Origin of the sequence: Rhodococcus sp. IEGM 1302, from assembly GCF_030056935.1 — a bacterium.
Lineage (GTDB): Bacteria > Actinomycetota > Actinomycetes > Mycobacteriales > Mycobacteriaceae > Rhodococcus_F > Rhodococcus_F qingshengii.
Map to the genome: position 1 here is coordinate 1 of NZ_JASHKY010000007.1, position 57671 is coordinate 57671.

The following is a 57671-nucleotide window of genomic DNA, read 5'->3' on the forward strand; positions in this document are numbered from 1 at the left end:
TGCCCTCGCCGCGCTCGTTCTGCATGAACACGAGGTTCCAGATCTCGATGTAGCGATCCTCGTCGGCTTCGGGGCCACCCTCGACGCCGTATTCGGCGCCGCGGTCGTAGAAGATCTCCGAGCAGGGGCCGCACGGCCCGGGAATGCCCATGGACCAGTAGTTGTCCTTCATGCCGCGGCGCTGGATGCGCTCTTCGGGCACTCCTACCTCGTCGCGCCAGATCGAGAACGCTTCGTCGTCGTCGAGGTAGACGGTGGCCCACAGGCGCGTGGGATCGATGCCGTATCCGCCGTCCTCGACCGAACCTGTCAGCAACTGCCAGGCGTGGGAGATGGCTTCCTTCTTGAAGTAGTCACCGAAGGAGAAGTTGCCCGCCATCTGGAAGAAGGTGTTGTGGCGGGTGGTGATGCCGACCTCTTCGATGTCCAGGGTGCGGACGCACTTCTGCACGGACGTCGCCCGTGAGTAGGACGGCGTCTGCTGCCCGAGGAAGAACGGCACGAACGGAACCATGCCCGCGTTGACGAACAGAAGGTTCGGGTCGTCGAGAATCAGCGAGGCGCTGGGCACCTCGGTGTGGCCGGCCTTGACGAAGTGGTCGAGGAATCGCCTGCGGATCTCGTGGGTTTGCACTAACCGGTCCTTACCTTCAAGAGCGTCGAGCTATGGGTGTCCAGACTAACGCGTCGGCCGGTGGAACCTGGCAGGCGTCAGCCACGAACTATTCGGCGAAGTTTGCTCACCCGATCGGCGATCTCCCGCTCGTTGCCGTGCGCGGTGGGCTGGTAATAGTCGACACCCACCAGATCGTCCGGTGGATACTGTTGCCGCAGAACACCATCACGTGTGTCGTGCGGGTACTTGTATCCGACTGCGTTGCCCAATTGCTCGGCGCCCTTGTAGTGCCCGTCACGCAGGTGCGGCGGTACCAGTCCGGATTTTCCGGCGGCCACGTCGGCCATGGCCGCGCCGAGTGCGGCGATGACCGCACCCGATTTGGGAGCCGTCGCCAGATGAATGGTGGCCTGTGCCAGCGCCAGACGAGCCTCCGGCATACCGATCAGCTGCACTGCCTGCGCCGCGGCGGTGGCAGTCTGCAGCGCCATCGGATCAGCCATGCCGATGTCTTCGCTGGCGTGAACCACCAGACGCCGTGCGATGAAGCGAGGGTCTTCGCCCGCGGTCAGCATCCGTGCGAGGTAGTGCAGGGCGGCGTCGACGTCTGATCCACGAATGCTCTTGATGAATGCACTGATGACGTCGTAGTGCTGATCTCCGGCACGGTCGTACCGAACCGCGGCCTTGTCGACACTGGCCTCGACGGTCGCGAGGTCGAGCACCACCGGGCCCGAAGCGTCACCTGCGGTGTCCAGTGCAGCCCCGGCGGCAGCCTCGAGTGCCGTCAGGGCTCGGCGGGCGTCGCCGGCCGCCAGACGAACGAGGTGTTCCATCGCGTCGTCGTCGATCGTGATCGCTCCGCCGAACCCGCGTTCGTCGGCGACAGCGCGCTCGAGCAGTTCCTGGACATCCGCAGCGGTGAGCGATTGCAGTTGCAGGACCAACGAGCGCGACAACAGAGCGGAGACGACCGAGAACGACGGGTTCTCGGTGGTCGCGCCGACCAAGAGCACGATGCGGTTCTCGACCGCGGCGAGCAAGGCGTCCTGCTGGGTCTTGGAGAAGCGATGAACTTCGTCGATGAACAAGACGGTTTGTTCGCCGTTCAGCAGGCGGCGGCGCGCGAGTTCGATGACACCGCGGACTTCTTTGACTCCGGCGGACAGAGCCGACAGAGCCTCGAACCGGCGGCCGGTAGCACCCGAGATCAACGATGCGAGCGTGGTCTTGCCGGTGCCGGGAGGTCCGTACAGAAGTACCGATGCGGCGCCGGACCCCTCGACCATTCTGCGGAGTGGCGCGCCGGGCCCGAGTAAGTGCTGTTGACCGACAACTTCACCAAGAGTGAGCGGACGCATGCGGACAGCCAGAGGAGCACCGGGCGGCACCGAGGACAGGGCGCGCTCGGCTACAGACACGACATCTGGTTCGTCGACGATCGCGGATTCCTCCGGAGTTGCCTCGAACAGGCCGTCTTCCGCCACCACGCCGTCTTTCGCCCCCACACTGTCTTCCGCTTGCCAATCGCTCACGAATCGACGCTACTAGAGACCACCGACGCCCGACACAATCCGCTGTTCCGCCAGCCCTCACCCAGTCGTGAATCCGCATTGGATAGCGTTGTCGCCATGAGCACCTCCGAGATCGCCACCGTCCTCGCGTGGCACGATGCACTCAACTCCCAAGACGTCGACACTCTGCTGCAGTTGTCGAGTGACGACATCGAGGTAGGCGGCCCCAAGGGCGCGAGCCAGGGACTCGCTGCCCTGCGCGAGTGGGCCACCAACGCCGGCATCACGCTCGTCCCCGGAAAGATGTACGTCCACCACGGCGTGGTCGTCGTCGAACAGACCGCAACATGGGCGGCCGAACCGGACAAGTCCGCGACCCTGGCCTCTGCTTTCCGAGTCGTGGCCGACCAGGTGACGTCGACGTTCCGGCATCCCGATCTGGCGACGGCGCTCGCGGCGACGGACCTGTCCGAGAACGATCTGGTCTCCGACAACTGAGCGGACTCGACCGAGAAAGGGCGCTCGTGCTTCGTGCACGGGCGCCCTTCTGTGTGTGATAGGTCAGGGCCTCAGCTGAACTCGGTCCGCAGCGCCGCCACGACGTCGCGGGCGTGTGCCTCGACGGCGTCGTTGCCGGCGAGCTGAGCCGAGCGTGCGAGCCTGGCCCAGCGTCCGACCAGTGCGTCGGCGCGTGGAATCGAGAGATAATGTTCGCGGACGGCGGCGATACGCGAATGATCCTCGGGCAGGTACAGATAGGTACTGAGCCAGACCCAGATGAGTTGGGCCTCGACGATCCTGCGCCCCAATTCGGCCTCGTCGGCCAGGGCGGGCCACATCCCCACTACCTCGGCCCGCCAGGCATCGACCATCGCCGACGCCCGCTCTTCGGTCAGGTCGATGTTGCACAGGCAGCCGGGAAAAGACACCAACGCGTAGGTGATGTCGAGGAGGGCATCGCGGTAGCCACCCCACTCGTAGTCGAGGAACTGCACGCCGTCGTCGTTGACGATGATGTTGTCGGGGCACAAGTCCGACGGACTGAAGGCACGGAACCGACCGCCACTGAACAGTGTCTGCGCGTGCTGAACCTGCTCGAGAATGTCCGAACTCACATCGATCCCGAGACTTTCCACCAACATCGCGGGAACACCGGCCACTGCGCGTCCCACCTGATCCGCAACTTCATCGGAGCAATGGGCAACCTCGGCTCGACGCAGCAGTGCGGTGAAGTCGTCCTCCCGGCCGACGGTCGCGGCGTGCATGCGTCCCATTGCCTGAGCCATGGCCATCAACGTGTAAGTGACGGTGTCCGGGTCGGAGTCTTCGAGTCGGACGCTGATTGCGGTGGCGTCGCCGAGATCACTCAGGATCAGGAGGCGAGCATCGAGGTCGGACGCCAACAGTTCGGCGCCGGGGCGTGCGTCCTTGGCAAGCGCGTTGGCGAACTGATACGACACCGCTTCACGAAGGAATGCGGTCTCGACGTCGAAGTCACCTTCGGACGCGGCCGGGAGCGCAATCGCTGTTTTGGTAGCTCCCTGGAAGTTGTCGCGGACCTGCTTGATCACCAAAGTTCGGGGCAGGGAGAACGGGTTCTCGGCGACACGAACGCGCAGCACGACGGTGCGGCCACTCCCCCCGAGATCTACGGGATCCACCAGGGTTACGGGTGCCCCTGTGCGGCGTGTCAGCAACTGCTCAGCAGCTGCGACGACTTCGGAAACGGGGTCTGCCAGTAATGCGGTCATCACCGACCAACTTACCCGTTAGTGACTCCGATCATGCCCAGCTCGTCCGCTCGCAGCGGAGAATTCAAGGCCTCACAGCAACAGAAATTGCCGACTACCTGCGGCGATGACAAAAGTCCCCAATCGCCACACCGGCACACAGTTCTCTCGAGAATTTTGCTGTCGGTGAGCAGAACTCCGAACCGGCGACGTCATGGAGTCTTGTCCTCGTCGACAAATCGAGAAATGCCTTTCAACGCTGCTTCGAATTCCTCGTCGGCCCGGGTTCTGAGCCAGAGAACAAGCACGCAGGCAGTGACGATCCCGAGCAGGTTGACAGCCAGTTGCAGAGACGACAACCCGGCGATCCGCCATTCTCCGTTTGCTGCCGCAACCACCGCGAAACCGGCGGCAGGAACCGTGGTGACAGAGATGAACACCCCGACCAAGGCAGCGGACTTCGACGAGACGAGTGCCAGCATCCCAGCCGCACCGGCAAGAAGCGCGACGACAAACGAAATGGGCCCGACCTTGTATACGAAATCGACCTCGTGGAGTGACTCGAGACTGACGACGTCCATCCATCCGAAGAACTTCACCACGAACGTTGCGGCAAGCGTCACGCCCATCGCGATGGGGAATCCGACGGCAAGCGCGAGAATCGAACGCCGACGCAACCGTCGATCCCGCCGTACGAGTGCGACTGCCAAAGCAGCCAGCGGACCGAACTCCGGACCGACGACCATGGCGCCGACGATCGTGATCTGAGAGTCGGTCACGACGCCGATCGCGGCCAGCAGACACGCAATGGTCAGGAACGCGACGAACAATCCGTTGAGAGTCGACTCTTCGCGAGTGCGGGACAGCAATTCCTCCCACACGACGGAATCCGCGGGATCACCAGGCACGTCACGCTCGGCTTTGCGCGCCGCCGCCGACAACACCGTCTCGACCGGTACGAGCGTCATTCCGCCGTCCTCGGCGACGCCGAGTTCGTTCAGGGCATCGACGACGTCGTTTGCCGCCTCACGGGCGACGTCGGCCTCCACCATGTCGCCGGCAGGATGAACCGCGACGTCGCGCATCACGACGATGTGTGTCGCGCCCCGCTGCGACGCGAGCGCACCGAGAACTTGCTCGGTGCGCTCGGTCGGGCAGATCACCCGCAAATGCAGCATGGCGATCCGGTGTCGGCTCTACTTGGCTTCGCCGGTGTCGCCTTCGGACTTCTTGTCCTCTGACTTTTTCTCGGGCTTCGCGTCGATGCCCGATTCCTTGCGCTGCTGAGCCGAGATCGGTGCCGGAGCATCCGTCAGCGGGTCGACGCCGCCGCCGGACTTCGGGAACGCGATGACCTCACGGATGGAATCCATGCCGGCGAGGAGCGCGGTGATGCGGTCCCAGCCGAATGCGATTCCGCCGTGCGGCGGCGCACCGAAGGCGAAGGCGTCGAGGAGGAAGCCGAACTGCTCCTGCGCCTCGTCCTCGGAGATACCCATCACCTTGAACACTCGTTCCTGAATGTCCTTGCGGTGGATACGAATACTGCCGCCGCCGATCTCGTTGCCGTTGCAGACGATGTCGTACGCGTAGGCGAGAGCGGAATCCGGATCGGTGTCGAACGTGTCGAAGAACTCCGGCTTCGGCGACGTGAACGCGTGGTGCACGGCGGTCCACGCGGAGTGGCCGAGAGCGACGTCACCGGATGCAGTGGCGTCGGCGGTCGGCTCGAACATCGGAGCGTCGACGATCCACACGAAGGCCCACGCGTCAGGATCGATGAGGTCCTTCTTGCGGGCGATCTCACCACGGGCAGCGCCGAGGAGGGCGCGCATCGGCTTCGTTGCACCAGCTGCGAAGAAGACGCAGTCTCCCGGCTGAGCTCCGACGTGGGCGGCCAGGCCCTCACGCTCGGCGTCGGTCAGGTTCTTGGCAACAGGTCCACCGAGAGTGCCGTCTTCACCGACCAACACGTACGCCAGACCCTTGGCCCCACGCTGCTTGGCCCATTCCTGCCAGGCGTCGAGTTGCTTGCGCGGCTGGCTTGCACCGCCGGGCATCACAACGGCGCCGACGTACTCCGCCTGGAACACGCGGAACGTCGTGTCCTTGAAGAAGTCCATGCACTCGACGAGTTCGATGTCGAAACGCAGGTCCGGCTTGTCGCTGCCGTAACGACGCATTGCCTCGGTGTAGGTCATGCGGTCGATCGGCGTCTTGATCTCGTGGCCGACGAGCTTCCAGAGCGCCGTGAGGATTTCCTCGGCGAGCAGGATGATGTCGTCCTGGTTGACGAAAGCCATCTCGATGTCGAGCTGAGTGAACTCGGGCTGGCGATCGGCGCGGAAATCCTCGTCGCGGTAGCAACGTGCGATCTGGTAGTAGCGCTCGATGCCGCCGACCATGAGGAGCTGCTTGAACAGCTGCGGGCTCTGCGGCAGTGCGTAGAAGCTACCGGGCTGAAGGCGCGACGGCACCAGGAAGTCACGGGCACCCTCGGGCGTCGAGCGCGTGAGCGTCGGAGTCTCGACCTCGACGAACTCGTGATGCGCGAGAACGCCGCGCGCTGCAGCACTTACCTTGGAGCGCAAGCGAATTGCGGAGCCGGGGCCTTCACGACGCAGGTCGAGGTAGCGGTACTTGAGGCGCGCTTCTTCGCCGACCTGATCGTCGAGCTGGAACGGCAGCGGTGCGCTTTCGTTGAGAACCTCGAGTTCTGTGGCGTTGACCTCGATCGCTCCGGTGGGGATCTCGAAGTTCTGGTTGCCCTCGGGGCGAACCTCGACCGTTCCGGTCACGCGAACGCAGTATTCCGCGCGCAGACGGTGCGCCTGCTCGGCCACGTCACCTGCCCGGAAAACTACCTGCGCAACTCCGGATGCATCACGGAGATCGATGAAGATCACTCCGCCGTGATCACGACGCCTGGCTACCCAACCGGTGAGCGTTACGGTCTGCTCTGCCTGCTCGGGTCGCAATGAACCGGCGAGATGTGTGCGCAGCACGGGATTCCTTTCGAACTACTTCCAATAACCGACGACCGACTACTTTGCCTGCGATCCTACGGAGCGAACTGCACAGAGCGGAAACGCGGACCCGCATCGCATGCGAAGCTATCTCCAGAAGTGACGGCAAGCACTTGTTCACGACAGCAGAAAGCGGACATAGATGACCTTCAACGAGGGGGCCCGCGGCGAAGCGGGACGCGTTCAGGTTCAAGGCGGCGGGGGTGGCGGTGGCCGCGGCGGCAAAATCGCGATCGGCGGTGGCGCGGGCGGCATCATCGTTCTGATCCTGGCGCTGTTGTTCGGCGGTGACCCCGGCTCATTACTGGGCACGTCCACCGAGACTTCGAGTTCGTCGACCGGACTGTCGTCGGTCGACGAGTGCACCGGCGCTCAGGCCAACGCCGATGTGAACTGCCGAGTAACGCTGACCGTCGGAAGCCTCGACGACGTTTGGGAACAGCAGTTGGTCAAGCAGACCGGCACGGCGTACGTGCGTCCCGAAGTTGTCTTGTTCAGCGGTTCGGTCAACACCGGTTGCGGCCAGGCGTCGAGTGACGTCGGTCCGTTCTACTGCCCGGCGGACCAAACGGCGTACTTCGACACGAGTTTCTTCCAACTACTCGTCGACCGTTTCGGTTCCAGCGCCGGACCGCTCGCACAGGAGTACGTGGTCGCGCACGAGTTCGGACATCACATCCAGAATCAGCTCGGCGACATCGGCCGCGCGCAGGCCGACCCGCAGGGTGAGCAGTCGGGTGCGGTTCGCACCGAACTCCAGGCCGATTGCTACGCCGGCGTCTGGGCACATTTTGCGGACACGATTCCCGACGAAGCGACCGGTCAACCATTCCTGAAGCCCTTGTCCGAGAGCGATATTCGAGACGCCCTCTCGGCGGCGTCATCGGTGGGCGACGACCGCATCCAGAAGTCCACGACCGGTCGGGTCAACCCCGAAGGCTGGACACACGGCTCCTCCGCACAGCGGCAGGCGTGGTTCAAGACCGGATACCAGACCGGCCAGATTTCGTCGTGTGACACGTACTCGGCGCGGGATCTGAACAACCCGCCCGACCTCAAGCGATAGCGAACCTCCGAAACCATCCCACCGACAATTTTTTCTGTCTTGACAGATTCAGTTGTCGGTGGGATGGTTTTCTCATGTTGGACGTAGCAGTCATCGATCGCCCCGGAGCTGCCGAGGCGTCGCTCGATCCGATTCGGCAACGGATTCTGGCCGAATTGGCGGTGCCGGGATCGGCATCCTCGCTGGCGCCCCGGATCGGGCTGACACGCCAGAAGGTGAACTATCACCTGCGCACTCTCGAAGACCACGGACTTGTCGAGCTCGTCGAGGAACGCAAGCGAGGCAACATGACCGAGCGAATCATGCAGGCCAGTGCCGCGTCGTACGTCATATCCCCTGCCGCCATGTCGGCGCTCGCCCCGGACCCGGGCCGGTTCCCCGATCAACTCTCGGCGCGCTGGCTCGTCAGTCTCGCAGCGCGGATCGTCCGAGAGGTCGGCGAACTGATCGCCGGAGCAACTGCAGCCGGAAAACCGTTGGCGTCCTTTGCCATCGACAGCGACATCACCTTTGCCACGGCGGCCGACCGTGCCGCCTTCGCCGGCGAACTCGGCGAGTCGATCAACTCACTCGTCGCCAAGTATCACGACGGCAATTCCGAAGGCGGACGCAAACACCGCCTCGTTGTCGCCCTGCATCCCAGCCTCACCACACCCCAAACCATCACAACCCAAGCGATCGACGCGCCCGAAACGGAGAAGTAGCAATGTCCGAGAAATTCGAAATCCGCCGCGAGGTGGTCGTCCCAGGAACCCCCGAGCAGATCTGGGCCGCCATCTCGGCCGAAACGGCCGGCTGGATGTTCCCCTCCCCTCTCGAGATCCCCGCCGACGGCAGCCGCCCGGACAGCCCGATCATCGCCACGTGGGAGCCACCCCGCGAACTCGCCATCCACATGCAAGGCCCCGACGGCTGGTTCAACAACCTCGAATACGTCGTCGAGGCCCGCGACGAGAGCACCGCCGTTGTCCGCTACGTCCACGCCGGAGTGTTTGCCGATGACTGGGACAACCAGTACGACGGCGCGAGCAAGCACACGGACTTCTACCTGCACAGTCTCGGCCAATACGTGCGGTACTTCGCCGGAAAACCCGTCACCTATGTCTCGGCCGAAGGCCCGGAATCCTCGTCCGCGCCGCAAGCGATGGGAACGCTTCGCAGCGCCCTCGGAATCACCTCGGGCGCCGCTGTCGGTGACTCCGCGTCGGTGGAAGTCCCCGGAATCGGAACCGTCGACGCGATTGTCGACTACATCAACGACTGGTTCATCGGCTTGCGCACCGAGGACGCATTGCTGCGGTTCTACGGCCGAAATGCTTTCGGCGGCAACGTCGACGCGGCCCATCACCTCTTCGCAGAGGGCGCTGACGGTGGATCAGCAACGGCAGCGTGGCAGGGCTGGCTCGACGGCGTGTTCGCCTGAGTCGTCACACTCCCCGCTCTGCTGACACGCGACCGTCGTCGATCGCGGTCAGCAGAGCGGCATGATCGCGTGCATTGCGCTTGGCGTAGGCAGCCGCGAACTCCCCGATCGCGAAATCGAATTCGGTTCCGTCGCCGAGATATTCGGCGATCGCTATCCGATCGGACGAGCGAGCGTGTGCGTAGGCAAGGACCCTGGCGCACAGGCGCCCGTAGAGTTCCAGCCCCTGCGGCACCATCTCTTCGATGACTGCCGACCCTTTACCGTCACGCAGTTGACGAATGTAGAAATCGTGCTCACCCTCGTCGAGCCCCGGCCCTCGTTCCCAGCCGAGAAAGATGTCGCTTGTCGCTTGCATCAAGCGTTGCCCGTTGACGACGCGTTCCCCTTCGTTCTTGAAGGTCGGACCATCGACGTAGCCGGACAATACCGAGGGTTGCGCTTCCTTGACCTGCAGGATCAACGGATCGTCGTCGTCGACGCCTTTCATGAGGATCATCCATGCGCGTGTTCCGACGCTCCCGACACCGACAACCTTCCGCGCAATGTGCGTCATCTCGAAGCTTTCGAGCAACACCCGACGGTCCCACTGCAGCGTGCTCCGATACGACCGAACGCGCTGACGTAGCAACTCCTCGATCTGCGTGAGATCGGTCCCTGCGAACAACTCGTTTGCGGGCACGATCAGCGGCGGATCACTGATGAATTGCCGCCGGCCGTCGACGATTTCGGTGAACTTGCCTGCCGCCTGCACACTGTCGCGGCGACGAGCCTTGTCCAGCGTCGCTTGTGTGCGAGCAAGCATGCGCTTCTTCAGATCGATCTGGAGAGCCTCGAGCCCGTCCTCGGGTGCGATGTGCGAGTACCAGACTGCAAGATTTCCCAATCCTGCCTGGGTGATCATGGTTTCCCGATACTCGGCCGCGCATCCGCGAACGATCTTCTTCCGCTCCTTGCCCGAAAATCCGTTGTCCTTTGCGGCGATCACCAAACTTGCGGCCAGTCGTTTCACGTCCCATTCGAACGGTCCCGGGTACGTTTCGTCGAAGTCGTTGATGTCGAACGCGAGTTTTCGCTCGGGCGTCGCATAGATACCGAAGTTGCTCAGGTGCGCGTCGCCGCAGAGTTGGCTGGCAAGACCCGAATCCGGACTGCGTGACAAATCGTCGGCCATCACCAGAGCAGCGCCGCGGAAGAACGAGAACCGCGATGCCGACATCCGCCCGTATCGGATGGGCACCAGGTCCTGTACCCGCGACTTCGCCTGCAATTCGAGCAGTGATATCGGATCACGGTCACTCTCTGCCAGATCCGCGAGCGCGGCCAATGGCGTATCTCTACGCGCCTGACGGCCGCGCGCCCGCCTTTCGTCGACCGTGAGATGCTCGGTACGCACTGCTGTCATCTGCCCGACCTTTCACTCGCAACGGCTATCGCTACGAACTCGACGCGTCGGGCGTCGTGCGGCCTCCTGATCCGCGCGCTGCGCGTACCAGGAGTTCCGGACTTGACACCAACGCCTTGCGCCACGGAAGTACCCCGTCGATCTCGATCTGAATCGACAGGCTCAGCACGGTCCGAATAAGAACGATCATGCCCAGAACTGCGGCGTCTGTCAGCGACGGCGACGACGTCACCGTCTTCACCAGATCAGCGGCGACAAGGATCTCGAGGCCGAGAAGGATGACCGCGCCCATGGTCTCGCGCAGAGTACGAAACGCCGAACTACCGTCCCGCGTTCGACTCCATGCGCGCCCCGCGATCACGAATGCGAACACGAACCCGAGAACCATGGCGACAACACCGAGTACCTCGAACCATTCGGTGACCAGCTCGAAGAACCTGATTTTGTCCATGGTCATGATTCTCGAGGTAATGCACCGATAAGTCGAGGTGACACGACGGCGTCAGCTGAAGATCCGCTCGATGTCGTCGAGTCGCAGCTCGGTGGCGCGAGGAGAATAGCCCGAGCCCCACAGGCTGTCGTCGACGTAATGGACGTTCCCCGAGCGGACAGCGGGAAGACGCTCCCAGAGCGGGTTCATCGCCAACTGCGCACGGACGTCCTGCTGGTCCTGGAATGCGCCCACGATGATCACGTCGCTGGTCACCTGATCGAGTTGCTCCGCTGTGAGTGTGCGCGTGAACTCCTCCGATGTAGCTCGTTCGCCGGGGAAACCGAGGGCGTCGAGAAGAGCGTCGACCTGGTTGTAGACGACACCGTTCTCGCCGGTGCGGAGGAGGGTCACCGACGGCAACGAACCGAGGGCGGAGAGTCGATCCTTGATTGTGAGGAGGCGCTCTTCCGTTCTCGCGTTCAATTCCGCAGCAGCGTCTTCGCGTCGGACCGCGACGCCCATCGAGGTGACCAACTTCTTCATCTCGGCCCACGTGAGGTACCCGTTGAAGCCGGCGAATACTGGAACACCGGTCGCGGAGAGTTCGTCGTAGGACTTTGCCGCATAAGCATTTCCGGCGGTCAGGAGCATAACGATCAGATCCGGCGACGCGCCGATGATCGCTTCCTTGTTCCACGTCCCCGCCGTACCGAGGTTCGGGATGTTCGCAGCCTCCGGCATCGTACGCAACACCGCGTCACCGCTCACACCCTCGAGACCGAAGAAGCCGCCGACGATCTTCTCCGGCGGCACACCGAGGTCGAGCACCGTCGCCATGGCGCTGACATGGGCGATGACCATTCGCTGCGGGTCCGACGGAATCTCGACACTGCCCGTCTCATCCTGCACTGTGACGAGACCACTTGGCGACGAGCCGTTTTCGTCGCTGCTGCACGCTGCCAGCAAGGTCGCGGCCGCGGCACCGAGCCCGGCGCCGAGGAAACCCCTGCGCGTCAGCGCATCGACGATGCGTTTCCACTGCTCGTCTGTATCGAGTGCGGTGTTATCGAGTGCGGGCGCCAGGCAGATCGAGTTCGGCACAGTTCGGTCCATTCGTTCGAGCGGTCGAGAATCACCTCGATTGTGGCTATCGAACCGTCGAAACTGAACAGGATTTCGAGCCGACAACTATCGCTGTCCGGTCACACCTTCTTGACGACGCTCGACTTCAATTGCATCGGTCCGATGCCGTCGACCTTGCAGTCGATGTCGTGGTCACCAACACCCTGAACAAGGCGGATGTTGCGAACTTTCGTACCTGACTTGATGCCGGTCGGACTGCCCTTCACCTTGAGCGTCTTGACGACCGTCACCGTGTCGCCGTCCGCAAGAATGTTGCCTACGGCATCTTTCACCACACCCAGGTCCTCGCCGGCACTATCGGTCGGCGCCCACTCGTGCGCGCAGGACGGGCAGACCATCAACGCGCCCATCTCGTAGGTGTATTCGCCGGCGCATTCAGGGCAAGGGGGCAAGGTGTCTTCCACGCGGTTCATCCTATCCACCAGGCACCCGATCCCCATTTTTGCATTTCATGAGGCACCCTTGGGCGAAATATTGCATTCGATGAAACTTTGCACTCTGTGCAATTATGGATGAAATGGGAACCGAAACTCTCGGATTGCGCGAACGAAAACGAATTGCGACGAGGCAGCTGATCGAGCACACCGCCGTCGAACTCGTTCTCGACCTGGGCTATGACGAAGTGACCGTCGAGAAAATCTGCGAAGCCTGCAATCTGTCGACCCGCACGTTCTTCAACTACTTCCCCACCAAGGACGCAGCGATCGGCGGGCTCATGCTCGTCGTGCCAAGTGAGACGACCATGCTCACGCTCATCGGCGAGCACCCGGACGATCCGCTGCGCGGCGCTCTCGCGGTATTCGAGGCGGCGATGCAAATCGTCGACGAGCGACCCGATCTGCTCGCGCATCGACGCGAATTGTTCGAGCGTCATCCCACGCTGTTGCAACAACATCTGGCCACCTTCCACGATCTTGAAGACACGCTCACCCGGATCCTCACGCGGGAGTTGTCGAACAGAACCGAGTATCGCCGCCTGCACTCGGACACAGCCGCTGCCGACGAAGCCACAGCAACGGTCATCACCGCAGGCGCCGCGATGCGTTACGTCTTCCGAAAATGGCAGAACAGTGAACGGGCAAGCCCCAGAACAGATTTGCTCGATCCGGCACTACTCCTGATGGCTCGAATACTGAGGTCCGAGAGCTGATCCACACTCTCGCACCCGCCGTCACTCAACTAAGGAACTACATGTCCACTCGAGAAGCTGCGACCGTCGAGCCCGACGGCACGCATACCGACACCGAGGCCTCGCCGGACAAACGGTCGATCATCCTCGTTTTTGTCGGGCTGATGATCACGATGCTTCTGGCTTCGCTCGACCAGATGATCTTCAGTACCGCTTTGCCCACCATCGTGGGCGAATTGAACGGCGTCAACCACATGGTCTGGGTGACGACGGCATACATCCTCGCCTCGACCGTCATGATGCCGGTGTACGGAAAACTCGGTGACCTGATCGGCCGCAAGGGCCTCTTCATCGGCGCCATCAGCATTTTCATCGTCGGTTCGGTGATCGGCGGTCTGTCCCACGACATGACCACACTCATCGCTGGTCGAGCCGTGCAGGGACTCGGCGGCGGCGGATTGATCCTGCTGTCCCAGGCGATCATCGCCGACGTCGTCCCCGCCAGGCAACGCGGCCGGTACATGGGTGCGATGGGCGGGGTGTTCGCACTGGCTTCGGTTGCCGGTCCCCTACTCGGCGGCTGGTTCACCGAGGGCATCGGTTGGCGTTGGGCCTTCTGGATCAACATCCCCCTAGGCCTACTCGCCATCGCGAGCGCGATGGCATTTCTGCACCTGCGGAAGCCGAACCTCGGCAAGCCTCGCATCGACTATCTGGGCATGGTTCTCGTCGCGACGGCAGCGACGTGTCTGATCCTGTTCACGACCTGGGGCGGAAACACCTACGCCTGGGGATCGGCCGTCATCATCGGATTGATCGTCGGCTGCGTCGTGACGGCAGTGGCTTTTGTCTTCGTCGAAAAGCGTGCCGACGAACCGGTGATTCCGATGCACCTGTTCGCTCAGCGCAACTTCGTGTTGACCACCGTCGCCGGCCTGATCATCGGAATCGCCATGTTCGGTGCGCTCGCCTACCTGCCGACCTACATCCAAATGGTGACCGGCAAGAACGCCACCGAAGCTGGATTGATGATGATTCCCATGATGGCGGGCCTGCTCGTCGCCTCCATCGGGTCCGGCCAGCTGGTCAGCAAGACCGGCCGCTACAAGATCTTCCCCATCGTCGGAACATCCATCGTCGCTGTTGCTCTGGTCCTGCTCTCACGTCTGACGCCGTCGACCTCACTGCTGGTCTTCGGTTGCTACATCGCACTCATGGGTATCGGACTCGGCCTCGTCATGCAGATCTTGATCTTGATCGTGCAGAACACCTTCCCCGCGGCCGAAGTGGGAACGGCCACCGCGTCGAACAACTTCTTCCGCCAGATCGGTGCGTCGTTGGGCAGCGCGATCGTGGGCAGCCTGTTCGCCTCGCGTCTGACCAATCTCCTGGCCGAGCGACTCCCGGCGAATGGCGGCGCGGTCGGTGGTGACGAGAACTCCTTGACCCCGGGAATCCTCTGGAAGTTGCCGAGCCAGGTTCGCGAGATCATCGTCGGTGCATACAACGACGCGCTGGCGCCGATCTTCCTGTACCTCGTCCCCTTGGTCATCGCGGCGGTTGTCCTGTTGCTCTTCGTCAAGGAGAAGCCCCTCGCGACGACGATCGATCGCTCGGCGCCCCCGCTCGAGTAATTGACTATCGTGGCGTGATGTCGCACGCACCGAATACGCCCAGACGCACTCTCGCTGTTCTGGGCGTATTCGGCGTTGTGGTGGTCGTAGTTGTCGCCGGCGCACTGTGGTGGTTCGCGCGCGGCGACGACGCTCTTGCCGGCGAGAATCTCGATTCGTTCCCGGCCGTCGACCACAGCATTCTCAGCGCTCAGCAGAGTGCGCTACTGGGCGTCCTCGAGCAGGAGTGGGAGTCAGGGAGTCCCGGCACCAAATACGCCGAGGGTGTCGAAGAATCGTGGTGTGCCGATTTCGTGAGCTGGTCGATGAACCAGATCGGCACGCCGTTCTCGAACCCCAACTCAGGGTCGTGGCGCATCCCCGGGGTGTACACGCTGCAGGAGTATTACGAGTCCGTCGACGCGTTTGTCCCCTACGGTCAGGACTACCAACCCAAGGTCGGCGACACGATCCTGTACGGCGACTCGAGCCCCTTCGGCCAACACGTCAACGTCGTTCTGGTCAACGACGCCGGCACTCTGACGACCGTCGGCGGCAACGAGAACAACAAGGTCATGCTCCATCGCATCGTCCCGTCGGAAGTCCCGGGGATCGTCGGGTTCGGCGTCATCTGAGCCCGAGCCCCACCGTCGTTGCTTGATGGTTCTTGCGATGTGCAGAGGTGAGGCTACAGATTGGGGGTTGCCGTTGGATGGCACTTGCTTTCAACCAATATTCGGATAATTCCGTGTTTCCGTCATTGACAGATATTGGACATCTGTGAAGAAGTTTCCCTGCCAACTAGATTCGTATCCAGCTGTCCCCCACCCAGAACAGGAATTCGATGCGCCCTGGTGAGCTCACCACTCTCGAGCAGATACAACTCATGGCCCGCGCGGCTGCTGCGCAGGCCATGAGTGCTCCGTCGATGCTCCGACTCCGGCTCGGCCGCTACCCCACTCGCACACCCGAGCTGCGCAAACGCCCACTCCCCGACACCAAGCTGTGCAGCGAAGCGCTCGATCACGCCAGAGGAACCCTCTCCCCCGCGGTCTTGAACCACAGCCTGCGCTGCTGGATCTGGGCCGACGCCTTCGCGCAGATCGATGCGATCGAGTACGACCCCGAAGATCTCTTCACTGCGTGCGCCCTTCACGATGTCGGACTGGGCGCAGAAGGATCGGCCGAGCACGGGTGTTTCACCTACATCAGTGCCGCAGACGCAGAAGAACTCGCGACCCGAGTGGGAACTTCGGAGAGGTCGGTACAGCGAATCGGCGAAGCGATCCGTCTGCACATGGATCTGACCGTCGACCGCGGCGCGGGCGCTGACGCCTATCTACTGCATGCCGCAGCGCATTTCGACGTTGCCGGTCGGCGTGCGCCCGAAATTCCGCGAGCAACTGTTGATGCAGCAATCGCGGAGTACCCGCGAACAGGGTTCACCGACGAGTTCACGCAGTCGATGAGGCGCGAGGTCCAGCTCCGTCCGCACTCTCGCGCGGCGACGCTCTGGAGATCGGGCATGGCACTGCCGCTCCGAACCAATCCCCTGGATTGGAAGAGCCGCTAGCTACGTCCAGTCCTCGAGCACCGCGGTTCGTGATCCTCCGACGTTCCCGGTATTCACCACGCCCACGGGTTCGATCAACATCACCTCCGCTTCCTCTTCGGCGATGGGACAATGCTCGACTCCGCGAGGCACAACGAACAATTCACCGGGCCCCAGCGAAACATCTCCGTCGCGCAGTTGGATTCGGATCTGCCCCTTTGTCACCAGAAACATTTCGTCGGTGTCGGTGTGGGAGTGCCAGACGAATTCACCTTTGATCTTGACGATCTTGATCTCGTAATCATTGAGGGCCGCAATCTTCTTGGGCGACCAGTGCTCGGTGAACTGACCGAACTTCTCGCGGAGCGATACCGCTGTTGCCGAACTGTTCATGTTGTTCCTCCCTCGGGCGCGCCACCACTGCGATGACGACCCCGCCACTCTTCGTCACCCGAGGCAGCTGCGTCTTGTACGTTTCTGACATGGACCCCCGCGGCGCACAGATCACCGCGTGGGCACCGAGCCTCGCGGGAATCACCGAGGTCTTCCATGCCGATTTCGTCGGACACGCCTATCCCAAACACACGCACGATCAGTGGTCCCTGATGCTCGTCGACCGCGGCACGATTGCATACGACCTCGATCATCGCGCTCATGGCGCAGCACCAGAGATCGTGACTCTGTTGCCGCCAGGCATTGCACACGACGGAGTTCCGGTCACCGAGGCCGGATTTCGTCAACGAATCCTCTACCTCGACACGTCAGTTCTCGGCGAGGTCCTCATAGGCCCGGCGGTGGACAGCCCCGAGATTCGAGACCCTCTGCTGCGCCATCGCATCGATCAACTGCACTCTGCACTCGGCCCGGACGGCGAATCACTCGAGGCCGAAAGTCGCCTGGGGTTCCTCGCTGAAAGATTGAACGAGATCCTCACACCGGCCACAGGTCGATCCCTTCACACGCCGACCGTTGACGAACGCGTTGCCGATCAACTTCGGGACCTGCTCGATGCGCGACTCACAACGGGAATCACGATGCGGGAAGCGTCGAACATCCTGCAGCGGAAGCCCACGTATCTGATCAAGAACTTCGCGAAGCATTTCGGGCTTCCGCCTCACAAGTACGTGACGGGACGTCGAATCGATCTGGCGCGACGCGCAATCCTCGCCGGGCGCGAATTGGCGGACGTGGCCGTCGACGTCGGATTCCACGATCAATCCCACCTGTCGCGGCACTTCGTCAAGCATGTCGGGGCGCCGCCCGGCAAATACTCACTGAACGTGGCCAGTGGAGCGCGCTAGTCGCAGCACCTGGCACCGGTTTCGTTGAGCAGACACTGGTTCCGGTCAGCTGGAGTCTGTGTCCACTGAATAAAAACGGTGTCAGGTCCCAACGATCAAGCAGCCGTCTCGAGGTCGACCAGGAGGAAGTCCTCGCGCCGCGGCCCGTATTCACGATCGGTCAGCTGGTACGAGCGCAACGCACGAGGTGCACGCGCCAACTCGTAGAAGCGCTCGGAGCCAGGCACGAATTGCCTCGTAGCCCAACCCCAGTTCGGGCCGTGCGGAAACTTCGGGTCGGGCAGCATGTCGGACTCCATCGACATGAGCCGCAGGCGCCGAACTACCCCGGTCGTGGCGGCATCTGCGCCGAAGTCTATCCACGCCTGACGCGCGTTTGGGTCGTCACGAGGAGTTCCGGCAAGTAGGTGCAATGCACCCGCGACTTCGGCAACCGCCCACCGGCGCGGGTTGTCGACATTCCAGGAGAGTCCCCACCGGACGGTCTCCCCCAATTCTGGAGGAACAAACCACCGAAAACGCAGACCGTCGATGACTACCGGCGTGATCATCGCGTCGAGGTTCGCCGACGCACCGACCATTCGACCGGCTCGACCGCATCGTCGAGCCCGAGAACCACGCGAGCTGCGTTGCGCCCTTGATCGAACAGGGACTGGCGAACCGTTGTCAGGCCGGCGTCCGATGCGGCTGTTGTGTCGTCCCATCCGACGACTGCGACATCGTCGGGCAGCGCGAGGCCGAGTTCACGGATCGCGTCCAGAACCCCCAGAGCCAGTTCGTCACTCATCGCCAAGATGACATCGGGCCTTCGGCTCTCGGGAACGTCGAGCAGGGACCGAGCCATCCGCGCACCCTCGCTCCGCTCGTTGACAGTGACGACCCCTACCCTCACCGAGGGCCAATCGAGGCCCGCGTCGCGGACGGCGCGCTCGTAGCCCTCGAGCCGATGGCGGGACACCGGAAAGAACGCTTCACCTGGATCCACGTCCATCCGAATCTCGGACCGACGCTCACGATCCCACGGAAGGCTGATCACCGCGGGCCGCTGCGCCCCCGACAACCCGACTGCCGCGATCGCGACGGCGCCGGCAACATCGTCCATCCCGACGAGATCCACACCCTCGTGCAACGGACCACCCTGGATGCATGCGGGTTTTCCGGTGCCGACAATCGCGTCGAGGATGGGATCGTCGAAGACGGTGGTCCAGACGACAAAACCGTCTACTGCCGCGTCGCGAACTCTGTCGACGTCTCCCGGTTTCCCCGAGTTCGGCAGCATCATCAGCCCGGCGTTCGCATCCAGGCACGCTTCGGCGACTCCCGAGAGGAATCGCCGAGCTACTGCGTCTTCGAAGGCGTACGTCAGCTTCTCGCTGAAGACGACCGCGATGTTGTTGAATTTCCCGCTCCGCAAGGACTGCGCCGCCCGGTTCGGGCCCGCGTACTCGAGCTCTTCGGCGGCGGCGAACACCTTGGCCCGCGTTGATTCAGACACGCGCTCGGGCTGCGCGAAGGAGTACGACACCGACATCACCGACACGCCTGCGGCCTTGGCGACGTCGGCCATCGTCGGACGACTCGAACGCTGCGCACGTATGGCCATGAGCCTCAGCATAGCGAGTGCAAAATATCCATTGCGCAGGTGTGTATCGATACATGTATCGTTACACAACATGACTGCTCGACTGCCGAAGGCAACCACGCTACGGCTGATGACACTGGCCGGAGCAGCCTTCGCCTACGTGACGGCCGAAATGCTCCCCGTCGGACTGCTCAGCGAAATCTCGACGGACCTCGACGTCACCGAAGGGCGTGTCGGCCTACTGCTGACCTTCTACGCATACGGTGTCGCGGTCTTGACGCTTCCGCTGATCGGAGCGGTCAAAACCTGGCCGCGACGACGCGTCGTCGTTCTGACGGTGGCCACCCTCGCGGTGTCGCAACTGGTCGCAGCATTGGCCGTCAACTATCCGATGCTCGTGATCGGACGATTGCTCTGCGCTGCGACGCACGGAGTGTTCTGGGCTGTCGTTGCACCGGTCGCTGCCACCCTGGTTCCGCGCGGACAACAGGGCAAGGCCATCGCGATGGTGTATGCCGGTACGTCTCTCGCTTTTGTTCTCGGAGGACCCCTGTCTTCGGCGATCGGCCAGTCCTGGGGTTGGCGGACCGCGTCGGCGGCAATCGGTGTGGTGGCAGTGGGCATTGCTTTCTCACTGCATCGTGCGTTGCCAGAAATGCCGGTCGATCAACACCATCGGAGTAAGCGAGACAAACCGAAGCCGACACCGGCGATGAAACGGGCACTCGCCGTCATCTGCGCGGCAACGCTGTTTGCCGCCCTTGGGCAATTCGCTTCGTACACGTTCTTCACACTTCTGGTGGAGGAAAGCCTCGGCTCGTCCGGTGGCATCCGTACCGCGATGCTTCTGGTCTACGGCGCCGCCGGCGCCGTCGGAGTGTGGGTCGCCGGCAAGTACTACGACCGCCGACCACGCCTCTTCACGCTCATCTCGATCGCGACGGTGGCAGGCGCGCTGGCCATCTTCTGGCTCTTGGCGCCGTCGATGGGAGCGTTCGCTGTCGTCGCCACGATCTTGTGGGGTGCGGCGTTCACCACCGTTCCGATCTGCCTCCAGTCCTCGGTTCTGCGCGCCGTCCCTATCGGGACCGACCGTGCCTCGGCCATCTACGTTGTCGTGTTCCAGATCGCGATTGCAACGGGCGCTCTGCTCGGTGCGGCCGTCGTCGACAGTGGCGGGCTCTCACATCTGGCGGGCATCGGGGTCGCTCTGATGATCGCTTCGTTGGCGATAGTCGGGTTCGGCCGACGCGCGTTTCCCCAGGAACCGGAACGGTCTACTCACTCCCCCACCGACGCGCCGGCCGGACTCTCGTCGTAGATCAGGGTGTATCGCCAGAACAGTCGTCTCCTGATCCGGCTACCTGGCAGACACAACGCGGCCGCGCGCCGGACGTCAGCCATCGACTCACCCGGTTCCGCGGTGGGAGCTGTCATCGCCTTCAGTGGCTCGGAGGCAACCCGTCGATGCTTGACGACGCCGACGACGGGATTGCACACGGTCGCCAACACCGACAGGAGTGCGTCGGTGGCTGTGGTCGATCGATAACACCCGACCACGACGAGCCGCCCGCCCGGTTCGAGCAGGCTACTCAGCTGCTTCATCGATTCTTCGAGTGGAAGATGATGCAACGCTGCGACGACTGTGATCGCGTCGTACTTCGCCTCGGATGCAAAGTCCTCGATCCGCTGCGCGTCGATGATCACGTTCCCGTCGTCGACAAACCTTGCGCGCACGGCGGCCGAGGTTGTCAGGTCGGGTTCCACACCGACCACCACGTCGAACCGCCGACGCAAGAGGTCGATCAGATTGCCGGTCCCGCTCCCCACGTCGAGAGCGCGACCGGACCTGACCCCGCGCAGATTACGTAGAACCCACCGGCCGTAGTGATCGTTGTGACTCCACGGATGGCGTCGATTGAAACCGTCCAAGCGAGCAATCCCACCCATACCCGACGGTATCAATCCGAGCCCGCGCACCGGCCGTCACAACCGCGGGTCGACCGGCTCCGATTCGAGAGCCAGCACCGCGAACACGGCCTGGTGCGCTCGCCACAAAGGTTCACGGTCGACGAGCCTGGATACCGCCTCCATGCTGAGCGCGTACTCGCGCAGCGCCATCGACTGCTTGTGTCCGAGGTTGCGGTTACGCAACCTCGCAAGCGTCGACGGTTCGAGGTAGTCGGCACCGTAGATCAATCGCAGGTACTCCCGGCCGCGGACCTTGATCCCCGGCTGAACCTTCGCGTTGTACCCCCGCGGTCCGTGAATCTGATTCGCCAGCGGTTTGACGACCATCCCCTCACCACCGTCGCCGGTGAGCGACTCCCACCACTTCGTCGCTTCGAACACCGAGTCCTCGGAACCGAGATCGACCACCAGGCGACGTGTAGTGGTAAATCGACTCGGGTCGGCCGCGGCCAGGCGGTCCGAAATACCGAGGTGCCATTCGTGATCCCGTTCCCCGTACGACTGGCCCTCGGCCGCCAGAATCTGGAACGGCGCGATGGTGACGCCGTCCAGTCCGTTCGTCGGCCACACGTACCGTCGGTACGCCTCGCCGAAGCGCTCGATACTGGCGGCCCGAACAGTTGTCTGTTCGAACATCTCCGCCACGTCCAGGCCCCGCGACCCGGCCCGCGCCAGCACGGCCTCGCGAGCTGTGAGGTCTGATCGCCCGGCCGCCGCGACCGACGCGTACTGCGAGCGCAGCAGACCTTCCGCTTTGACGTTCCACGGCAACAGTTCGCAGTCGAGGAGCAGCCAGTCGGTGCCCAGCTCTTCCCACAACCCAGCGGAGGTGACTGCGGCGGCGATGTCGTCGATCAACTGCTGAGTCAGGTCGTCGTCGAAGAACTGGCGGCCGGTGCGGGTGTGCACCATCCCGGTGAGCGCATCCGGTGCGTCGAAGCGGGACTGAGCAACCGATCGATCACGGCACACGAGCACCACTGCCCGCGAACCCATGTGCTTCTCTTCGCAGATCACTGTTCCGATTCCGCCGGCCCGGTATGCGTCGAACGCGGTCGACGGGTGTTCCAGATAGTCATCGGATTGGGCGCTCGCGCAGGGCGCCATGGTCGGCGGTAGGTATCGCAGCCATTGCGGCGCGACCGCGAATCGGCTCATCACTTCCAAGGCGCCGGCAGCGTTGTCGGTGCGAACGGACACTCGACCGCGCAGTTCGGTGTCGACGCCGGTCGTTTCGAGGACGTCGGCGAGATCGAGCACGTCCGGATCACGAGTCGGCGGTGCCAGCGGTACCACCGGCTCGTACCAAACCTGCTCCGCCGGAACCGACACGATCTCTCGTTCCGGGTATCGAAGAGCCGTGAGGGATCCACCGAACACACAGCCGGTGTCGAGGCACGCGGTGTTGTTGATCCATTCCACCTCGTGCACCGGCGTGTGACCGTAGAGGACCATGGCTGATCCTCGGTAGTCCTGCGCCCACGGGTATCGAACGGGTAAGCCGAATTCGTCCGTCTCACCGGTAGTTTCACCGTAGAGCGCAAAGCTCCGGACTCGACCGGATGCCCTGTTGTGGTAGTCCTCCTTGAGACCGGCGTGCGCGACAACGAGTTTGCCGTCGTCCAGGACGAGGTGCGCGACGAGCCCGTCACAGAAGTCGACGACGCTGTCCCGGAACTCCGCCGACTCGGTGGCCATCTGCTCGAGGGTCTCGGCGAGTCCGTGACTGGCCGTGACCTTCTTACCGCGCAAGGCCTTGACGAGTTTGTTCTCGTGGTTACCCGGAACCGCTATCGCATGTCCCGCCGCGACCATCCCCATGACCAGACGCAGCACACCGACCGAATCCGGTCCTCGATCCACGTAGTCACCGAGGAAGACGGCAGTTCGCCCTTCCGGCGGCACCGCATCGACAGCTCTGCCGTCCGTCCCGTAGTCGACGGTGTAGCCGAGTTTCACGAGGAGCGTCTCGAGCTCACTTCGACATCCGTGGATGTCACCGATGACGTCGAACGGACCACGCTCGACACGCAGATCGCTGCGGAGCGGGTGGCGCAAGAATGTGGCTTCGGAAACCGCGTCCTCACCTCTGAGGATGTGAACCGAACGGAAACCTTCCTTACCCAGCCCGCGGAGCGAGCGAGTCAACTGTTGGTGCTGACGGCGAATCACGTCGCGTCCGAACGTCCGATCAGAGCGAGCGTCGTTTCGTGCAGAACAGACCGATTCCGGAACATCGAGCACGACTGCCACCGGCAGTATGTCGTGCTCGCGAGCCAACGCAACGAGTCGCTTGCGCGCGGCGGGCTGGACGTTGGTCGCGTCGACCACCGTGAGACGTCCGCGTCGCAAACGCTTGGCCGCAACGAACTCCAGCACTTCGAAAGCATCGGACGTCGACTCCTGTGAGTTCGGATCATCACTGATCCACCCTCTGAATGTGTCACTCGAGAGGGTTTCGTACTCACCGAAGTGACGCGCCGCGAAGGTCGACTTTCCCGAGCCACTGACGCCGATGAGTACTACCAGGGCGAGATCTGGAATCTCGTACACCGTCATGACGTTCGTGCCTCCTTCGTGAAGATTGCCATCTGTGTCGGCCCGCCAAGGACCGGATCAATTGCTCCGACAAATTCGAACTCCACGCAATAGCCGTGGACTCGGGCCATTTCGGTTGCCCAGTCGCGGAATTGGGTTCGGGAGAACTCGAACCTGTGATCGGGGTGCCTGAACTCTCCCGCGGCCAATGCCGGATACAGCACGTTGTAGTCGGCATTCGGAGTAGTCAGCAGCACATACTGCGGTGCTGCGTCCACGAAGACCGATCTGACCAGCGCCGGCAGGCGCGCCGTGTCGACGTGCTCGACCACCTCCATCAGCACGGCTGCGTCGAAGCCTTTCAAGCGTGCGTCGCGGTACGTCGCGGACGACTGCATCAAAGACACACGTTCACGTTGGGCGTCGGACATTTCGGTGAACTTCAATCTGCGTTGCGCCCGTGTCAGTTCGCGCGCGCTCACATCGACGCCGACAAGTTTGTCGAATTGAGCGTGCGGCATCAGCGCCTCGATCAGTTTGCCTTCGCCGCAACCGATGTCGACAATCGTTCTGACGTGCAGTCGCTGAAGTGTCGCCAAAACTGCGTCGACGCGAAGCCGTGCCAGCGGCGGATCCGGTCGCGGTAGTTCGATCTGCGCCTCTGCTTGGTCGGGAATCAGTCGATCGACCACCGATTCGACCAGGTCGCGTCGACGCGCCAGGTAGCGGGACATGATCAGCGCGGAATCCGGATGCGACGCCAACCACTCTCCAGCGACGCGGATCAACTTGTCTGCCTCGTCGGGTCCCACCCAGTAGTGCTTCACGTCGTCGAGGACCGGCAACAGCACGTAGAGGTGCCGAAGGGCACTCTGCACCGTGTGTTCCCCGGTGAGCGTCAACGACACGAAGTCGGAGTTTCCCCACGTCGGCAGGTGCGGATCAAGCTGCACCGGTATCGCGGCCACATCCCAGCCCAGCGGCTCGAACAACCGACGAGGCAATTCCGCATCGCCGCCGCACGGAACCACCGGAATCGAGACGGTCAACGCGAGTTCGGTTCCGACGAGTTCCGGGTGCGACTTGCACGTTCCCGTCAACGCGGTGCGAAACAGCTTCGACAGAGCAACCGAGAGTATGGACGACGCCGCATACGGCCGATCGTTGACATACTCACCCAGCGAAAAGTTGTCGCCACTCTTGCCGCGTCGATACCTACTCTGCACAAGTTCGATGGGGTCGACGTCCACAATCACTGCCACCGTGGTCTTTTCGGCTGAGGCCTCCGGGTACAGAACCGTGGCGGTGCCGATCGCCAAGTCGAAGCTTTGCACGCGGTCGGGATGTTTGTGCAGCAGGTAGCTCAACGCGGTCGCATCAGGAGTCTGCGGGGTCGGGGTGGACGTCAGTGTGAGTAGCACCAGGCGAATGTAGCCCGGCAAACGTCCGGGGCGCCTCCGATTTACGCGCCCGCGGCCGTCAGAACAAAGTGAGAGCTGCTCCCGCACCCACCAGTTCCCGGGGCGCCTCACGCGGCTCACTGCCAGCTGCACTGACGTCTCGATGCTCCGAACGACCACCCAACCCATGGCGCTCGACCAATGGCTCGACACGGCTTGCGAGCCAACGCTTGTATTCGGGAGTGACATACGCGCCCCGCCCGTACAGCTCGCGGTAGCGACGGATGAGCGCCGGATGTTCCTGAGCAAGCCAATTCATGAACCAACCCCGAGTACTCCCCCGCAGGTGCATCGGGAAGACCGTCACACTCGTCGCACCGGCTTCGGACAGTGCCTCGAACAGCCCGTCGAGATGACTGGTGGAGTCGGTGAGGAACGGAATGACCGGCGCCACCATGACATTGCACGAGAATCCCGCGTCGGTGATGGCGCGGATCATCTCGAGACGCGCCCGCGGCGACGGGGTACCAGGCTCGATCTGCTTCTGAAGTGCAGCGTCGTTGATCGCCAACGACACTCCGATTCCGACGTCGACCTGCGCTGCCGCCATTTTCAACAGCGGCAGGTCCCGTCGGAGCAAAGTTCCCTTCGTCAAGATCGAGAAGGGAGTTCCGGATTCGGTCAACGCGCGAATAATGCCGGGCATCAAGCGGTATCGGCCCTCGGCTCGCTGATAGGGATCGGTGTTGGTACCCAGTGCCACCGCCTCCCGTTTCCAGGACTTTCGCGCCAACTCTTTGCGGAGCACCGCGGCAATGTTCGTCTTCACGACCACTTGGGAGTCGAAATCCGCGCCGGCGTCGAGGTCGAGATACTCGTGACTCGGTCTCGCGAAACAATATCGGCATGCGTGCGAGCAACCACGAAAAGCGTTGACGGTGAAGCTGAACGGCAACGTCGACTCTTCGGGCATCTTGTTGAGCGCGCTCTTGCAGAGCACCTCGTGAAACGTGATTCCCTCGAACTCGGGAGTCTGCACGGAGCGAACCAACCCGGCTCGTTCGAGTCCGGGTAGCGCTCCGTCATCTGCATCCAATGCCTGACCCGACCACCTCATGGCCCCAAGTCGAACACTTGTTCTAAGGTATGTCAAGATGGAGCGAATACCTGACCGTGCCTCACCACGGCCGGGAAGTTGTTGGCAGAATTCGGTGCATGTCGAACAGAATCAATATTTCGTCCGGTTCCGAATGGGAACCCAAGATCGGTTACTCCCGTGCCGTGCGCATCGGTAACCAGATCGCAGTCTCCGGCACCACCGCTCCTGGTGAGACCCTCACAGATCAGACCCGCGCAGCGCTCGAAACTATCAAGGCAGCACTTGCCGAGGCCGGCGCCTCGCTCGACGACGTCATCCGCACTCGCATGTACCTGCGCGACATGACGCAGTGGGAGCAGGCCGCTCTCGCGCACGGTGAAGTGTTCGGCGAGATTCGTCCCGCCACGACGATCCTCGAGGTCAGCTCGCTGATCGACCCCGCTCTGCTCATCGAGATCGAGGCCGACGCGGTTCTCAGCTGATCGCCAATCCGGACATTTGTGAAATGGGCGCCTAGTCTGAGCCGATGAAACCGATGCGGCTGTATCCGTTGACGCTCGCGCTCGGCATCACCGCCGCTTTCCTCTCGCCCGGTTCTGCACTCGCAGAACCGGGCGAGAGTCTTTCGACGGCTTGCGGCAGCCAGTTGAGCAATGCCGAGGTGGGCCGGATTGCCGAACTCAGCGACGTCACGACCCTGAACGGTGCCGGACTGCCTCGGCTCGAGACCGCTGTCGAACGTCATCGTGAGATCACGTCGATCCTCGTCTCACACCACGATTGGCGAGGCTTGTTCTCCATCGGCCTCGACGCTGTCGAACACGAGGCGGTGATGCCGCTGCAGCGAGACCCTGCGGCCTTCGCCGATGACGAGTGGGCCCATTCCGTCAGCTTCGAATTGCTGCGCAGGTACCTGGTGAACGTCCATGCGGAGTTCACCGGTACTCCCACCGATCCGGCGTGGAGCAACTACTTCGCCCTGACACGTCAGTGCGACGCCAGTCCAGCACGGGTCGCCATGGCCGGCTACAACGCGCATCTCACCGTCGACCTCGCTCACGCCGTCGCCACGTCCGGAACCACTGCGGAGGATGTCCCCGATTTTTACAAGATCGTCGATTCCATTGCCGTCAAGGGTGGTTCGATCGTGACCCTCACCAAGGCCGAGTACGACGCCGATCTGGGGCCGCTCTGGCGGTTCTACTTCGTCGGCGAAGGACTCGACCGATTGGCCGGAAACTCGCAGCCCTCGGAACTGCTGCTCCGCGCCGCCGACAGCGGATACAACACCATCACGCTGGCCAACGGATTCGCCCTCCAGAATCCGCAGACACGTCCGGGCGCAGAACAGGAGATCGACGCACTCTGGCGTACTACAGATTCCGCTCTCGACGTACTCTCGCGACTCGGTGGTCTCTGACATCTCACCCTCCGCTGCCTGAACCGGACACACCTGCGACAATGACCCCATGACGGGGCACTCGACGGGGCAAGGCATGCAGAGTCCCGCCATGCGCCGGGTGCGAGACCTGTTGCGCGGGCCCGCAATTGTCTGCGATGGCCGAGCAACCATCCGCGAGGCCGCGAAGTTGATGACCGACGCGGGCCGCCGCGCTGTTGTGATCCCGACGGAGACAACCGGTTTCGGAATCTTCACCGAAGGTGACCTACGTGCTCGTGTGGTAGTTGGTGGTATCGACAGCAATCAGCCGGTATCAACGGTGATGACGCCGTCAGCAGTGACAGTCGATCCGGATCGATTGGGCGCCGACGCCGTGACCGACATGCTCGAGTACGGATTGCGCCATCTCCCGGTCGTGACCGAGGCAGGCGCACTGATGGGTGTGCTCGAACTCAGCGACCTCCTGACTTCGGCCACCAATCAGGGTTTCGAACTGCGCGCAGCGCTCGCCACAGCACAGGACGACGCCCACCTCGTCGAAACAGCCCGCGCGGTCCCTGTTCTGGTGACGGAATTGGTGGCGTCACGGGTCTCTCCGCTCGACATCGGCGCGACGCTGGCCGTGCTGATCGACGTAACAGTCAGGCGAGCCATAGAATTGGTGGTGGGCGGAGACGAGCGACCGGATTTCGCGTGGCTGTCGCTCGGCAGCGTCGCCAGGCGTGAAGCGCTCCCCTCTTCGGATATCGACAGTGCGCTGGTGTGGGGGGGCGAATCTCATCACGAGGGAGCCGACGCCGCGAAGACCATCCACGACATCCTCGATCTCTGCGGGTTCCCTCGCGACACCAAGAACGCCGTCGCGACCCAGGCCAGGTTTGCTCGGACGCTCCCACAATGGCGCACTGCGCTGCGGAAATGGGTGTCCAACCCGTATCAGGACCAAGCCCTGGTCATGTTGTCGATGCTGGCGGACGCCCGTGTCGTCGCAGGCGATCCGGCGTTGGATCCTCGCCCTGCGGCGTTGGATCAACTGCGACTGCACCCGGCCGTCATGCGACTGCTCCTTCGCGAAGCCGTCGGGGACAAGGCAAAGCTCCATTCGTTCAAGGACGTGATGACGCGTCGGACCGGAACCGTCGACCTCAAAGCCAGCGCCGTCCAACCGATCGTGAACATCGCTCGTTGGGCGGGGATTTCCGTGGGCGCCCGCACGAGTTCGACACTCGAACGCCTCAAGGCTGCAGCGGGAAGCGGTTTCCTACTCGACGACGACGCCCAGGTACTGATCGAATCTTTCGAGGTGTTGCAGCAGATTCGTGTCCGCCACCAGACCGATCAGTTCGCGGCAGGTCGGCCACCGACCGACGAAGTCGTGATCTCCGAACTCACTCCGCTCTCGCGGAGCTTGCTGAGCAATGCAGTGCGCGAGGTCGCAGGTGTGCAACGACGACTCGAATATGCCGCGTCCGCGTCGGCGCTACCCGACATCGATCCGTGAATCGCACTGCGCTCGAACAGGTTCTGGCGGCGGAGCGCCTCGAAGGCTGGGATCCGAGCGATGAACAGATCGCGGAACTCGAGGCCGTGATGATCGGGATGCTTTCTCGGCGTGAGTATTTCGAGCAGGAATTGGCGCGAGCCGTCGGCCTCTCGTCTGCGATTCCCCCGCGGATCCGCTGGCGACGATCAGCGCCGTACGTCTATCGCGGTACATCGGTTCTCGAGAACAATTTCGACGTACGAGATCCCGCCGCACTGCAATCACTCGAGTTCGCGGCGACCGCGCTTCGCCTGGGTGAGGCGCATCTCGGCAGCGACCTCGTACAGCACACGCGAGACACAGCCGAACTTCTCCTGCTTCACCAGCACGTTTTCCAAGATCTGTACCAGTGGGCCGGCCACATCAGAACCGTCGACATCAGGAAAGGTGCGGCAACGTTTGCTCCGGTCTCGGCGATTCGGAACTACCTGTCCGAGGTGGAAGAGATCATCGCCGCCGTCGATTGGGTAGCGCTCGATAACGGCGCTGCGTCGTTCGCGCTCGCATCGGTGTACTCGACGCTCAATCATGCCCACCCGTTTCGGGAAGGAAACGGGCGAACCGGAACCCTCTTCCTGCACCGACTCGCCGCGGACACCCGGTATCAGCTCGACTTGTCGCGGGTGAGCAGAACCGAGTGGGTATCCGCGTCGAGGGATTCTGCGCCTTTCCGGCCCACCGGAACCCCGTCGCCTCGCCCGTTCATCGATCTGTTCAATCGCGCGCTGACTCGCTGACGCAGACATCTGCAACCGTTCCAGGCGGACTGAACACCGTTACTGCTGAGTGAGCACCGCTTCCGCCACACTCGAAGCGGTGCTCACTCTAAGACGACTGTGCTCACTCGACCATCAACCGGGCAGCGCGAACTCCCCTGCGTCGGACCAGCGCTGACGCTCGGCCCCGAACGCGACGGACTGCATCGCGCGGAACTCCTCGATCGAGCGCGAGTTCGACGCGAGGAACTCCTGATGCTCGGCCAGCGAGAAGCTGCCGTCCTCGATCTCGACGCCCCCGCCGCGGCCGGCGGCGGTGTCCGCGCGCAGATCCATCAACTCTTCCGGCTCGACGGGGTACCAGGAGATCCGGTCGAAGAATCGCAGCAACCACGGAGTGCCCTCCTCGAACGGCCCGGACTTCGCGGGGTGGCGGTGATTCCACACCTGCGTCGTACGTCCGACGAACTGGTACCCGCCTGGGCCTTCCATGCCGTAGATGCAGAGGTACGCCCCACCGATCCCGACGGCGTTTTCGGGGGTCCAGGTGCGGGCGGGGTTGTACTTGGTCGTGACCAGACGATGACGCGGATCGAGCGGCGTCGCGACCGGCGCTCCGAGGTAGACGTCACCGAGTCCGAGCACCATGTATTCGGCGCCGAAGACGGTGTCGAACACGTCGTTCACGGATTCGAGACCGTTCATCCGGCGGATGAACTCGATGTTCCACGGGCACCACGGCGCGTCGGCGCGAACCCCGTGCATGTACCGCTGGATCGCTTCGCGCGTTGCCGGGTCGTCCCACGACAGTGGCATCCGCACAGTGCGACTGGGCACAACGAGTTCGTTGGCCGCCGGCAAGGTGTCCTCCGCCTCGGCGAGCATTCCCATCAGCTTGCGGACGGGCAGCACGTCCGGGTCAACGCGGACCTGCAGGCTGCGGATTCCCGGGGTGAGATCGAGTAGTCCGGCCGGCTTCTCGGCTTCGAGTCGCTGATGCAGTGCATGAGCACGCGCACGTAACGCCAGGTCGAGATTCATGTCGCCGTATTCGACCAAAACGTTGTCGTCGCCTGAGCGCCGGTACGTGACCGTGGTGTCGCCGTCACGACGGGCTATGACGCCGTCGTCGCCGTCACCACCGGAGGAATGAACAACCGAATTGGACGCTCGACGCGATACTCCGAGGTCACGCCGGGAGGCTGCCCGTTCGGCGCGGACCGGCACGAAGCGAATCTTGTTCCCGGGAGCCAACTGTCCGAGCTTCCAGCGATCAGCGGACACCACTGTGATCGGGCAGACGAAGCCGCCGAGGCTCGGTCCGTCTGGTCCGAGGAGGATGGGCGTGTCGCCGGTGAAGTCGAGTGCACCGATCGAATACGCGTTGTCGTGGATGTTCGAAGGGTGAAGTCCGGCTTCGCCGCCGGTGGTTCTGGCCCAGTCTGGTTTCGGACCTATCAACCGGACACCGGTGCGGTCGGAGTTGAAGTGGACCTCGTACTCGGTCGCGTACAGCGTGTCGATGTCGGAGCGGGTGAAGAACTCCGGCGCCCCGTGCGGGCCCTCGGTCACCGCAAGTTCCCAGCACGTGTGTATCGCCGGAACATGCTCGGCGGGAACAGCTCCCGCGACCCCGGTCGCCTGTCCGAGTTTGAGAACGTCTCCTGCCCGCAGAGTCCTACCTTCGTGTCCCCCGAACCTGCCCAGGGTGAAGGTCGACGCACTGCCGAGATAGTCGTCGGTCTCGATTCCGCCCTGTACGAGTACGTAGATGCGCAGTCCCGGGCCGCTGACCGTTCCGACGTCGAGCACCGATCCAGCGGGGACGAGAACGGGACGCCACTGACCGTGTACGACGCCGTCGACGGTCGCCGACACCGGAGCACCCGTGATGCAGACCGTGGTGTCTTCGTCGAACGTCATGGCAGGTCCGGCCATCGCGCATTCGATGCCGGGGGCGCCTTCGGGGTTTCCGAGTGCGGTGTTTCCCAACCGAAACGACAGGTCGTCCATCGGGCCCGATGGTGGGACTCCGATCTGCCAGTATCCGACGCGTCCTGGATAGTCCTGAACCGTCGTCAGCATTCCGGGACGCACGATGGTCAGTTTTGCGTTCATTCGTCTGCTCCCGGCCGTGTGACGATCATGCGGACGGCCGTGGGATCGAAGCCGTTGCACGGGTTGTTGATCTGCGGGCAGTTGGACACGAGGACGAGCACGTCACGTTCGGCACGCAACGCGAGCCGCTTGCCTGGTGCCGACAGTCCGTCGACGATTCCGAGTGTGCCGTCGGGGTCGACCGGGACGTTCATGAAGAAGTTGATGTTGGACACCAGGTCCCGCTTACCGAGCCCCCATTTTGCGCCCTCGACGAGGAAGTTCTCGACGCACGCGTGCTGATGCTTGGTGTGGTGGCCGTATCGCAGGGTGTTCGATTCCTGTGAGCACGCGCCGCCGACGGTGTCGTGGTTTCCGACCTCGTCTGCGACCAGGGTCATGAGTGGAGTTCCGTCGTCACTGCGGAGCACGGAGCCTGTGGACAGAAACAGGTTCTTCTGGGCTGTGACCGTCGCTGCTGCCGAGTACCGAACGCTGTGATCGTCACCGGCGTAGACGAGGGTGTCGACGGCTTGATTTCCGTGTAGATCGACGACGGTCAGAACGTCACCGGCACGGACAACTGCGGACCACGGCCCGAATGCGTCAGCAATCTCGTCGAGGATCACCGTTCCGGGAACGAGGGCGGGGACATCCAAGGTGGTGGTCATGCGATCTCCTCCAGGTTCGAAGCCGTCCAGGCATCTTCGGTATTGAGCACTGCGCGTTGGTATTCCGGCCCGAGATCGTCAAGGCCGCCGAGTTCGTCGGCCGCGTTCCACGCGAGCACTTCGAGGGACGTGGTGGGAAACTGCGGCGCTGGATCGAGTGGGTGCGCGGTGTTGGCGATCACCACGATGACGGGCAGGTGGATCAGAAGGTCGACCGTTGCGCCTGAGCCGGCGGACCCCGTACTGGTGAGAGCGCCGTCCGCCTCGACGCGGACACCATGGAAGAAGGACAACGGAGGCGCGATGTCCTGCGGCCCGAGCCCGTTCTTCGCGGCAGCGACGGTGAACAGTTCACGCCCGGCGGGTGAGGCACTGTGCAGCGAGCCCTGCCCGTACTTCGCCTCGTTGGTGGCGCGTGACGTCGTTCCGCAGAACGCGTCGTGGTGACCCGACGTGTCTGCGACCACGGTCGCAAGTACTCGCCCCTGATCGGAGAGCAACGGGTGCCCGACGCCGAGATAGGCCTGCCATGGCACCTTGACGGTATCGGCGACGTTGAGACGCTCCCAGGGGGCGTCGGCGCGATAGAGCAAGATGTTTGCGCAGGCGCTGCCAGCGATGTCGCGAAGTCGCAATCGGGTTCCACGTGCGAGAACCTTGGTCGTGTACCGCCCACCCGGCACGGTCTCAGCCCAGGTCAGACGTTCGGGAGCGACGTCTTCGGGTGGGTTCGGCCAACGCGTTGCCGGCAATACGGGCATGGAATCGGTGATCGTTCCAGCTTGAGACCGGGCATGCTCGCGCGCTCCGGCGGTGGTCTGAGTACTCATGGTCAGGCTCCGATCGTGACGGGATTCGGGGTGGCGCGGCCACGCGGGAAGCAAGCGACTCCCAGCCCCACCACCAGCGCTATCGTGATGGGCGCGGCCCACTGCAGAATGGGGTACTCCCCCGTGGGGTTGAAGATCTCGGCTCGTGGCCAGGACAGGTTGATCACCATCAGCGCGCCGTACACAACTGCGGCGATGTTGACCGGAACTCCCCAGATGCCCAGGGAGAAAAGCTTTTTGCCTTCGGCGTCGAACTTGGGGCCGACAGCGGTGCGCGGCCATCCCTTGAGACGCTGAACCAGCAGCGGCACGGTCACCATGAGGTAGGCCAAGTAGATCAAGATGATGCATACGCTGGACAGGGTTGCAAAAATTGCCGAGTTGCCTACGTTGACGGCCAGGACGGCAATGCAGACCAGACCGATGAGGACGGACGGCGCGATAGGTGTTCCGGTTCGGGGGTTGACCTTTGCCAGTATCTGCGAGGCAGGCAGGCGCCCGTCGCGGGCCATGGAGAACATCAGCCGTGAAGCAGCAGTCTGAATGGCCAAGGTGCACACGAACACTGCGATCGAGACGTCGATCAACAAGACCGTGCCCCACGGCGAACTCAGAATGGAGGTCAGTACGTACGGCAAACCTTCCGTGGCCAGGCGTCCGTCGGTCAGTGAGGGCGCTGCCATCAACGCGCCGAGGATCATCAAGCCGCCGCCGAGCGCGGAAGCGGAGAGTGCAAGGCGGATCGTACGAGGTGCGACGCGTCGGGGGTTGCGGGTCTCTTCGGCCAGTTCGCCTGCCGAACCGAAGCCGACCATGACGTAAGCAGCCATCAGTCCGGACATGATCCACGCCCAGGCGTATCCGGGCTGACCGCCGGCACTGCCGGTGTCGAAGACGACGTCCGGTCCGCGCTGAGCGTGGGTGAAGAACATCCCGATCACTGCGATGACACCGACGATTTCGCAGGTCACGCCAATGTTGTTGATACGCGACATCCAGTTGACGCCGATGCAGTTGATAAAGGTGGTCAGAACCAGAAGTACCGATCCGAGCAGCACGGCGTTGGCGGCACCACTCGATGAGGTGAGTGCGCTGTCCTCGCCGATGATCTGGAACCCGCTCCACACATTGGGGAGCACGACCTGCAAGGCGATCGCGGCGGCCGATGCAGTGACGATCTGAGCGAGAATCATGAACCAACCGGCGAACCAGCCGACGATCTCACCACCCATCCGCCGCGACCACTGGTAGATGGCACCCGAAATCGGATATCTGGCAGCAAGTTCCGCGAAGTTGAGAGCGACCATGAACTGACCGATGAAGACGACCGGCCACGTCCAGAAGAATGCCGGACCCGCGAAACCGAAACCGAGGCCGAACAATTGGAAGATCGTGGTGAGGATGGAGACGAAGGAGAAGCCCGCGGCGAAAGACGCGAACTTTCCCAGCGATCGATGCAGCTGCTGCTCGTAGCCGAACTCCGCGAGGTCACCGTCGTCGTGAGGCGAAGAGGCGAGTGCGGATGCGGTGGTGGGCTGCGCAGCCGGGGTGGTTGCACTCAACGGCGTACTCCTTCGGCGAAGCGATTCAGAGGCGAATAACTGTCGATTGATAGTTTTCGCGAAATCCACTCGCCGCAGGTGACGCCCGCGTATACGATTCGCCTGATTCTGTAACAGGCTCGTTGAGTACGTTTCGAGCACGTGACCGAATGCTCACAGCGGCGGCCATCCCGCACGTAAGGCCGCAGCCTGCCACTATGGAAGGCGTGACCAACGCCGGCCCCGGACGACCCCGCCTGACCGCTCGCCGACGCCCGGGTGGCACTGCCCGGGCGGAGATCTTGGATGCAGCCGCTGAACTGTTCACCACCCGAGGCTTCGCCGCGACGTCCACACGCCACATCGCCGAAGCAGTCGGAATGCGTCAGGCGTCGCTGTACAACCATTTCGCCACCAAGGACGACATCCTGGTTGCACTGCTCGCCGACACCGTGACGCCGGCGCTCGACTTCGCGGAGAATCTCAGGCCACTCGACACCGCACCCGAGGTCAAGCTGTACGCACTTTCGTACATCGACGCGGCCCAACTGATCACCGGACGGTGGAACCTCGGCGTCCTTTATCTCTTACCGGAACTGAGAAGTGACAGGTTCATGTCGTTCCGAGCCGATCGCGATCGGCTTCGCGAGCAATACCGGGCACTCGCCCAGGATGTGCTCGACGCGATTGACGATCCATCATCAACGCACCTGGCCGAGCTTCCGTTTCGCCTGGTAGAAAGCGTGATCAGCGCGCGAGCCGACGCGCTCGAAGGCACCCCGATTCCCGACGCCGCTGTCATCGCCGGGTCGGCGCTGCACATTCTTGGGTGGCGCCAGGATCTTGACCCCATCCATACGGAAGCGGCAACGCTCATTGCGAACGCAGAAACGCCGAAATTGTCCGGGGCTGCATCAGCTCCGGACAATTTCGACGCATTGAGGACCTAAACGGCCACGAGACTAGACCGAGAGGGACTGTCCCGGGAAGATCAGGTTGATGTTCGGAACCTGGCTGGCAAGGTTCTCGAGCGAGATGCCGTGTGCAGCAGCGATCTTCGACAGGGTGTCGCCTGCCTTGACCACGTAGTTGCCGCTTCCGGTGCTTGCTGCCGGAGCCGACTCGACGGAAGCCTCAGCGGTAACGGGGGCGGCTGCGGCCTCGTAGTTGCCTGCGGTGGTGCCGGTGGTCAGGTACTGACCGCAGACGGGCCATGCGCCGACGCCCTGGCCTGCGAGAACGTTCTCGGCGACACGGATCTGCTCGGCCTGGCTGGCGTTGGCAGCGTTGCCCGATCCACCGAATGCGTTCCAGGTGCTCTGCGTGAACTGCAGACCACCGTAGAAGCCGTTTCCAGTGTTGGCGGCCCAGTTACCGGAGGACTCGCAGTTTGCGACTCCGGACCAGTCGTGGCCGGCTGCCGAAGCGGTGCCGGTGCTCATGGCGAGCGGGATCGCGACGACTGCGCCTGCGGTTGCAACTGCGCCGAGGGCGCGCTTGAAGGTGATGCTGGTCATTGGGTAAATCCTCTCCGCTACCGCGGACGAGGTCGGCCCGGACGCTTTCACGTCTCGTCGATCGACTCGTCTGTTTCACTCCTGCCCCGCGAAGGTTTCGGGAGTACCGGACCCGCGGGGCAGAAGCACGCAGTTGCGGGTCGGTGTTTGCCCGGTAGTTTCGGGCTGTCAACGACCGTAGGCGATGGTCACGGATTGGTCACGGGGCAGTTTTCCGGCACTGCTGTACCAGACTCAGTCAAAACTCGAGCAATAACCACAGGTCAACTAATTGATTCGAGCTTCAACCATACCGATCGTTATCCGTCCGTTATGTGGCAACCGTCACGGTGATTTTGTGACCCACCGCACCGAAACAGGCCGTGTCGGACCGCCAACGAGGATCCTGGGGATGTTAAGAGAGTCCTGGCAACGGGAAAAACCAACCGCCCCAATCATTATGGAGATCAACTGATGATCATCGCAGTAGAAGGACCCAGCGCCGCCGGCAAGACCACCTGGTGCCGAACCCAACTCGGTGGCGAATCCGCCGCGGAGAGATTCGTCGCCGAGTATCAGCCCACCGGGTTCGAGCCGGACGGCACGGATCTCGATCTTCAGGCAAGTTACTGGACAACGGTCAATCCGAAGCGATGGTCGCAAGCGGAAGATCTCGAAGCGAGAACCGGTATCGCGCTCTGCGACAGCGACCCGCTGAAACTGCACTACAGCTGGTGTCTCGCTGCGGTGGGCGCAGCACCTCGGGAGCGATTCGAGTACGAACTCGCGGCAGTCGAGACAGCTTTCGAGCACCTCGAACTGGGTTTCGCGGATCTGACCGTCATCTCGATACCGTCACCGGGGCAGCTTCTACTTCAGCGCGAAGGAGACCCCAGCCGCCGCCGACGGCATTTCGAGCTTCACGCGGCGCTCGCCGAGCCCCTCACCCACTGGTACTCGGCAGTGAACAGGGTAGATCCAGGTCGCGTTGTGTGGCGCTTTCCGACACAGCTCGATCTTTCGCGCTGTCCCCCGCCTCGATCGGATCGCAGCGATCCGGGCCTCCTTCGCGCGGTGATCAACGAGCTGCCGCCCCTCACCAGGTAGGGAGTGGCTGCTCGATCTCAGCGCGCTCGTTCGACCCTGGCCTCGTCCCACACCGGCGACTCGCTCTCGTACACGTTCCCATCCGATCCGAAGACGAGGAACCTGTCGAACCCGCGCGCGAACCAGCGATCGTGGGTTACCGAGATGACCGTGCCGGCAAACTGAGCAATGCCCTGCTCGAGCGCGTCAGCCGAATGAAGGTCGAGGTTGTCGGTCGGTTCGTCGAGCAACAACATCGTGGCGCCGGAGAGCTCGAGGAGCAGGATCTGCAATCGTGCCTGCTGACCGCCGGACAGGTCGTCGTACTTCTGTTCCGCAGCTTGGGACAATCCGTAACGGTCCAGCGCGCGGCTCGCCGCTTCGCGTCCCATTCCGCTGCGGTGTTCGTCGCCCATGTGCAGGATCTCGAGCAGCGTGTTTCCGGTCAGATCGGGCCTGGAGTGTGTCTGCGCAAACAATCCGGGACGTACCCGGGCACCCAGCGTCGCAGTACCCCCGTGCTCGACCGGCGCGATGTCGAGCGCCTCGACAGGCAGATGCTCGCTCCCCGGATCGGTCCCCCCACCCGCCAAGAGCCGAAGGAAATGCGACTTTCCGGATCCATTGGAGCCCAGCACGGCAACCCGATCTCCGTACCAGATCTCGGTGTCGAAAGGCTTCATCAATCCGGTCAGCTCGAGATCTTGACATACCAACGCGCGCTTGGCGGTTCGCCCGCCCGCCAACCGAACCGTCACCTTCTGCTGAAGTGGAATCGCTTCGGGTGGCCCTGCCTCCTCGAACTTCGCCAACCTCGTTTGCGAGGCGTGATACCGCGCAGCGACGCCGTCGTTGAACTTGGCCTTTTCACGCAATCGCAGAACCAGGGCACGTAATTTCGCGTGCTCCTCGTCCCAGCGTCGACGCAGTTCTTCGAATCGAGCGTTGCGATCCTCGCGGGCCTGGTGGTAGCTGGCCAGCCCAGCGCCGTGCGTCCACGACGTTGCGCCGCTGATTCCGGGCTCGAGCGTCACGATGTGGGTGGCCGCGTTGGCGATCAGTTCGCGGTCGTGGCTGACGAACAAAACCACTTTCGACGATTCCGAGATCGTCTTTTCCAGCCATCGCTTGCCCGGAACATCGAGGTAGTTGTCCGGCTCGTCCAGCAGGAGTGCGTCGTCGGGCCCAGCGAACAGTGCTTCGAGAACCAACCGTTTCTGCTCGCCACCGCTGAGGGAGTTGGCCGCGCGCCACTTCGCACGGTCATAGGGAACACCGAGAGCCGCGGTAGTGACCTTGTCCCAGAAGTCTTCGGTCTCGTAGCCGCCCACGTCGGCCCAATCGGCCAGCGCATGCGAATACTTCATTTGAGTTGATTCCTCGTCGCGCTCGATCATCGCGTTTTCTGCCGTATCGAGCGCCAGTGCTGCGTCCCGGATCCGTGCCGGCGAGACGGACAACAGAAGATCGCGCACGGTGGACTCGTCGCGAACCTGGCCGACGAATTGCCGCATCACGCCGAGTGTTCCGGATCGAGTGACAGCGCCCTCGTCGGCGACGGCGTCTCCGGCGATAATGCGAAGCAACGTCGTCTTACCAGTCCCGTTGGGCCCGATCAGTGCAGTTTTTGCACCGTTGCCGACCCGGAAGCTGACACCGCTGAGCAGTTGCCGACCATCAGGGAGAAAGTAGTCGACGTCGGCGATGTTGAGGTGGGTCACGCTGTCAAGAGAACCCTACCCACGACGATCTGCCAAACCATTATTCCTGCCTTCGGTCTCGAGCTCACTACCGTCACGGGATCGACCGACCGCATCGAGTGCCGCCAGATATCCGAAAACCATTGCGGGACCGATAGTTGCACCTGGACCGGCATAGGTATGACCCATCACCGGCGAGCTGGTGTTACCTGCCGCGTAGAGCCCGTCGATGACCGAACCGTCGGCGCGCAACGCTCGCGCGCGAGCGTCCGTGTTGATGCCGCCTTTGGTCCCCAGGTCTCCAGGCACCATCTTCGCGGCATAGAACGGACCCTTCGTAAGTTCTCCGAGGCTGGGGTTGGGCTTGTTGGTGCAGTCGCCGTAGTAGTGGTCGTATCTGCTTGTCCCACGGCCGAAGTCGCGATCGACTCCGTCGCGCGCGTGACTGTTGAATCGTGTGATGGTGGCGGACAGCGCATCGCCCGGCACTCCGATCTCGGCAGCGAGTTCGGCAATCGATCCAGCTCGCACAATCGCACCCGATTCGATCCACGACCGAGGTATCGGCCTGCGCGCCGGAACCCCCGCGAACAGGTAACGGTCACGGTACGTCTGATCGAAGATCAGCCAAGCCGGGATGTTCTCAGCGGGTCCTTCACCTCGGCCGTACTTTCCGCCGAACATGGCGTGTGCCGCTTCGACATAGGGAAGCGACTCGTTCATGAAGCGCTGACCGCTGGCGTTGACCATGAGGCTGCGAGGCAACGAGCGTTCCGCCAAGGCGAACCACGGGCCTTTGGGCAGTGGAATCGACGGGGCCCACCACGCGTCGTCCATGTACGAAATTGCGGCGTCGACGCGTAGAGCTGCACGGATACCGTCCCCGGTATTGGTCGGTGCCCCGAGAGTCCACTGCGCGCTACTCGGCCGGCGCTGGTACTCGCCTCGCATGTCGTCGTTGTTGTCGAACCCGCCGCACGCGAGGATGACACCGCATCGAGCATGCATGGTGGTCTGCACTCCCCCGCACTCGAGTCGCACACCCACGACACGATCACTGTCGGTCACCAAATCCACAAGCCTCGTCCCGAGCTCCACCGTCACTCCGGCGTCCCGAACTCCGAGCATCAGTTCGGCCATGAGCGCCGGCCCGAGCCCGATCAGCTTCTTCTTCCGAGCTCTTGCGGCCAGGGATCTCATTCCTACCCGAAGCATCCGCACCGGACCCCGCCAATGCCGGATCCCCGTGCTCAGCCAACGGTAATCAGATTGTTGGACAACCATGTTGAGCGGAACCTTCATGTACGGCGGATGAAGTGTCGCAAGATCGTCGCCCAGAGCTCGCGCGTCGAACGGGCGCGGCTCGCACGAGCGGCCGCTTGCACGTCCGCCAGGTGCCTCGGGAAAGTAGTCGGAGTACCCCTTCACCCATTCGAGCTCCAACGCAGAGTGACGAATCAGGAAATCGAGGGCTTCCGGACCCCGATCGATATACGTGTCGATTCGGTCGGCGTCTGCATCCTCTCCGACAATGCTCTTCAGATATGTTCGCGCAGAGTCGATATCATCTGTCGGCGCCTCGCGGCGAAGTATCGAGTTTCCCGGAATCCACACGCCGCCCCCGGACCGGGACGACGAACCGCCCCAGTATTCGGACTTCTCCACGAGTATCGTCGAGAGTCCGTTGCGGGCTGCGGTGATGGCTGCGGACATGCCGGCAGCCCCCGATCCGACAACAACTACATCCACTACGGGCGGCACGGCGCCCTGAGAGTTCTCGTCCATCACTGGTCACGACCTTTCGTGTCATCTTCGTCCTGCGCGTGCCACCGGGATCCTCGAACAGCGTCTAGCGCCCCCTCGACGCACACGGGAAGTGATGCCCCGCGCTTGTGAGGGTTACGTATCCATTGCCGATAACCGAACTCCGCCGCCGCCAACATCAAATGAACGAGAAGTCCTGGGCGGCTGTCGTTTTCCGGATCGAGTTGCATACGTTGTGCCACCAACTCGACCAGCCGATCACGATGTTCGGGCGCGATCAGCGCGACTCGATCCATCAGGTGCGGCGCGGTACGGAACGCCGATCGCCACTGATCGATCTCCGAGGACTCGAAAGCATTGGAACGCTCGAGGATTGCCCGTGAGATCGCAAGATCAGCCGACTCGGATGCCGGGCGCTCCTCGAGGAGCGTCACGATTCCGGCACCGCCCTGCCTGACCGGATCCAACAGCAGATCCTCCTTGTTACGGACGTGCCGGAAGTACGTACTCGCCGATACCCCCGCTGCCGCCGCAATCTGCTCGGTGGTCACATCCTCGAAACCGTCACGCGCGAACAGATCGAATGCCGCACGTTGAATGTCTGCTCGCACCTGCAACCGCTGTCTCTCCCGTAGTGACATCAGCAACGTCCTCCCGCCTCGGCCGAGATCCGGCCGTTCTCGATAATGCGAGTCTCACCTATTGTGACAGTCACTGTCAATATCCAATTCTCTGTCAGATATCAGCAGACCCGGGCATTTCGTTGACAGGGCATTCGATGCCACGACAAGCTTCGAAGATGAAACGATGGGGACCGAATCGAGACGTTTCTCCAAGAATTTGTCGATGCGGGGCTTCAAGGCGCGGTCACCGAAGCGTATTTCGGTGGTCCGCTCTGGCGCATGACCCTGCTCGCCCGTTTCGACGACCGAGCCCTTGGCCCCGACGGCGCCGTCATCTATCGAAATCGAACAGTGCTTCTCGTTCGGACCAAGTGGGGAAAGATCATCGAGCAAGAGGACTACTACGAGGACACCGCCAGAATCGGTGACTTCGACAGGCGGCTCCGCGAAATCGAAGCCGGACGAGCCTGTGGCACAGTCGTGGAATGACAGACGTCAGGATTGACCGCCACCGAAAGCTGTCGGCGTTCCTGTCTTCCCAGAACGATGTCGAACTGGCCCGACTGGTCGACACCGTTCGAATCTCGAGTGTCGGCGTAGGTGGCGCCGCAGGAGTGATCAGGGTCTATGACAACAGGCTCAACGGCGTTCCGGTATTCACCAAACGCATCCCACTGAGCGTGCGGGAAATCGCCGAGGTGGGCTCTACTTCCAACCATTTCGATCTGCCGACGTTCTGCCAGTACGGCATTGGTGGCCCAAGCTTCAACGCCTGGCGAGAACTGGCCGCGAACATCGTGGTCACCGATGCCGTTCTGGCCGGCGAAACACAGTCGTTCCCAATGCTTTACCACTGGCGGATACTTCCCGGACGTTCGCCCGTTGCGGCCGAACACGCCGACATCGATTCCGTTCACACCGCCGGCGCCAGCCGTGAAGTGCGGACCCGTCTCGAAGCGCTTGCCGCTGCGCCGTGCAGCCTCGTACTGTTCTGCGAGTACATCGAACACCCGATCTCGAATTGGCTGGAAGACAACCCGTCCGCCAAAGCTGCCGAAGTCGAGCGACAGTTTTCGGAGATCGTGGCATTCTTGCGCGATCGACAGTTGCTGCACATGGACGGACATTTCGGCAACATGCGCACCGACATGGAGCGGATCTATCTCACCGACTTCGGACTGGCCACATCCCCACACTTCGACCTGTCGACTGCCGAGCACGACTTCGTCCGGCGCCACGCCACTCATGACGCCGACTACGCCGCCATGCTTCTGGTCAACTGGCTGGTGACCGAGGTCTGCGGGGTACCGAGGCCGACGAGCGGCGGACCAGTCGCCCGCAACCAGTACGTACGACGATGCGCCACAGGTCATATTCCAGGTGATGTGACACCAGAGGTGGCCGCGATCGTGACACGGCACGCGCCCGTCGCTGCGAGGATGAACGACTTCTACTGGCGATTGTTCGACGGCGACTTCGATGCGCCCTACCCGCATGCCGCGCCAGTTCCGACTTCCGGTCGAGCACAGGGTTTTCCCTGAACTGCCGTATTCACATCTCAGGGTTCATGTCATCCTCGGGACCGATGTGCTGGTCAGTGCCGGTAGGGCACAGTTCTCCTCATGATTGAACTGAGGGGATTGACCAAGGTTTACGGACCGACGAAAGCGGTGGACGATTTGTCGTTCACGGTCAAGCCGGGCATCGTGACGGGCTTCCTGGGCCCGAACGGTGCAGGCAAGTCGACGACGATGCGGATGATCCTGGGTTTGGATCAGCCGACGTCGGGTGCGGCGTTGATCGAGGGCAAGCCGTACCGGGAGCTCAAGACGCCATTGCGGACGGTGGGTGCGTTGTTGGATGCGAAGTGGGTGCACCCCAATCGCAGTGCGCGTGCACATCTGCAGTGGATGGCTGCTTCGAACGGGATCCCGAAGTCCCGCGTCGACGAGGTGCTCGGGTTGGTCGGATTGTCCGAGGTGGCGGGCAAGAAGGCCGGCGGGTTCTCGCTCGGTATGTCGCAGCGTCTGGGCTTGGCGGGTGCGCTGTTGGGGGATCCGAAGGTGTTGTTGTTCGACGAGCCGGTCAACGGTCTCGATCCGGAGGGCATCGTCTGGATTCGTAAGTTCATGCAGCGGTTGGCGGCCGAGGGCCGCACGGTGTTGGTGTCGAGTCACCTCCTGTCGGAGATGGCGCTCACGGCGGAGCAGTTGGTGGTGATCGGTCGGGGTCGGTTGATTTCGGATTCGACGGTCGCGGAGTTCGTGGATCGTTCGTCGGAGTCGACGGTGCGCGTGCGCAGCCCACAATTGGACGCTCTCCATGCCGCATTGACTGCCCAGGGACTGACTGTCCGCGAGGAACATTCAGGATCGGAGCCGGTGTTGGTGGTCGTGGATTCGACCACCGATGTGATCGGTGGTTTGGCTGGTTCGCAGGGAATCGTGTTGCACGAGTTGGCTTCTGTGCAGGGATCGCTCGAGGATGCGTTCATGAAGTTGACCGGGGACGATGTCCAGTACCACGCATCCGGTATCGATCCGGGCGCCGGAACCCACCACGCAAACACACAGCACGCTATGGGAGGTGCACTGTAATGGCTGTTCTCAGTGCTGAACGTATCAAGATCACCACGACCAAGTCGCCGCTGTGGTGCACGATCACAATCATCGTCCTAGGGTTGGGCGTCGCCTGGATGATCGGGCGTTCGTCGAGTTCGAGCATTCAGGCGTACAACGACGAAGCCGCATCAGGAACTCCTGATTTCGAGAAATTCCTCCCCACGTTCAACGACGCGGGGCTAGGAGTATCCGGATTCGGCGTCATGGTCCTGATGATCATGGCGGCGCTCGCGATCACCAGCGAGTACCGCTTCGGCATCATCCGTACCACCTTCCAGGCCATCCCGAGTCGGGCTTCGGTTCTGATCGCCAAAGCCGGCCTGATCGGGGCTTTCGGCGCGGTACTGTCCTTCGTTCTCATGCTCGGCGCGGTATTCATCACCAAAGCTGCGGCAGGCTCTGAAGGTTCCACCAATCTGGCACTGGACAACGCCGATGCCTGGCGTGCCGTTTACGGCGTACCGATCTTCGCGTTCCTCTGCGTCGCCCTTGCCATCGCCGTCGGAGCACTCCTTCGTCAGTCCGCCGGCGCCATTGCACTACTGCTGCTGTGGCCACTGCTCATCGAGAGCCTGTTCGGCATGTTCGGATCCTTCGGCAGAAACGTCACACCGTTCCTCCCGTTCGCCAACGCCGACCACTTCCTCTCTTCGGGTTCGAGCACCAATTTCCATTGGGGCCCTTGGGGAAGCTTGTTCTACTTCGCAGCGTTTGTGCTGGTGATATTCGGAATCAGCATCGCCGTCGTCAACAAGCGCGACGCCTGACCGAGTCGCAAACCGACCAAGACCAAAACTGGCCGCACCGGAGCCCTTCCGGTGCGGCCAGTTTCGCGTTGACAGAACCCGCAGCGCTTGTCGATCACGCCAAGGAACAGGGCACGCGCGGGTTCGCGTCACTCTGCCCCGCGGACGCGGCACCTCGAAATAAGACCTGGTCGAGTTCCTGGCGGACTGACCTTACGCGTCAGCGTTCCAGTTGCGCGGCAAGCTCTTTCATCCAATCGAGGAATGCCTGCGGGCCGTCGAACTGGACGCCGTCGACAGCAGCCACTTCCGGTGCGATGTCGTCGCCCTTGACCACCAACGCTTCTCCACCCGAGGCAAGGACAGCGGCAAAGGCCGGTAGGTCACCCCGGTCGTCGCCCGCGTACGCGACGACGTCGACCCCTGCGGCCGCGATCGCGCGAAGGAGGCCTGTCCCCTTGTCCTCCTCAACTGGTGGGCGCAATTCCTCGACCAACTTGCCGGGCTCACGCCGCAACCCGGTCCGGCTCGCGATTTCTGTCGTCGCTGCTTCCACCAGGCGCTGCGCGACCGCACGATCCGCGGCCCGACGCCAATGCACGGCCACCGCAAGGCCTTTGCTCTCGACATGGATGCCAGGAACTGCCGGAGAGTCGAACAAGCGTCGCAATTCGGCTTCTGCTTCGGCGACAGCATCACTGAACGCCGCGACGGCCGGAAGCACGTGGATTCCGTCGTCCGTCCAGGTCTCGACGCCGTAGGAACCCATGAGCACAACGGAATTCAAGCTGAGCCGCTCTCGCAAGAACGACACAGGCCGTCCCGAGAGCAAGCCGACAACACCGAGATGCTCGGCCAGGGTCGCAAGCACGTCTTCGGCGCCGGGCAGTAGCGCACTCGCCGACGGATCGTCGACGATGGGTGCAAGCACGCCGTCGAAATCCATCACCAGTCCACAGCGAGCTGGATCGGACGTGAGTCGGAGGATGACGTCCGAAGCGGTTCGCATGGTTCGAGTGTGCCAAATCGATCGCACTCGCAATACCAACACCGGAGCCGAATGTAATCTCTGCCACTTCGTCCAGGTTGTCCGGAACCACTGAGTAGGTCGCGTCGTCTCCCTGTAAGGGCCCACAGTGGTCCGCTAAAGTTCTCACGACGCTTACCAACTGGGGGGTAATGATGAGCGAATTGACTGTCGCCACTGACGGCATCCGAAAGTACGGCTCGACGTCGACCGAAGCGGCAGGACGCATCGCGCAGGCCGCCGCCGTCGATCTGGGTGCAAACATCGCAGCAGTCGCACCGGCCGTGGGCCCCGTCGGGATCGAATTTCTCGAAGCATTCGCGCGCGCTCAGGCCACACACACCAAAGATGTTGCAGCACTCGCCACGTTCTACGCCGGCAACGCCGCGACGGCCGGTGCAGCCGCGCAGGCCTACGACACCACAGATCATGCAATCGCAACAGATCTGACCGCTGCGGCCGGATCGACGGGCGCGACCGCGTGAGCACCGAAGACGACTCGACGACCGTCATCGAATTCCTTCACGGTGGCGCTCCTGCCCCGGTACTGCCGAACAATGTGGTCGAATCGATGCTCGCCGGCATACCGGTACCGGCACTCCCCGGAATCGAAGATCTGTTCGCGCCCTTGATCGAACTCGGGAAGAGTCTCGGCACAGGCACTTTTGCGGGCATCGATCCCGTCGGCATCTTCGATCAGGCGTCCACTCTCATCGACCACGCCATGGGACTGTCCCGAAGCGCGGTCGCCGACGTGGGCCAGACCTGGAACAGCACCGGCAGTGACGCCGCGACCGAACTGTCGCGATCCGCCCAGAACAGCGGCGCAGAATTGAGCGAACGCGGAACCGCGATATCGAAAACTGCTGCCGCCGCCGCGGAATCGGTGCAGCGAGGCAACGCGAATCTCGCGGCAATCGCGCAGTCCTTCGCCACCACGGTTGCAGCTGCCGCGCCCATCGCGTGGACACCACCAGGACAGGCGATGTTGCTTGCCTCGGCAGCTGAACACATGCAGGCAGCCGTCGCGGCGGTGACTCGGACGCGTGGGGAGATGCTCGGGCACACCGCAGCCATGAACGCCCTTGCCGGACCGATCCCCGTGCCGACCCCACCGACCAGTGAGGCACTCTCCAACCTGGTCACTGCGGAGGCAATCAACAACGCCGCCCGTCAGATCGCCCAACCTCTTTCTGCCTCAACCGATGCCGGTGATGCGCCGTACTCCACCCACCCGGACTCCACTCAGCCAGGCACAGAGGCTGTTCGAACTTCGGCTGCACGGGCCGGCGCCGGGCTTCCGACCGGCGTCGACAAGCTGTGGGGCGCAGGCAATCCGTCGACGTCACTCGCAGCCGGCGCGTCGCCGTCACCCAGTGCGACGGCAAGTTCAGGCGGAGCATGGGTGAGCGGAAGCGGTGGCACTACCGGCGGAATGGTGAGGGGTGCAGCGGGAGTTGCTGCAGTTCAACCGGTTCCGGTAACACCGCCCGGCCTGGGTGCACCATCGTCGGCAGTCGGCAGTAGCGGCATGTCGCCGGGCGGCATGCTGGGCGGTGGACCCCGCGGATCTCGGGACGACGAGTCGCCACGCACTACCCCGAGGTATCTCGTCACTGTCGGCGACGAGAATTCGATGGTCGACGATCTGCCGATGGTGTCGCCGCCCGTGCTCGGGGCTGACGATCCCGATCAGTACCTGTTCCGAGATCTCTGATCAAGACAAACCTCAGACGAAGCCCAACTCCCGCACCGCCGCACGCTCCTGCTCCAGTTCGCTGACGGACAGGTCGATCCGTTCGCGTGAGAAGTCGTCGATCGCGAGGTCGGGAACGATAGCGAACTCGCCATCGGCACAGGTCACCGGGAAGGAAGAGATCAATCCTTCGGGCACTCCGTAGGAACCGTCCGAACAGACGGCCATGGATACCCAGTCGTCCTCGGCGGTACCGATCACCCAGTCGCGGACGTGGTCGATCGACGCGCTGGCCGCACTCGCCGCAGAGGACGATCCCCGCGCAGCGATGATGGCGGTGCCTCGCACCTGCACAGTCGGGATGAAATCGTTCTCCACCCAGTCGCGGTCGTCGATCACCGCGAGTGCAGGCTCACCTGCGACAGTCGCGTGGGACAGGTCCGGGTACTGCGTCGCCGAATGGTTTCCCCAGACGGACACCTTGCGCACCGACGACGCACGAACCCCGGTCTTCTTCACGACCTGCGCGATCGCTCGGTTGTGGTCGAGACGTGTCAGCGCACTGAACCGAGTATCGGGTACATCCGGTGCATTGTTCATCGCGATCAGCGCGTTGGTGTTGGCCGGATTTCCCACGACCAGCACCTTGACGTCCGAGGCTGCGTTGTTGTTGATCGCCTTCCCGTGCGCTGTGAAAATCGCGCCGTTCGCACTCAGCAAGTCGGCACGCTCCATCCCCTTGCTCCGCGGACGTGCGCCGACCAGCATCCCGACGTTCGCGCCGGAGAAGGCGACATCGGGATCGTCGGTGATGTCGATGGAGCTCAGCAACGGAAATGCGCCGTCTTCGAGTTCCATCGCAACGCCTTCGGCAGCGGACACGGCGGCAGGAATCTCGAGCAGTCGAAGTTTGATCGGGACGTCAGCGCCGAGCATCTCCCCCGCAGCTATGCGGAAAAGCATTCCGTATGCGATCTGACCCGACGCTCCGGTTACCGTGACGGTTACGGGCGCAATACTCATTGCCGACTCCTCACCTGCCGTTTTCACGACTGTCCGTTCTACAACGCTGTAAGAACGGTTTCCACGCTAGTCGAGTAAACCGGCCACTTCGTGGTCTGTCAGTGTGGTTCTCGGCACTCGTCCCTCCGCCGTCACGAGTTCGACGGCGCGGTAGAGCGGACGCTCGGCGAGTCCGGCGCCGCGGGCTTCGGCACGCAACTGTTCGATCAGCACCGAGGACAACGCGGCAGCCGGTACCAACTCGCTGGCCGCCAGCGCGTCCGCGAGCTTGCGGAGTGCAAGGATCTCCAACTCGCGCCCACCCCCCGCGGTATACAGCGCGAGCGGGATCCGCACGGTGGACCGTCCGTCGCCGAGCGTCAAGCTGACTTCGCTGATCCGGCCGGATCTCACCGTCAATGCCGCCGTGAGTACCTCGGCCACGTCGACGACGTTGGTTCGAAAACCAGCTTGCGCACGAACTCTGTTGCCGTACAACGTGATGTGCCGGCGCAGCGTCATCAGGATCGCCAGTGACGTCGGCACCGCGATGACGGCGCCGACGATCACTCCAACGGTCGCCGTCGAGAACACACTGACGATCAACCCGACGACCACGCCGAACACCACGACAACAACGGCGAATTTCTTCAGCCGCGGCGCGATCAACGCCACGGGAACCAGATCGAGCGAAACCGGTTCGGCCTCAGTGCTCAACGAGTTCCCCGAGCTTGTCGACAACCTGGTCGAGCGCCACTGTCTCCTGCTCACCTGTTGCCAACTGTTTGACAACGACAACGCCCTCTTCGAGTTCACGCTCGCCGAGAACCAAAGCGATCGCGGCACCCGAACGATCAGCTGCCTTCATCGAGCCCTTCACGCCACGGTTTCCGTACGCCAGGTCGACGCGAATCCCATTGGCACGCAACTGATGTGCGATCTTCACCAGTGCAGCCTTCGCCTCGGCACCCATCGGTACACAGAAGACGTCGACACGCGCCGGTGGCGCAACGGACTTGCCCTCGGCCTCGAGCGCGAGAACCGTGCGGTCGACGCCGATTCCGAACCCGATGCCCGAGAGCGGCTGTCCACCCAGCTGTTCCATCAGACCGTCGTAACGACCACCACCACCGATTCCGGACTGCGCACCCAGTCCGTCGTGCACGAATTCGAAGGTTGTCTTGGTGTAGTAGTCGAGGCCGCGGACCATGCGCGGGTTGACGACGTACGGAACGCCCAATGCGTCCAGGTGCGCTAGCACCTCGTCGAAGTGCGCCTTGCAGCTCTCGGACAGGTGATCGAGCATGAGCGGTGCGCCGGCCGTCATCTCGCGTACATCTGGGCGCTTATCGTCGAGCACGCGGAGCGGGTTGATCTCGGCGCGTCGACGCGTGTCTTCGTCGAGTGGGAGTGCAAAGAGAAACTCCTGCAGCAGTTCGCGATACTGCGGCCGGCAGGTGTCGTCACCGAGAGAGGTGATTTCGAGGCGGAAGCCGTCGAGCCCCAGCGACCGGAATCCGGCGTCGGCGATCGCGATGACCTCAGCGTCGAGCGCGGGGTCGTCGATCCCGATGGCTTCGACGCCGACCTGCTGCAACTGGCGGTAGCGACCGGCCTGCGGGCGCTCGTAGCGGAAGAACGGGCCCGCGTAGCTGACCTTGACCGGCAACTGTCCACGATCGAGGCTGTGCTCGATGACCGCACGCATGACTCCGGCGGTTCCCTCGGGACGCAACGTCACCGAACGGTCACCGCGGTCGGCGAATGTGTACATCTCTTTGCTGACGACGTCGGTCGACTCACCGACACCGCGAGCGAACAGGCCGGTGTCCTCGAAGATCGGCAATTCGATGTGGCCGTATCCGGCCAACCTCGCGGCGCGCGTCAAACCGTCACGAACGGCGACGAATTCGGCTGACTGCGGCGGAACGTAGTCCGGAATGCCCTTGGGTGCAGAGAAGGTGCTGGCTTTACTCACGAGAGGTACTTTTCCTTATTCTTGTGCGCTGAGTCCAACGAGAAACGGATTCGAGCTTCGCTCGGCGCCGATCGAACTGTTTCCGCCGTGCCCGGGCAGGACCACTGTCTCGTCACCGAGTACCAATAGCTTGCGGGCGATCGAAGCGAGCAACTGCTCGTGATTTCCGCCGGGCAGGTCGCTGCGCCCGATGGAACCCTGGAACAGGGTGTCACCGGTGAACGCCAAATCGACGGGCCCGCTCTCGGTGTTCGCCTGGGTGCGGAACACCACCGATCCCTGCGTGTGCCCGGGTGTGTGGTCCACGACGAACGTCATTCCGGCCTCGGTGATCTTGTCTCCGTCGGCCAGTTCGATCACCTCGTCCGGCTCCACGAACGTCATGCCTTGAATGAATTCCTTCATCGTCGGGCCGATCCCCCGTGCCGGATCGCTGAGCATGTAGCGATCCTCGGGATGGATGTACGCGGGTACGGAATACCGCTCACAGACCTCGCGGGCCGACCACACGTGATCGAGATGACCGTGCGTCAGGAGGACCGCCGTGACCGACATGTCCTTGGAGTCCAGATATTCGAAGAGCGGCTCAGCTGCATCCTGACCCGGATCTACGACTACGCACTCGCACGCGTCGTCCTGAGCGAGTATGTAGCAGTTGGTTTGGAACATCCCGGCCGGAAAACCAGTGACGAGCACGGGGGCAACTCCTCTTCGAAGGGTGGAAACAAACAACACGCTGTCGGTTACAGCCTAAGCTGCTGCCCCGCCAGTAAGTTCTCAGGTTGCAATGGGAGACTCTGACGACGAGTAGAGCCGCTTGCCGAAGCCGACCCCCAGGGTGTCGCTCGGCCGGCCGACCACGATCCACCCGCGATACGGAGGACTACAGCAGTGCCGAGTAACGAGCAACGCCGCGAGGCGGCGAAACGCAAGCTCGAGCGTCAGCTCGAACGTCGCGCAGAACGTGCCCGCAAGCGCAAGCAGATGACTATAGCCGGAACTGCGCTCGGCGTGGTCGTCGTAGTCGGCGTCGTCGGTGGACTCATCTGGCTGAGCAATCGCAGTGACGACGACGCGAACACCACCAACACTGCTGCCGACGACTCAAGCCTCACGCCACAAACCGCGGGTGCAATGCCGGCCGGTCTGTCGACGCCACTGGCCGACACGGTTTCCTGCTCGTATCCAGCCGACGGCGCTACCGCGTCCAAGGCCAACAACCCTCCTCGTACCGACGGGATTCCCACCACCGCGCCGGACGCGACGCCGAGCATCAGCGTCGAGACCTCGCAGGGAAACATCGGGCTCACACTCGACGGAACGAAGTCTCCGTGCACCGTCAACAGCTTCGTGAGCTTGGCGCAGCAGGACTACTTCAACGACACCACCTGCCACCGCATGACGACGAGCCCCTCGCTCCAGGTGCTGCAGTGCGGTGACCCGTCGGGCACCGGCACCGGCGGACCGGGCTACGGCTTCGACAACGAATTCCCCACCACGGCGTATTCCACCACCGACCCGGCAGCGCAGGAGCCCGTCACCTACGCGCGCGGCACGGTTGCGATGGCCAACACCGGGGCACCCGGTAGCAACGGCAGCCAGTTCTTCCTCGTCTACGGCGACTCACAACTCCCCCCGCAGTACACGGTTTTCGGCACGATCGACGAAACCGGGCTCGCCACTTTGGACAAGGTCGCGGCCGGCGGATCGACGCCAGAGGGTGACGGCAAGCCGAATCTGACCACCGACATCAAGACAGTAAGGCTCGACTGATGCGACGTAATCCTGTGATGCGCTTTCCTGTAGTTATTGCCGCCGCCAGCGCCGCGGCGCTGCTTCTGGCTGGTTGTTCCAGTGATTCCGGTAGCTCGGACTCGCCGTCCAGCACCTCCAAGGCGAAGACGACAACGGCTGCCATGCCGCCGCTCGACATGTCACAGTTCGACGCACTCCCGCCTGTCCCGACTCCGGCCTCGGCGACCGTCGACTGCTCGTACCCGAGCGCGGCGGGTGCAGCAAAAACCGTCAATCCGCCGAACTCCACGGGTGTGTCCACCGAGGGAACCGTCAACGTCGCGCTCACGACTACGGCCGGCCCGATCGGGATGGAACTGAACCGGGCGGAAGCCCCCTGCACGGTCAACAGCATCGTGAGCTTGACCGAGCAGAAGTACTTCGACGACACCCCGTGCCATCGACTCGTCACCACACCCGGTCTACAGATCCTGCAGTGCGGCGATCCCTCGGGCAAGGGCACGGGCGGACCAGGCTATGGCTTCGACAACGAGTACCCGACCACTGCCTACCCGGCTAACGATCCGGCACTCTCCTTGCCTGCCGTCTACCCCCGCGGCACGCTGGCAATGGCCAACTCGGGTAAACCGGGCAGCAACGGCAGTCAGTTCTTCCTCGTCTACGAGGATTCGGTCTTGCCGCCCAACTACACGGTCTTCGGAAAGATCGACGACGCCGGCCTGGCGACGATCGAGAAGATCGCGGCCGACGGCGACGACGGTGGCATGGGAGCAACCGGCGGCGGTGCACCCAACACCCCGATCACCATCGAGACTGCAGTAGTCGCCTGACCCCCTGTGCGCCTTTATTAACCGCCCGCGGTTAATAAAGGCGCACAGCAGTTTACGAGGCAGAGGTCACGCGGTAGACGTCGTAGACGCCTTCCACGTTACGAACCACGTTGAGAACATGACCCAAGTGCTTCGGGTCGCCCATCTCGAAGGTGAACTTGCTGATCGCCACCCGGTCGCCGGACGTGGTGACCGAGGCCGACAGGATGTTCACCTTCTCGTCTGCCAACGCCTTGGTGACGTCGGAAAGCAACCGATGACGATCGAGTGCCTCGATCTGGATCGCGACCAGGAACACCGATGTCGCTGACGGTGCCCATTCGACGTCGATGATTCGCTCCGACTGATCGTGGAGCGAGTTGGCGTTGGTGCAGTCGGTACGGTGCACGCTGACCGCGCCGCCACGCGTGACGAAGCCCAGAATCGAATCGCCCGGTACCGGCGTGCAACACTTCGCGAGTTTTGCCACCGTGCCCGGTGCTCCGGGAACCAGAATTCCGGAGTCACCCGTACTGCGGGTGCGCACCGGCATGGTCGACGGCGTCGAACGCTCGGCCAGTTCCTCCTCGACGGCGCCGACGCCGCCCAGATGAGCAACCAGTCGCTGCACGACGTGGTGCGCCGACACCTGACTCTCGCCTACGGCCGTGTACAACGCCGAGACGTCGGGATAGCGAAGTTCGTGCGCGATCGTGCTCATCGATTCGGCATTCATCAACCGCTGCAACGGAAGTCCCACACGGCGGACCTCCTTCGCGATCTGATCCTTGCCGGACTCGAGCGCCTCCTCGCGGCGTTCCTTCGCGAACCACTGACGGATCTTCGCCTTGGCACGCGGCGAGACGACAAACGTTTGCCAATCACGGCTCGGCCCGGCGGTGGCAGCCTTCGACGTGAAGACCTCCACCACTTCGCCGTTTTCGAGAGTTCGTTCCAGCGCGACCAGTCGGCCGTTGACCCTGGCACCGATGCATCGGTGCCCGACCTCGGTGTGCACCGCATACGCGAAATCGACGGGGGTCGATCCGGCAGGCAACGTGATGACGTCGCCCTTCGGTGTGAAGACGAAGATCTCCTTGACCGCGAGGTCGTAACGCAACGATTCGAGGAACTCCCCCGGATCGGCCGCTTCACGTTGCCAGTCGAGTAGCTGACGCATCCACGCCATGTCGTCGACCTCGGCGATGTCGCCCGCGTGCTTGCCCTTGGTCTCCTTGTACCGCCAGTGCGCGGCGATACCGAACTCGGCGGTCCGGTGCATGTCCTGGGTCCGGATCTGGACCTCCAGGGGCTTGCCTTCCGGTCCCACGACGGTGGTGTGCAGCGACTGGTAGACGCCGTAGCGCGGCTGTGCGATGTAGTCCTTGAAGCGTCCGGCCATCGGCTGCCACAGCGAGTGGACAACACCGACCGCGGCGTAACAGTCACGCACCTCTTCGCACAGAATGCGCACGCCGACCAGATCGTGGATGTCGTCGAAATCGCGGCCCTTGACGATCATCTTCTGATAGATCGACCAGTAATGCTTGGGCCGGCCTTCGACGATGGCGTTGATCCGCGAGGCGGACAGAGTCGAGTTGATCTCGGCGCGAACCTTGGCCAGATAAGTGTCTCGAGAGGGCGCGCGATCGGCGACCAGTCGAACGATCTCGTCGTACTTCTTCGGGTGCAGGATCGCGAACGAAAGGTCCTCGAGTTCCCACTTGACGGTCGCCATTCCGAGCCGATGCGCAAGTGGTGCAATGACTTCGAGAGTCTCACGCGCCTTACGTGCCTGCTTTTCGGGCGGCAGGAATCGCATCGTGCGCATGTTGTGCAGACGATCCGCAACCTTGATCACGAGCACGCGCGGGTCCCGCGCCATCGCGATGATCATCTTGCGGATGGTTTCGCCCTCGGCTGCGGTGCCCAGAACGACCTTGTCGAGTTTGGTGACTCCGTCGACGAGATGAGCGACCTCGTCACCGAAGTCCTTGGTCAACTCTTCGAGTGAGTAACCGGTGTCCTCGACGGTGTCGTGCAGAAGGGCTGCGACGAGGGTAGTGGTGTCCATACCCAACTCGGCCAGAATGCTTGCGACGGCCAACGGATGCGTGATGTACGGATCGCCGGACTTGCGCCGCTGGCTCGAATGTCTGTCCTCGGCGACGTCGTACGCACGCTGGAGCAGCGCGAGGTCGGCCTTCGGATACAGCTCACGGTGGAGGCTGACCAACGGCTCGAGCACCGGGCGGATGGTGGCGTTGCGCTGACCGGTGATGCGTCGAGCAAGCCGAGCGCGCACCCTACGGGAGGCGGAAGCGGGCACGGCCAGATTCTGCCCACCCCGATTGCCGGTAGTTTGCGCAGATCCCGAATCGTCGGGCACCGCGGACTTCGATGGTGTCGTCTCCGGAGCCGGAACTACACCCGTCTCCTGCGACACTGCACCCGAGTTCTGTGATCGATCAAGATTCGACGTCATGTCGCCACCTCCTACCACCGAGTTGGTTGAGGCAACCGCCCTGCATCGGGTAATTGCCCTGGAGGTCTAACTCGACCCCCAGGAGACAACTTTAATACTCAGACCTTCACCAGTGATGTCAGTGGGTACTTCAAGAAGCGATCTCGACCGCGCAGTTCCTCGATCTCGAGCACCACTGCGACGCCGACGACGTTCGCTCCACCCAACTCGACCAACTGTACCGCCGCCTCGAGTGTCCCTCCGGTAGCCAGAACGTCGTCGATCACCAGAACATTCCGCCCGGTGAGATCGAAGCCGTTTGCGGGAATCTCGAGAGTCGAGGATCCGTACTCGAGGCTGTACGAACGAGAGAGCACCGGCGGCGGCAGTTTGCCGACCTTCCGCACGGCAACGACTCCCGCACCCATCTTCGCGGCCGCACCGGCACCGAGCAGGAAACCGCGAGCATCGACGGCGGCGATCGTGTCGGCGTCCGGAGCACAGGCGACAAGGGCATCGAGCACGGCCCCGAACCCCTCGGCGTCGGCGAACACCGGAGTCAGATCGGCGAACCGAACACCGGGACCGGGAAAGTTGTCCGCCCAGCGGGTCAGCCGAACAACGGCGTCCCCGGCAGCCCGGTGGATTGCGATCAATTCTTCAGTCGTGTGCAAGGCAACACCATTCGAGACGCTCATCTGCGTAGTACCCATCTGTCCATGTTCCAGCCGGTAGCGGCCCGAGTCGGATTGACCAACACTGCCGACATGCCTGGAGCTACAGCGACAGTTCGTAGTTGATTGAACAGTGGAATCGTAGGCACCTGGGTCCACAGGATGTTCTCCGCCTCCACCGAGAGTCCCAATTGCGCACTCGTGCTCGCATCCACGTTCAACTGATCGATGATCTGATCGATCCTGGCATTTCCGTACGTACCGAGGTTTGCGCCGTTGCCCGATCGCAGCGCTCCGCGCGCGTCGATCATGCTCGCTGTTCCGCCTGCGCCGACTTTGCCTGCCATGCCGGAGAGCACGGCGTCGACTCCCCCACTCTGCAGACTCGCGGGATCGAAGCTGTCGCTACTTGCGTCCTCGACCGTGATTCCCGCCGGAGCACACGCGGCTTTCGCTTCGGAGACGATCTGCGCCCGCACCGGGTCCGGTGCGAGGTACCCGACCCGGACGGTCAACTGGTCGAGGTCGGCTTCCGACAACGACGTCTTCGCAGCCTCGATGTCGGCATTGGCGTACCGATCACCGTCGACCGCAGCGGCGTCGCTGTAAACGAGTGAATCCGGCGCCATCAGTCGCGAATCGACCACGCCGGAACCCAAACCCGCCTGCGGCGCATTCTCCGTCTGCCCGAACTTCTCGAACAAAGTCGTACGCGGAACACAATGCGCGAACGCTCGACGGGCGGCTTCGTCGCCCAGCGAACCAGAGGTCGCGAGAACGAACTGCTCGATCGACCGCGACGGAATCTGTTGGACGTCGAACCCGGACGGAGTACCGAGTTCGCCAGCCGAGCCGGAAGCGACGTCGACGACCTCGATCGAGTTCTTGT

Annotated in this window: 56 protein-coding genes (1 of these 56 running past the window's edge); 24 read left to right on the plus strand and 32 right to left on the minus strand. The window is 62.9% G+C overall.

Annotation, left to right across the window (positions count from 1 at the left end; genetic code table 11):
- Together QM609_RS13320 and QM609_RS13325 are read right to left on the minus strand one after the other, a co-directional pair.
- A partial coding sequence (locus tag QM609_RS13320; protein WP_283337294.1) for an alanine--tRNA ligase-related protein occupies positions 1–634 on the minus strand: 634 nt, incomplete at its 3' end.
- Between the two features lie 77 nt (positions 635–711).
- Positions 712–2124 (minus strand): replication-associated recombination protein A, encoded by a 1413-nt coding sequence (locus QM609_RS13325; protein WP_003944982.1) that lies wholly within the window; start codon positions 2122–2124, stop codon positions 712–714.
- Between the two features lie 123 nt (positions 2125–2247).
- On the opposite strand from QM609_RS13325, the gene QM609_RS13330 reads away from it, so the two are divergent.
- The gene (locus tag QM609_RS13330) at positions 2248–2628 is read left to right on the plus strand and encodes a nuclear transport factor 2 family protein (protein WP_003944973.1); all 381 of its coding nucleotides are present in this window, start codon (positions 2248–2250) and stop codon (positions 2626–2628) included.
- A gap of 71 nt (positions 2629–2699) precedes the next feature.
- Here QM609_RS13330 and QM609_RS13335 read toward each other — a convergent pair whose 3' ends face one another.
- The 3 genes from QM609_RS13335 to aspS all read right to left on the minus strand — a co-directional run bounded on the left by QM609_RS13335 (position 2700) and on the right by aspS (position 6865).
- Positions 2700–3881, minus strand: coding sequence for a protein kinase family protein (locus QM609_RS13335; protein WP_042448767.1), 1182 nt, complete (start codon positions 3879–3881; stop codon positions 2700–2702).
- 191 nt (positions 3882–4072) lie between these two features.
- A complete protein-coding gene (locus QM609_RS13340) occupies positions 4073–5038 on the minus strand; it encodes a DUF389 domain-containing protein (RefSeq protein ID WP_007728045.1) in 966 nt (321 codons plus the stop codon).
- Between the two features lie 18 nt (positions 5039–5056).
- Positions 5057–6865, minus strand: a complete 1809-nt coding sequence (gene aspS / locus QM609_RS13345; RefSeq protein WP_050656336.1) for an aspartate--tRNA ligase — start codon at positions 6863–6865, stop codon at positions 5057–5059.
- 163 nt (positions 6866–7028) lie between these two features.
- On the opposite strand from aspS, the gene ypfJ reads away from it, so the two are divergent.
- The 3 genes from ypfJ (at position 7029) to QM609_RS13360 (ending at position 9375) form a co-directional block, all read left to right on the plus strand.
- Positions 7029–7952, plus strand: a complete 924-nt coding sequence (ypfJ, locus tag QM609_RS13350) for a KPN_02809 family neutral zinc metallopeptidase (protein WP_042448761.1) — start codon at positions 7029–7031, stop codon at positions 7950–7952.
- Between the two features lie 74 nt (positions 7953–8026).
- Positions 8027–8656 (plus strand): ArsR/SmtB family transcription factor, encoded by a 630-nt coding sequence (locus QM609_RS13355; protein ID WP_007728048.1) that lies wholly within the window; start codon positions 8027–8029, stop codon positions 8654–8656.
- A gap of 2 nt (positions 8657–8658) precedes the next feature.
- Positions 8659–9375, plus strand: coding sequence for an SRPBCC family protein (locus QM609_RS13360; protein WP_042448753.1), 717 nt, complete (start codon positions 8659–8661; stop codon positions 9373–9375).
- Positions 9376–9379: 4 nt separating this feature from the next.
- On the opposite strand, the gene QM609_RS13365 is transcribed toward QM609_RS13360, so the two are convergent.
- The 4 genes from QM609_RS13365 to QM609_RS13380 form a co-directional block, all read right to left on the minus strand.
- Positions 9380–10780 (minus strand): DUF2252 domain-containing protein, encoded by a 1401-nt coding sequence (locus tag QM609_RS13365; RefSeq protein WP_007728051.1) that lies wholly within the window; start codon positions 10778–10780, stop codon positions 9380–9382.
- 31 nt (positions 10781–10811) lie between these two features.
- A complete protein-coding gene (locus tag QM609_RS13370; RefSeq protein WP_007728052.1) occupies positions 10812–11231 on the minus strand; it encodes a DUF1622 domain-containing protein in 420 nt (139 codons plus the stop codon).
- 51 nt (positions 11232–11282) lie between these two features.
- The gene (locus QM609_RS13375; RefSeq protein ID WP_228232705.1) at positions 11283–12314 is read right to left on the minus strand and encodes an ABC transporter substrate-binding protein; all 1032 of its coding nucleotides are present in this window, start codon (positions 12312–12314) and stop codon (positions 11283–11285) included.
- Positions 12315–12415: 101 nt separating this feature from the next.
- The gene (locus QM609_RS13380; protein WP_003944988.1) at positions 12416–12760 is read right to left on the minus strand and encodes a zinc ribbon domain-containing protein YjdM; all 345 of its coding nucleotides are present in this window, start codon (positions 12758–12760) and stop codon (positions 12416–12418) included.
- Between the two features lie 113 nt (positions 12761–12873).
- On the opposite strand from QM609_RS13380, the gene QM609_RS13385 reads away from it, so the two are divergent.
- The 4 genes from QM609_RS13385 (at position 12874) to QM609_RS13400 (ending at position 16671) form a co-directional block, all read left to right on the plus strand.
- The gene (locus tag QM609_RS13385; protein ID WP_003944787.1) at positions 12874–13506 is read left to right on the plus strand and encodes a TetR/AcrR family transcriptional regulator; all 633 of its coding nucleotides are present in this window, start codon (positions 12874–12876) and stop codon (positions 13504–13506) included.
- Between the two features lie 41 nt (positions 13507–13547).
- Positions 13548–15119: an MDR family MFS transporter gene (locus QM609_RS13390; protein WP_003944867.1), complete on the plus strand. Its 1572-nt coding sequence runs from the start codon at positions 13548–13550 to the stop codon at positions 15117–15119.
- A gap of 14 nt (positions 15120–15133) precedes the next feature.
- Positions 15134–15733, plus strand: a complete 600-nt coding sequence (locus QM609_RS13395) for a CHAP domain-containing protein (RefSeq protein WP_030536433.1) — start codon at positions 15134–15136, stop codon at positions 15731–15733.
- A 209-nt stretch (positions 15734–15942) separates the two neighbouring features.
- The gene (locus QM609_RS13400; RefSeq protein ID WP_050656334.1) at positions 15943–16671 is read left to right on the plus strand and encodes an HD domain-containing protein; all 729 of its coding nucleotides are present in this window, start codon (positions 15943–15945) and stop codon (positions 16669–16671) included.
- On the opposite strand, the gene QM609_RS13405 is transcribed toward QM609_RS13400, so the two are convergent.
- Complete coding sequence (locus QM609_RS13405) at positions 16672–17043, minus strand: cupin domain-containing protein (protein ID WP_030536435.1); 372 nt, start codon at positions 17041–17043, stop codon at positions 16672–16674.
- A gap of 89 nt (positions 17044–17132) precedes the next feature.
- On the opposite strand from QM609_RS13405, the gene QM609_RS13410 reads away from it, so the two are divergent.
- Positions 17133–17951, plus strand: coding sequence for a helix-turn-helix domain-containing protein (locus QM609_RS13410; protein ID WP_042919858.1), 819 nt, complete (start codon positions 17133–17135; stop codon positions 17949–17951).
- A gap of 95 nt (positions 17952–18046) precedes the next feature.
- On the opposite strand, the gene QM609_RS13415 is transcribed toward QM609_RS13410, so the two are convergent.
- A complete protein-coding gene (locus QM609_RS13415) occupies positions 18047–18502 on the minus strand; it encodes a hypothetical protein (RefSeq protein ID WP_228232707.1) in 456 nt (151 codons plus the stop codon).
- Entirely contained in the window at positions 18499–19554 is a 1056-nt protein-coding gene (locus tag QM609_RS13420; RefSeq protein ID WP_228232709.1) for a LacI family DNA-binding transcriptional regulator, read from the minus strand. The genes QM609_RS13415 and QM609_RS13420 overlap by 4 nt, the downstream gene beginning before the upstream one ends.
- A gap of 70 nt (positions 19555–19624) precedes the next feature.
- Here QM609_RS13420 and QM609_RS13425 point away from each other — a divergent pair, with 70 nt between their 5' ends.
- Positions 19625–20854, plus strand: coding sequence for an MFS transporter (locus QM609_RS13425; RefSeq protein WP_003944893.1), 1230 nt, complete (start codon positions 19625–19627; stop codon positions 20852–20854).
- Here QM609_RS13425 and QM609_RS13430 read toward each other — a convergent pair.
- From QM609_RS13430 to QM609_RS13445, 4 genes are read right to left on the minus strand one after another with little or no spacing between them, the layout of a single operon-like run.
- On the minus strand, positions 20815–21483 hold the full coding sequence (locus QM609_RS13430; protein ID WP_283337295.1) for a class I SAM-dependent methyltransferase: 669 nt from the start codon (positions 21481–21483) through the stop codon (positions 20815–20817). The two genes, QM609_RS13425 and QM609_RS13430, sit on opposite strands and share 40 nt — an antisense overlap.
- Positions 21484–21519: 36 nt before the next feature.
- Positions 21520–24063 carry a polynucleotide kinase-phosphatase gene (locus QM609_RS13435; RefSeq protein ID WP_050656332.1) on the minus strand — a complete coding sequence of 848 codons (2544 nt, stop codon included), beginning with the start codon at positions 24061–24063 and terminating at the stop codon, positions 21520–21522.
- Positions 24060–25484: a 3' terminal RNA ribose 2'-O-methyltransferase Hen1 gene (locus tag QM609_RS13440; protein ID WP_050656331.1), complete on the minus strand. Its 1425-nt coding sequence runs from the start codon at positions 25482–25484 to the stop codon at positions 24060–24062. The genes QM609_RS13435 and QM609_RS13440 overlap by 4 nt, the downstream gene beginning before the upstream one ends.
- A 37-nt stretch (positions 25485–25521) precedes the next feature.
- Entirely contained in the window at positions 25522–26559 is a 1038-nt protein-coding gene (locus QM609_RS13445; RefSeq protein ID WP_003944842.1) for an Rv2578c family radical SAM protein, read from the minus strand.
- A gap of 98 nt (positions 26560–26657) precedes the next feature.
- On the opposite strand from QM609_RS13445, the gene QM609_RS13450 reads away from it, so the two are divergent.
- The 4 genes from QM609_RS13450 to QM609_RS13465 are packed head-to-tail and all read left to right on the plus strand — an operon-like array spanning position 26658 to position 30223.
- Positions 26658–27023 (plus strand): RidA family protein, encoded by a 366-nt coding sequence (locus tag QM609_RS13450; protein ID WP_019748335.1) that lies wholly within the window; start codon positions 26658–26660, stop codon positions 27021–27023.
- Between the two features lie 53 nt (positions 27024–27076).
- Positions 27077–27961 (plus strand): DUF5995 family protein, encoded by an 885-nt coding sequence (locus tag QM609_RS13455; protein WP_081305406.1) that lies wholly within the window; start codon positions 27077–27079, stop codon positions 27959–27961.
- Between the two features lie 49 nt (positions 27962–28010).
- Entirely contained in the window at positions 28011–29444 is a 1434-nt protein-coding gene (locus tag QM609_RS13460; protein WP_228232711.1) for a putative nucleotidyltransferase substrate binding domain-containing protein, read from the plus strand.
- The gene (locus QM609_RS13465) at positions 29441–30223 is read left to right on the plus strand and encodes a Fic/DOC family protein (RefSeq protein WP_050656329.1); all 783 of its coding nucleotides are present in this window, start codon (positions 29441–29443) and stop codon (positions 30221–30223) included. The genes QM609_RS13460 and QM609_RS13465 overlap by 4 nt, the downstream gene beginning before the upstream one ends.
- A 114-nt stretch (positions 30224–30337) precedes the next feature.
- Here QM609_RS13465 and QM609_RS13470 read toward each other — a convergent pair whose 3' ends face one another.
- From QM609_RS13470 to QM609_RS13485, 4 genes are read right to left on the minus strand one after another with little or no spacing between them, the layout of a single operon-like run.
- A complete protein-coding gene (locus tag QM609_RS13470; RefSeq protein ID WP_050656328.1) occupies positions 30338–32320 on the minus strand; it encodes a 5-oxoprolinase/urea amidolyase family protein in 1983 nt (660 codons plus the stop codon).
- Positions 32317–32970: an urea amidolyase associated protein UAAP2 gene (locus QM609_RS13475; protein ID WP_042919877.1), complete on the minus strand. Its 654-nt coding sequence runs from the start codon at positions 32968–32970 to the stop codon at positions 32317–32319. The genes QM609_RS13470 and QM609_RS13475 overlap by 4 nt, the downstream gene beginning before the upstream one ends.
- On the minus strand, positions 32967–33800 hold the full coding sequence (locus QM609_RS13480) for an urea amidolyase associated protein UAAP1 (protein ID WP_050656327.1): 834 nt from the start codon (positions 33798–33800) through the stop codon (positions 32967–32969). The genes QM609_RS13475 and QM609_RS13480 overlap by 4 nt, the downstream gene beginning before the upstream one ends.
- Positions 33801–33802: 2 nt before the next feature.
- Positions 33803–35362, minus strand: a complete 1560-nt coding sequence (locus QM609_RS13485; protein ID WP_050656326.1) for an amino acid permease — start codon at positions 35360–35362, stop codon at positions 33803–33805.
- Positions 35363–35559: 197 nt separating this feature from the next.
- On the opposite strand from QM609_RS13485, the gene QM609_RS13490 reads away from it, so the two are divergent.
- Positions 35560–36291 (plus strand): TetR/AcrR family transcriptional regulator, encoded by a 732-nt coding sequence (locus QM609_RS13490; RefSeq protein WP_003944898.1) that lies wholly within the window; start codon positions 35560–35562, stop codon positions 36289–36291.
- Positions 36292–36303: 12 nt separating this feature from the next.
- On the opposite strand, the gene QM609_RS13495 is transcribed toward QM609_RS13490, so the two are convergent.
- Complete coding sequence (locus tag QM609_RS13495; RefSeq protein WP_003944949.1) at positions 36304–36858, minus strand: LysM peptidoglycan-binding domain-containing protein; 555 nt, start codon at positions 36856–36858, stop codon at positions 36304–36306.
- A gap of 453 nt (positions 36859–37311) precedes the next feature.
- Here QM609_RS13495 and QM609_RS13500 point away from each other — a divergent pair, with 453 nt between their 5' ends.
- The gene (locus QM609_RS13500) at positions 37312–37944 is read left to right on the plus strand and encodes a hypothetical protein (protein WP_050656325.1); all 633 of its coding nucleotides are present in this window, start codon (positions 37312–37314) and stop codon (positions 37942–37944) included.
- A 17-nt stretch (positions 37945–37961) separates the two neighbouring features.
- Here the strand turns inward: QM609_RS13500 and QM609_RS13505 are convergent, their stop codons facing one another.
- Genes QM609_RS13505 through QM609_RS13515 form a run of 3 tightly spaced genes read right to left on the minus strand, consistent with a single transcriptional unit; the run spans position 37962 to position 42028 of the window.
- Positions 37962–39644 (minus strand): ATP-binding cassette domain-containing protein, encoded by a 1683-nt coding sequence (locus QM609_RS13505; RefSeq protein WP_050656324.1) that lies wholly within the window; start codon positions 39642–39644, stop codon positions 37962–37964.
- Positions 39645–39659: 15 nt separating this feature from the next.
- Positions 39660–41408: a 3-oxosteroid 1-dehydrogenase gene (gene kstD, locus QM609_RS13510; RefSeq protein WP_283337296.1), complete on the minus strand. Its 1749-nt coding sequence runs from the start codon at positions 41406–41408 to the stop codon at positions 39660–39662.
- Entirely contained in the window at positions 41408–42028 is a 621-nt protein-coding gene (locus tag QM609_RS13515; RefSeq protein WP_042919994.1) for a TetR/AcrR family transcriptional regulator, read from the minus strand. Before QM609_RS13515 ends, kstD begins: the two co-directional genes overlap by 1 nt.
- Positions 42029–42289: 261 nt before the next feature.
- On the opposite strand from QM609_RS13515, the gene QM609_RS13520 reads away from it, so the two are divergent.
- From QM609_RS13520 to QM609_RS13535, 4 genes are all read left to right on the plus strand, one after another.
- Complete coding sequence (locus QM609_RS13520; protein ID WP_007728109.1) at positions 42290–42499, plus strand: hypothetical protein; 210 nt, start codon at positions 42290–42292, stop codon at positions 42497–42499.
- A complete protein-coding gene (locus QM609_RS13525) occupies positions 42496–43551 on the plus strand; it encodes a BUD32 family EKC/KEOPS complex subunit (protein ID WP_042448695.1) in 1056 nt (351 codons plus the stop codon). The genes QM609_RS13520 and QM609_RS13525 overlap by 4 nt, the downstream gene beginning before the upstream one ends.
- Positions 43552–43632: 81 nt before the next feature.
- On the plus strand, positions 43633–44607 hold the full coding sequence (locus tag QM609_RS13530) for an ABC transporter ATP-binding protein (RefSeq protein WP_064075363.1): 975 nt from the start codon (positions 43633–43635) through the stop codon (positions 44605–44607).
- Positions 44607–45398, plus strand: a complete 792-nt coding sequence (locus QM609_RS13535; RefSeq protein WP_003943323.1) for an ABC-2 transporter permease — start codon at positions 44607–44609, stop codon at positions 45396–45398. Before QM609_RS13530 ends, QM609_RS13535 begins: the two co-directional genes overlap by 1 nt.
- Before the next feature lie 199 nt (positions 45399–45597).
- Here QM609_RS13535 and otsB read toward each other — a convergent pair whose 3' ends face one another.
- Positions 45598–46386, minus strand: a complete 789-nt coding sequence (gene otsB / locus QM609_RS13540) for a trehalose-phosphatase (RefSeq protein WP_228232714.1) — start codon at positions 46384–46386, stop codon at positions 45598–45600.
- Positions 46387–46559: 173 nt separating this feature from the next.
- Between otsB and QM609_RS13545 the strand changes: the two genes are divergently transcribed.
- Positions 46560–46889, plus strand: a complete 330-nt coding sequence (locus tag QM609_RS13545) for a type VII secretion target (protein ID WP_037130770.1) — start codon at positions 46560–46562, stop codon at positions 46887–46889.
- The gene (locus QM609_RS13550; RefSeq protein WP_228232716.1) at positions 46886–48121 is read left to right on the plus strand and encodes a hypothetical protein; all 1236 of its coding nucleotides are present in this window, start codon (positions 46886–46888) and stop codon (positions 48119–48121) included. The genes QM609_RS13545 and QM609_RS13550 overlap by 4 nt, the downstream gene beginning before the upstream one ends.
- 12 nt (positions 48122–48133) lie before the next feature.
- On the opposite strand, the gene QM609_RS13555 is transcribed toward QM609_RS13550, so the two are convergent.
- From QM609_RS13555 to QM609_RS13570, 4 genes are all read right to left on the minus strand, one after another.
- Positions 48134–49123: a malate dehydrogenase gene (locus QM609_RS13555; protein ID WP_042452093.1), complete on the minus strand. Its 990-nt coding sequence runs from the start codon at positions 49121–49123 to the stop codon at positions 48134–48136.
- Between the two features lie 66 nt (positions 49124–49189).
- Positions 49190–49819, minus strand: a complete 630-nt coding sequence (locus QM609_RS13560) for a hypothetical protein (RefSeq protein ID WP_007732974.1) — start codon at positions 49817–49819, stop codon at positions 49190–49192.
- Entirely contained in the window at positions 49809–51080 is a 1272-nt protein-coding gene (hisS, locus tag QM609_RS13565; protein ID WP_007732972.1) for a histidine--tRNA ligase, read from the minus strand. Before hisS ends, QM609_RS13560 begins: the two co-directional genes overlap by 11 nt.
- Before the next feature lie 15 nt (positions 51081–51095).
- The gene (locus QM609_RS13570; protein WP_007732970.1) at positions 51096–51776 is read right to left on the minus strand and encodes an MBL fold metallo-hydrolase; all 681 of its coding nucleotides are present in this window, start codon (positions 51774–51776) and stop codon (positions 51096–51098) included.
- Positions 51777–51971: 195 nt separating this feature from the next.
- Between QM609_RS13570 and QM609_RS13575 the strand changes: the two genes are divergently transcribed.
- A complete protein-coding gene (locus tag QM609_RS13575) occupies positions 51972–52853 on the plus strand; it encodes a peptidylprolyl isomerase (RefSeq protein WP_003943303.1) in 882 nt (293 codons plus the stop codon).
- On the plus strand, positions 52853–53665 hold the full coding sequence (locus tag QM609_RS13580) for a peptidylprolyl isomerase (RefSeq protein WP_370333875.1): 813 nt from the start codon (positions 52853–52855) through the stop codon (positions 53663–53665). Before QM609_RS13575 ends, QM609_RS13580 begins: the two co-directional genes overlap by 1 nt.
- A gap of 52 nt (positions 53666–53717) precedes the next feature.
- On the opposite strand, the gene QM609_RS13585 is transcribed toward QM609_RS13580, so the two are convergent.
- The 3 genes from QM609_RS13585 to QM609_RS13595 form a co-directional block, all read right to left on the minus strand.
- Positions 53718–56129, minus strand: coding sequence for a RelA/SpoT family protein (locus QM609_RS13585; RefSeq protein WP_050656600.1), 2412 nt, complete (start codon positions 56127–56129; stop codon positions 53718–53720).
- Between the two features lie 98 nt (positions 56130–56227).
- The gene (locus QM609_RS13590) at positions 56228–56806 is read right to left on the minus strand and encodes an adenine phosphoribosyltransferase (protein WP_007732962.1); all 579 of its coding nucleotides are present in this window, start codon (positions 56804–56806) and stop codon (positions 56228–56230) included.
- Positions 56803–57671, minus strand: the 3' portion of a protein-coding gene (locus QM609_RS13595) for an ABC transporter substrate-binding protein (RefSeq protein WP_003943316.1). The gene runs 862 nt beyond the window's last position; only the last 869 of its 1731 coding nucleotides appear in the window; its start codon lies beyond the right edge, outside the window; it ends in the stop codon at positions 56803–56805. The genes QM609_RS13590 and QM609_RS13595 overlap by 4 nt, the downstream gene beginning before the upstream one ends.

What these genes read in the sequence shown, in the direction of transcription:
- QM609_RS13445 (WP_003944842.1), bottom strand. Translation starts at nt 26,559, where the DNA reads ATGAGGTGGTCGGGTCAGGCATTGGATGCAGATGACGGAGCGCTACCC.
- QM609_RS13490 (WP_003944898.1), top strand. Translation starts at nt 35,560, where the DNA reads ATGGAAGGCGTGACCAACGCCGGCCCCGGACGACCCCGCCTGACCGCT.
- QM609_RS13415 (WP_228232707.1), bottom strand. Translation starts at nt 18,502, where the DNA reads ATGATCACGCCGGTAGTCATCGACGGTCTGCGTTTTCGGTGGTTTGTT.
- QM609_RS13495 (WP_003944949.1), bottom strand. Translation starts at nt 36,858, where the DNA reads ATGACCAGCATCACCTTCAAGCGCGCCCTCGGCGCAGTTGCAACCGCA.
- QM609_RS13590 (WP_007732962.1), bottom strand. Translation starts at nt 56,806, where the DNA reads ATGAGCGTCTCGAATGGTGTTGCCTTGCACACGACTGAAGAATTGATC.
- QM609_RS13450 (WP_019748335.1), top strand. Translation starts at nt 26,658, where the DNA reads ATGTCGAACAGAATCAATATTTCGTCCGGTTCCGAATGGGAACCCAAG.
- QM609_RS13335 (WP_042448767.1), bottom strand. Translation starts at nt 3,881, where the DNA reads ATGACCGCATTACTGGCAGACCCCGTTTCCGAAGTCGTCGCAGCTGCT.
- QM609_RS13400 (WP_050656334.1), top strand. Translation starts at nt 15,943, where the DNA reads ATGCGCCCTGGTGAGCTCACCACTCTCGAGCAGATACAACTCATGGCC.
- QM609_RS13555 (WP_042452093.1), bottom strand. Translation starts at nt 49,123, where the DNA reads ATGAGTATTGCGCCCGTAACCGTCACGGTAACCGGAGCGTCGGGTCAG.
- QM609_RS13530 (WP_064075363.1), top strand. Translation starts at nt 43,633, where the DNA reads ATGATTGAACTGAGGGGATTGACCAAGGTTTACGGACCGACGAAAGCG.
- QM609_RS13435 (WP_050656332.1), bottom strand. Translation starts at nt 24,063, where the DNA reads ATGACGGTGTACGAGATTCCAGATCTCGCCCTGGTAGTACTCATCGGC.
- kstD (WP_283337296.1), bottom strand. Translation starts at nt 41,408, where the DNA reads ATGGACGAGAACTCTCAGGGCGCCGTGCCGCCCGTAGTGGATGTAGTT.
- QM609_RS13580 (WP_370333875.1), top strand. Translation starts at nt 52,853, where the DNA reads ATGCGACGTAATCCTGTGATGCGCTTTCCTGTAGTTATTGCCGCCGCC.
- QM609_RS13525 (WP_042448695.1), top strand. Translation starts at nt 42,496, where the DNA reads ATGACAGACGTCAGGATTGACCGCCACCGAAAGCTGTCGGCGTTCCTG.
- QM609_RS13460 (WP_228232711.1), top strand. Translation starts at nt 28,011, where the DNA reads ATGACGGGGCACTCGACGGGGCAAGGCATGCAGAGTCCCGCCATGCGC.
- QM609_RS13520 (WP_007728109.1), top strand. Translation starts at nt 42,290, where the DNA reads ATGACCCTGCTCGCCCGTTTCGACGACCGAGCCCTTGGCCCCGACGGC.
- QM609_RS13340 (WP_007728045.1), bottom strand. Translation starts at nt 5,038, where the DNA reads ATGCTGCATTTGCGGGTGATCTGCCCGACCGAGCGCACCGAGCAAGTT.
- QM609_RS13390 (WP_003944867.1), top strand. Translation starts at nt 13,548, where the DNA reads ATGTCCACTCGAGAAGCTGCGACCGTCGAGCCCGACGGCACGCATACC.
- ypfJ (WP_042448761.1), top strand. Translation starts at nt 7,029, where the DNA reads ATGACCTTCAACGAGGGGGCCCGCGGCGAAGCGGGACGCGTTCAGGTT.
- QM609_RS13410 (WP_042919858.1), top strand. Translation starts at nt 17,133, where the DNA reads ATGGACCCCCGCGGCGCACAGATCACCGCGTGGGCACCGAGCCTCGCG.
- QM609_RS13365 (WP_007728051.1), bottom strand. Translation starts at nt 10,780, where the DNA reads ATGACAGCAGTGCGTACCGAGCATCTCACGGTCGACGAAAGGCGGGCG.
- QM609_RS13385 (WP_003944787.1), top strand. Translation starts at nt 12,874, where the DNA reads ATGGGAACCGAAACTCTCGGATTGCGCGAACGAAAACGAATTGCGACG.
- QM609_RS13430 (WP_283337295.1), bottom strand. Translation starts at nt 21,483, where the DNA reads ATGGGTGGGATTGCTCGCTTGGACGGTTTCAATCGACGCCATCCGTGG.
- QM609_RS13405 (WP_030536435.1), bottom strand. Translation starts at nt 17,043, where the DNA reads ATGAACAGTTCGGCAACAGCGGTATCGCTCCGCGAGAAGTTCGGTCAG.
- QM609_RS13455 (WP_081305406.1), top strand. Translation starts at nt 27,077, where the DNA reads ATGCGGCTGTATCCGTTGACGCTCGCGCTCGGCATCACCGCCGCTTTC.
- QM609_RS13425 (WP_003944893.1), top strand. Translation starts at nt 19,625, where the DNA reads ATGACTGCTCGACTGCCGAAGGCAACCACGCTACGGCTGATGACACTG.
- QM609_RS13480 (WP_050656327.1), bottom strand. Translation starts at nt 33,800, where the DNA reads ATGAGTACTCAGACCACCGCCGGAGCGCGCGAGCATGCCCGGTCTCAA.
- QM609_RS13360 (WP_042448753.1), top strand. Translation starts at nt 8,659, where the DNA reads ATGTCCGAGAAATTCGAAATCCGCCGCGAGGTGGTCGTCCCAGGAACC.
- QM609_RS13585 (WP_050656600.1), bottom strand. Translation starts at nt 56,129, where the DNA reads ATGACGTCGAATCTTGATCGATCACAGAACTCGGGTGCAGTGTCGCAG.
- QM609_RS13535 (WP_003943323.1), top strand. Translation starts at nt 44,607, where the DNA reads ATGGCTGTTCTCAGTGCTGAACGTATCAAGATCACCACGACCAAGTCG.
- QM609_RS13470 (WP_050656328.1), bottom strand. Translation starts at nt 32,320, where the DNA reads ATGAACGCAAAACTGACCATCGTGCGTCCCGGAATGCTGACGACGGTT.
- QM609_RS13355 (WP_007728048.1), top strand. Translation starts at nt 8,027, where the DNA reads ATGTTGGACGTAGCAGTCATCGATCGCCCCGGAGCTGCCGAGGCGTCG.
- QM609_RS13475 (WP_042919877.1), bottom strand. Translation starts at nt 32,970, where the DNA reads ATGACCACCACCTTGGATGTCCCCGCCCTCGTTCCCGGAACGGTGATC.
- QM609_RS13330 (WP_003944973.1), top strand. Translation starts at nt 2,248, where the DNA reads ATGAGCACCTCCGAGATCGCCACCGTCCTCGCGTGGCACGATGCACTC.
- QM609_RS13500 (WP_050656325.1), top strand. Translation starts at nt 37,312, where the DNA reads ATGATCATCGCAGTAGAAGGACCCAGCGCCGCCGGCAAGACCACCTGG.
- QM609_RS13545 (WP_037130770.1), top strand. Translation starts at nt 46,560, where the DNA reads ATGAGCGAATTGACTGTCGCCACTGACGGCATCCGAAAGTACGGCTCG.
- QM609_RS13515 (WP_042919994.1), bottom strand. Translation starts at nt 42,028, where the DNA reads ATGTCACTACGGGAGAGACAGCGGTTGCAGGTGCGAGCAGACATTCAA.
- otsB (WP_228232714.1), bottom strand. Translation starts at nt 46,386, where the DNA reads ATGCGAACCGCTTCGGACGTCATCCTCCGACTCACGTCCGATCCAGCT.
- QM609_RS13370 (WP_007728052.1), bottom strand. Translation starts at nt 11,231, where the DNA reads ATGGACAAAATCAGGTTCTTCGAGCTGGTCACCGAATGGTTCGAGGTA.
- QM609_RS13420 (WP_228232709.1), bottom strand. Translation starts at nt 19,554, where the DNA reads ATGGCCATACGTGCGCAGCGTTCGAGTCGTCCGACGATGGCCGACGTC.